We start from the raw sequence: 57,671 nt of genomic DNA, 5'->3' as shown, positions 1-57,671 counted from the left end.
GCCAGCTGGCGATGCTCGACGAAGACGAGGCGCAAGACGAGGAATAAGCGCTCCGGCATCAAAGCTCCCGCACCGGGGGCTTTTTTTTTGCCCCGCCACCAGCAAGCTTCACTGACCACAAATATAAAAATACCCCACCAGCAAGGCGGGGCAATGGGAGAGAAATAGGAGGTTTTTATATTTGTCCCGAAAGCATCAGTGATTTCCCCTACCAACGCAAGTTTTTTCTCCCGTAATTGTGCCTACCGCAACACCTAATCACAGGTTATGTCTTGGTTTCCTGTTGCTAACATCTCATTTTAAGCGCTTGGGGAAGATTTGCGGGAAAGGTTGTTTTTTATCAAAAATAAAGACATCTTAGGCTCAGCCTAAACATCCTAAAATGGAATAAAATTACAGTTTGATGACAGGGCGGGTAAAAAAAAGCCACCCCAAATCCAGGATGGCGATTTCATGTATTTGTTGGCTAGCCGGCTTCGCACCCACTACCGAAAACAAATATGAACAAGAAGCAAACAAGAGTATAGCGAGACGAATAAGAAAATTAAAGTAATTACTCTAAAATTTTCGTGTGGAAAAATTCAGCAAACAGATCAAACTCTGGCAACAAAACCTTCCAGTACAAACATTCGGTATATAAATAGATGAGTAGGCAGGCAATCAGCGCCAATATGAGCAAAATATGAACGGGGATATTCGGAAGAATGGATTTTCGGCACCACAATAAAAAACGCCCTGGTCAAATGACCAGGGCGGCTGAATCAGCCAAATCCAATAACGTGAAACAAAAGGTCTGAAAGATAGAACATCTTACCTCTGTACCCTACGGCTCTAACTGTATATCAATTGCTCAGCGTTGAAAAGTCTTTTTGTAGTTTTTTTTCAGAAGCTCGTAAGTAATTTCTAAATCTCGTAGGTGGCTGAGCAGATAATTTCAGCAAAAAAATAGCCAGCATAGCTGGCTATTTTTACCTGTTTAACGATTCACGGGCTGAATTAGTGCGCCTGATCCCAGTTATCCCCGATCCCGGCATCCGCAATCAGCGGAACAGCCAATTCGGCGGCAGATTCCATCAAGCGGCGGACTTCAGCAGAAACGTTGTCAACCTCCGACTCCTGTACCTCAAATACAAGTTCGTCATGAACTTGCATCAGTAGGCGGACCCGGCCTTCCGGCTGCAGGCCAACCCACTCATCGACCATCACCATCGCCCGCTTGATAATATCGGCAGCGGTACCCTGCATCGGGGCATTAATCGCAGCACGCTCTGCCGCTTTGCGTCGCATGCCGTTTCGCGACTTGATATCAGGCAGATGCAAACGACGACCAAACAGGGTTTCGACATACCCTTGCTCGCTGGCTTGGTTGCGGGTGCTTTCCATGTATTCCAGCACACCCGGGTAGCGCTCGAAGTACACATTCATGTAATCCTGCGCTTCGTTACGGCCCATATCCAGCTGCTTGGCCAGACCGAAGGCACTCATGCCGTAAATCAGACCGAAGTTAATCGCCTTGGCACGGCGGCGCTGCTCGCTGGTAACGGATTCAAGCGGGATCCCCAAAATCTCGGCAGCGGTCGCAGCATGGATATCCTTACCGTGGTTAAAGGCATCTAGCAGAGCCTGATCACCCGACAGGTGCGCCATGATACGCAGCTCAATCTGCGAGTAGTCGACCGCCAGTACCTTGTAGCCGGTCGGTGCAATAAAGGCTTGGCGAATACGACGCCCCTCATCGTTTCGAACCGGAATGTTCTGCAGGTTAGGATCACTTGATGACAAGCGCCCCGTCGCGGTCACGGCCTGATGATAAGAAGTATGGACGCGGCCTGTCGCCGGGTTCACCATCTTCGGAAGCTTGTCGGTATAGGTCGACTTCAGTTTCGCCAGACTACGATATTCCAAGATCAGTTTCGGCAACGGGTAATCCAGCGCCAACTCCTGCAGTACCTCTTCATTGGTCGACGGGGTACCCGATGGGGTTTTCTTCAGTACCGGCAGACCCATTTTCTCAAACAGGATAGCCTGAAGCTGCTTCGGCGAACTCAGGTTGAACTCCTCGCCTGCAACTTCAAAAGCTTGCTTTTCGAGTTCATCAAGGCGCGCGGCAATCTCGGTCGACTGCGCACCAAGCAGCATGCTGTCAATCAGCACCCCGGTACGTTCCATGCGCGACAAGACCGGCACCAGCGGCATTTCAATATCTTCGAATACCGACTTCAGCTTCTCATCAGCATTTACTTTTTCAACCAGTACGTTATGCAGGCGCAGGGTAATGTCGGCATCTTCTGCTGCATAAGGGCCAGCCTGTTCCAGATCGATCTGGTTGAAGGTCAGCTGCTTCTTGCCCTTGCCGGCAATATCTTCGAAGCTGATGGTCTTGTGTTCAAGGTAGCGCAGCGACAGGCTGTCCATGTCATGGCGGCCCACCACGCTGTTGAACACGTAAGACTCCAGCATGGTATCGAAGCGGATCCCCTGCATCTCAATACCGTAGCGGGCAAGAATACTGGCATCGAACTTGAGATTCTGGCCAACCTTGTCTTTGCTTGGATCTTCCAGCAATGGCTTGAGCTGGGCCAGCACCCAGTCACGGTTAAGCTGAGCCGGGGCATCCAGGTAGTCGTGGGCAACCGGCACATAAGCCGCTTTGCCTTCTTCGACCGCAAACGACACGCCAATCAGGTTGGCTGTCATATAATCCAAGCCGTCGGTCTCAGTATCAAACGCAACGACCTCTGCTGCACTCAGCTTTTCCAGCCACTGGCTGAATACCGCCTCATCCAACACCGTTTCGTAGCCACTGCGGTCAATTACAGGGGCGACCGGCTTGGCTGCTGCCGGCGCGGCTGATTTTTCATCGGCCACAATGCGGCCATCACTGCCATCAAGCATTTCAGCCAGCCAGCGACGGAACTGCAACTGGCCAAACAGCTTGGTCAGCTCGTCAGTGTCAGGGGTGGTCTTCACCAGCTGATCCGGGGTGACATCGAGCTCGACATCGAGTTTGATGGTGGCTAGCTCGTAAGACAGGTACGCCGCGTCTTTATGCTCAAGCAGCTTTTTCGGCATGGTTTTCGAGCCACGGAAACCCAGCGCCGGAATATCGTCAAGATTGGCATACAGGGCATCCAGGCCGCCGATCCCGGTCAGCAGGGCCTTGGCCGTCTTCTCGCCGACACCCGGCACGCCCGGGATGTTATCCACCTTATCCCCCATCAGGGCAAGGTAGTCGATAATCAGCTCAGGGCCGATACCAAATTTATCAACCACCCCGGCCGGATCCATCACCACGTCGGTCATGGTGTTGATCAAGGTAATGTTCTGATCAACCAGCTGGGCCATATCTTTATCACCGGTACTAATCAACACCGGCATGCCGGCTTTCGAAGCCTGGCAGGCCAAGGTACCAATCACGTCATCAGCTTCCACCCCGGAAATCGAAATCAGCGGCAGGCCCATGGCCTTGATAACGGCATGAAGCGGCTCGATCTGCGAGCGAAGATCATCCGGCATCGGCGGACGGTTAGCCTTATATTCCGGATACATCTCATCTCGGAATGTTTTTCCTTTCGCATCAAAGATGACGGCAATGTGCTCGGTGGAAAACTGACGCAACATACTGCGCAGCATGTTCACCACACCATAAACCGCACCGGTAGGCTCACCGTCTGAATTAGTGAAGTTAGGCGCAGCATGGTAGGCACGATAAAGATAAGATGATCCATCAATCAGAATAAGTGGATTTTCTGGGATAGTTGCCATAAAGATATTCTTATATCCGGGGGATGAAAGAGTTAGGTCACTAGGATGCCATGACTACCATCAACTGTTAACTGCTGTTTTCCATTTCGCGCCCCAAATCTGTGGATAAGTTTGTTGGTAGTTCATTTTAAAGCTTTGATCAATGTTTAAAACGGCAAAAAACACAGCAAAAAACACCATACACAACAAAGACTTAAATTAATATTGCTCAATTGATCCACGATCCTACAATGATCATTAATTGTGGAAAAAGTTAACAGCTCGTACTGAAATAAGATGAACTGAGAGTAAAAGTAGACAAATCTGATGATAAAGGGAGCCATTATGAAGAAAATCGCGGTTATTTTGAGCGGGTCGGGAGTGTTTGACGGTACAGAAATCCACGAAGCCGTCCTTTCCCTGCTGGCGATTGAGCAGGAAGGAGCCAGCTGGCATTGCTTTGCTCCGAATATGGATCAGCACCATGTGATTAACCACCTAACCGGCGAAGAAATGGCAGAGTCACGGAATGTTTTGATCGAAGCTGCCCGGATCGCCCGCGGCCAAATTGCCGATCTGGCGACTCTGGATCCGAGCCACTATGATGCCCTGCTGATCCCCGGCGGCTTCGGGGCGGCCAAAAACCTGTCGACCTTTGCCTTCAAGGGACCCGATTGTGCCGTCCACCCCGAAGTCAAACGGGTATGCCAGCAGTTTGCCGAAGAAGAAAAGCCCGCCGGTTACCTGTGCATCGCCCCAGCCATGATCCCGCTGATCTATGGCCCTGGAGCCAAAGGGACGATTGGGACCGATCCGGATACCGCCAAGGCCTTCAACCAAATGGGCGGTGAACACATCAAGTGCCCGGTCAGCGACTACGTACTGGATCAAAAACGCCGCTTGCTGACAACCCCTGCCTATATGCTGGCCGGCAGTATTTCCGAAGCCGCTGAGGGGATCAACAAACTGGTCAAAGAGTTAGTCAAGATTGCCTGAGCCGGTTTCCACCAGGCCATAGGCAAAGAAAAAGCGGCACTACTTTCCGCAATCAATACCCGGAAGTAGTTGCCGCTCAGCACAAGGGGAAAAGGATTCTAGCCCTACACTAAAAACCCACCCTAGCTAAAGTACACTGGAAGCAATGTGAGCAATGTCGTGCCTTCAGGCAAGAACCGTCGCCGTTCTGGGCTGTTCTTGCTGAGTGCAAGTTAATAATAACCATTCTCATTTGAGATGCAAGCATTTTATTGAGAGTTATTGTCATTTAGTTGTTTGACGAAATGCAGACGATAATCTTCTATTCCCTCTTTCTTCTCCAGATGCTCAACCTGGTAGCCATTTCTCAATAGCAAACGCAGCATGGCGGGGAAACGGTTACGGGATTTCACCCTCAGCTGCTGGTAGCCTTGTGCTACCACCCACTCTTCCTGCGCTTCGAGCAGGGCCTGAGCCACCCCACCACGGCGGCCTGCCGGCGCCACACCGCCCAGCCAGCTGTAAAAGCAGTCTTCCGACAGCTGATAGCCGATTTTTACCCCGACCATTTCGTCATTAATCTCGGCCACCAAAATCAGGACTCGGTGGCCACGGAGTCTTTCCTTGATGTCTTCCTCTGATGCAGGGCGGGCAAACTCAGTAATGGCGGCCAACACTGTGGCCGCTTCTTCAATACTGGCCTCACGGATATGCATACTTCCTCCTGTATACCAAGCTGGATAGCGGTCTGGCATATCAATTAGCTTGAAATTAATAAGGCCAGCAATGCTGGCCTTAGACTGAGCTTATTATGGTGCGAAACCCGATGAAGGGAAAGCTAGGCCCTCTGAGTATTGGGCGCTTGGCGTTCACTGTCCGGCTGCACGGCTGGCAGGGTCGTCAGTTTACGGATCAGGTAGTTAAGCAGCACACCATACATCGGGACAAACAGGCCAAGGCTGATCAGCAGTTTAAAGCCGTAGTCCACCAGCGCGATCTCAACCCAGTTCGCCGCCATAAACGGATCCGGGCTGTTGTAGAACGCAATCGAGAAGAAGGCCAGGGTATCGAGGGCATTCCCAAACAAGGTCGAGCAGCTCGGGGCCACCCACCACTGCTTGGTCTGGCGCAAGCGGTTAAACACCGACACATCCATGATCTGGCCCAGCAAGTAAGCCATGAAGCTGGCAATCGCGATCCGCGCGACGAACAGGTTGAACTCACCGAGGTGGCCGATCCCCTGATACTCGCCCTGATAGAACAGGACCGATAGCACATAGGAAATCAGCAGCGCCGGCAACATGACCCGCAAGATGATCTGCCTAGCCATGGCCGCCCCGAAAATGCGCACCGTCAAGTCAGTCGCCAAAAAGATAAACGGGAAGGTAAAGGCGCCCCATGTCGTATGGAAACCCATCACGGTAAAAGGAAGCTGAACCAGGTAGTTGCTCGATGCGATGATCAGCAGGTGGAAAACCACCAAGAAAGAAAGGGCCTTACGCTGCTGCGCAGGCGAAAATTGAGAAGTCGTCATTGTCAGACCTTTTTGTCATTGGGGGAGAGGGAACCCAAAACACCACCGCCAGCTCTCACACTGCCGGTAGCAACCGAAGCCGGCGATTATATACCCAAGCCATATATTGTGGCTAGGAAATACAGCACGCCAACGCTTTGCCTGGCGCCTCAGCCTTTTCCGAGTAGCCCGGCGAGAAAACGCATTGTTTCTTCCGCTTCACTGTCGAGCCCTTCCAGCCACATCTGGCCACTGTAGTGCTCGCCCTTTAGCAACATCCGGCAGCCTTCAAAATCCACCAGCCATACATGCAAGTCGGCGTTGGCCTCCTTTTCCACCACCGTCATTCCAAGCTGCTGCAACAACGTCTCAGCAACGACTGCGAAATTATCATAGTCGAAATCGGGCCCGTCGATCTCAAGCAGCCTAGCGGCATGATCCATATGGCGGCACCCATAGAGCGGGATTCCTGTCATGGCACTGTATTCCTTTCAGTAATGGGAGGCTGCAGAAATTTTCCTGTAACCAATTGTTTCTGTGAGTATCAACCAATAACCAGCCTCTAGCCAAGGGGCGAGGTTCGTGGTTTTATGAAGTGGTTGCCGGCGGGGGAGACCCTGTCGGCAGCCGGTGAATTTAACATTCTCACCAAATACGCAAGCTGTTTTGTAGCGAACAGTGCATGCCGGGGCCAAGCCCCTGTCTGTATCTAAAACGCATTTTGTACCGGACGCGGATTGTCCGGTATTTTTTTATCTCGCCGATTTGCCTACCCGATCCCAAATCCGACGTCTTCTCCCGCCGTCAGGTGATCTTCGATCAACCCCAGGAAAGCATTGCCGTATTTCTCCAGCTTACGATGCCCCACCCCGTTGACCGCCAGCAGTTCGCCCGCTGAGGTCGGCAGGCGCTCGGCCATCTCCATCAGACTGGCATCATTGAAGACCACATAAGGTGGTAAATCCTCTTCGTCAGCAATGGCCTTGCGCAGTTTGCGCAGCTTGGCAAACAGCTTCTTGTCGTACTGACGATTGGCCAGCTTATCGCTCTTGGCACTGCGGGCCGCAATATCCAGCCTTGGAACCGCCAGCTCGAGTGGCACCTCGCCACGCAGGACATCCCGCGCCTTGGCGGTCAGCTGCAGTATCGAGCTGCGGACGATATTCTGGGTCAAGAAGCCGCGGTGGATAAGCTGGCGCAAGATGCTGACCCAAAACTCGTGGCTGTGTTCGCGGCCGATCCCGTAGGTGCTCAGCTTATCGTGGCCATGCTCGCGGATACGCTGGTTCTGCATACCGCGCAGCACTTCCACCACATGAGTAATACCAAAGCTCTGGTTGACCCGGTACACGCAGGACAGCGCCTTCTGCGCCACCTCAAGGGCATCGAAGTGCTTGGGTGGGTCGAGGCAGACATCGCAGTTGCCGCAGGGCTCTTCCCGCGCTTCACCAAAATAGTTGAGCAGTACCTGGCGGCGGCAGGTCTGAGCCTCGGCAAATGCCCCCATGGCATTGAGCTTGTGGCTCTCCACCAGCTTCTGCGGACCCTCTTCCTTTTCATCCAGGCAGCGGCGCAACCAGGCCAAATCGGATGGGTCGTAGAACAGGATGGCCTCGGCGGGCAGACCGTCCCGTCCAGCCCGCCCGGTTTCCTGATAGTAGGACTCGATATTGCGCGGAATATCATAATGGACCACAAAGCGCACGTTGGGCTTGTTGATCCCCATACCAAAGGCCACGGTCGCCACCACGATCTGCACATCATCACGCTGGAACGCTTCCTGTACCCATGCCCGCTCGTCATGCTCCAGCCCGGCGTGGTAGGCCGCCGCACGGATCCCGCTCTCGTTGAGCTTTTCGCTGATTTGCTCCACCCGCTTGCGGCTGTTGCAGTAGACAATCCCACACTGACCGCGCATCCCGGACAGGTAGCGAGTCAGCTGGGCCATCGGCTTGTATTTTTCCTGCAGGGTGTAGCGGATATTCGGCCGGTCGAAGCTGCCGAGATAGGTATGCTGCTCCTGAAGTGCCAAACGGGCAACGATATCCTGCCGCGTGGTCTCATCCGCCGTGGCCGTCAGGGCAATCACCGGGACATCAGGGAAGGCCTGGCGCAAACTGCCGATGGCCGCATATTCCGGCCTGAAGTCATGGCCCCACTGCGAAATGCAGTGCGCTTCATCCACCGCAATCATGCTGAGCGGCAAACAAGCCAGACGTTCGGAAAAATCGCGACTGAGCAAACGCTCAGGAGAAACATAGACCAGCTTCAACTGATCTTGAGCCATCGCCTGAAAAGTCTCCTGCATCGCTTCCCACGACATGGTGGAGTTAATACAGGCCGCGGCCACCCCGTTGGCCTTAAGCTGGTCAACTTGATCTTTCATCAAGGAAATCAATGGGGACACCACTAAGCTCAGGCCGTCTCGCAGCAAAGCCGGGATCTGGTAGCACAGCGACTTACCGCCGCCTGTCGGCATGATCACCAGACAATCCTGGCCGGATACCGCCGCCTCGATAACAGGCTGCTGGCCCTCCCGGAATTCCTGATAGCCAAAGACCTCCTGCAGTACCTGGTCACAGGTCATTGGGCTATCGGTCTGGCTCGGCTGGCTTGCTGGCATAACGTTCTCATTGGCACTGGTGGCCCAAAGCGGGGCACCTGAATATGGACAAGGCTGGCTATTCTATACCATTCAAATCGCCGATGGGAGTCACTCCCCAGCCCGATACATTAGCCCGCCTTCGCACCATGGCTGTAGAGGAAAAAGGCAATAGTATTGAGATCGATCACGATTTATACTGCCCTTGCATAGACAACTGAATATTTATTTCTCCCCAGCCTGCTCGGCACCAACTTTTCAGGTAACCATGGAAGCGCAAAATACCCAGACCCAGCGTGGCGTCATACTCGCCCTATCGGCCTACACCATGTGGGGGATCGCCCCTATCTATTTCAAATCCCTCCAGCATGTCGGTGCGATGGAAATTCTCAGCCACCGGGTGATCTGGTCGTTTGGCTTTCTTGCCTTGTTGCTGATACTCAGCAAGGGCTGGGGGCAAGTCCGTGCCGTATTGGGTCGGCCGAAAGTCTTGATACTACTGCTGGCGACCTCGCTGCTGGTCGGAGGCAACTGGCTGATTTTCATCTGGGCGGTCAACAACAACTACATGCTGGATGCTAGCCTGGGCTATTACATCAACCCACTGCTCAATGTCCTGCTCGGAATGATGTTTCTCGGGGAGCGCCTGCGCCCGCTGCAATGGGTTGCGGTGGCACTGGCAGCCACCGGTGTTGCGGTCCAGCTGATCCAGTTCGGCTCATTGCCATGGATTGCCCTCGCGCTGGCCGCCAGCTTCGGCCTCTACGGCCTGCTGCGCAAGAAGGTCAACCTCGATGCCGCGACCGGACTGTTCATGGAAACCAGCCTGTTGCTACCTCTGGCGCTCGGTTATGTCTTTTTGTTTGCCAACAGTGCCACCTCAGACTGGTCGGCCAACCCGATGAATACCAACTTGCTGCTGATGGCAGCAGGCATTGTCACCACCCTGCCACTGCTGTGTTTTACCGGTGCCGCGACCAAACTCAAGCTCTCAACCCTGGGCTTTTTCCAGTACATCGGCCCGAGCCTGATGTTCCTGTTGGCGATCACTATTTACGGCGAAAGCTTTACGGCCGACAAGGGCTATACCTTTGCCTTTATCTGGGCGGCACTGATCATTTTCAGCTTCGAAGGCCTGCGCAACCACCGCAGCAATAAAAGGCAAGCCGCCGTCAGCTAGGTTGGCAGCGAAAAAAGTGGGGCTGCGGGTTGATGACCAACAGCCCCGTTGATTTTTTACAAGCGTCACCGCTCTGGCTATGGTGTACTCATAGCAGCCGTGACTGTCTCCAGTCATTTATCACCACTATCTAGCACTGAACCGCAAAGGGGGAGCGAGTCATGAATAAGATCAGCCATCGCAAGAGCCCCATTGACGACATCAACCTGATTGATGCCCATTACCAGAGCTTTGCGTTCAAGCGCCATTATCACCTTGATTACCATGTGGGGCTGATCACCCAAGGCCAGCAGCAGTATTTCTACAACGGCAGCAAGCACATCGCCGGTGCGGGGCAACTGGTGATCATGCCGCCGGACGAAATCCACGACGGGCAACCCAAAGAGCAAACGGGATACCAAGTCAAGGTCTTCAGCATCACCCCCGGCTGGCTCAGCCAGCAAGCCGAGGAAGTCTCAGGCCAGGGCCATTACCGCTTCCCACAAAACAAGATCGCCGATCACGCGCTGTTCCGGCAGCTGACCCAGTTGCACCAGCAACTGGACAACCCGATGGCTTCGCAGCTTGCCAAAGATAGCTTGCCGATCGAGTCCTTTTCCTACTTGCTGACCCGTTACGGCCAGGTCCGCGAAACCAGCGTCGCGGCACTGGGAGGCAAAGATCTCCACCAACTGCGCGACTATGTGATGGCCCATCTGGATCAAAAAATCAGCCTCGAGCAGCTGGCCGGCCTGTGCGATCTGAGCCCGTCACAACTACTGCGCCAATTCAAGAAAGCCACCGGTATGACCCCCTATGCCTGGCTGGCCCGGCTACGGCTGGAGCATGCGATGGCGCTGCTGAAAGCGGGTTATACCAGTACCGAGGTGGCATACCACGTCGGTTTTTACGACCAGGCCCACTTCACCCATGCCTTCAAGCAAACCTTCGGCGTCGCCCCCTCGCAAATCAAATAAGCAGTCTTGGGATTAATTGTCACTTTTTTACAAGCATCCGCTCAGCGGCTGAGGCATGCTACGCCTTGTTGGGCATTGTGCCCTGATGTTTGAAGGATGCTGTACACACTATGATCAACGAAGTAACCACCCTTGCCACCCTCGTCACCGTTCATATCGTCGCCTTAATGAGCCCAGGGCCCGACTTCGCCTTAGTGGTACAAAATGCCGGACGCTACGGCCGCCAAACCGGCATCATGATCGCCCTTGGCCTGTCGCTCGGGATCCTGCTCCACTCCATTCTCAGCCTGACCGGGGCCAGCTTGCTGATCCACCAGCACCCGATGCTGTTTGCCCTGCTGCAAGCTGCTGGCGGCAGTTACCTGCTGTGGCTGGGGATCGGCGCCCTCAAAGGGACATGGCAACACTGGCAGCAGCGCCACCAAGCAGAGCAAGGTATGCCAGCCAAGTCATCACAGCGAGTACTTGCTAACCGCAAGCAGGCATTGGCCAAAGGGTTTACCACCAACATCCTCAACCCCAAGGCGCTGGTGTTTTTTGTCAGCCTGCTATCGACCCTGGTGCCAGCCAGTATGTCCCTCGGCGGCAAGGCCACGGCCATCGGCCTACTGTGGGTCACCTCGTTCCTGTGGTTTGCCCTCTTGGCCTGGCTGCTGACCGGGGCCCGCCTGCAGCAAAAACTCAAGCATTGGACACCTTGGATAGATGCCACCTGCGGTGCCCTGTTCACCGTGATCGGCAGTCTGATTTGGGTCAGTATCCTCACCCCTTAATGGCAGGCACAGCCTGCTACACAGGTTGACCCGCAGCACAAAAAACAACCAACCGGTAGACACAGCCCCCCGTCCTTACTTAGGCTAACAACAGCCTAAGTAAGGAGTATATTGACCATGGAATGGAATCACCGACAACAGGTTGTCTTGTTGTCAGCCTGGCTGCTGACCCTGCCTGTTTCCACCCTCGCCAAAAGCAATCAGCAAAGTGCTGATCGGCTTGCCCCGGAAGCGGCAACCGGCCTCAACGAGCAGCAAGCGGTAACCGGCAAAGACTGGATGGTTGCCTCTGCCAACCCCTATGCCAGCGAGGCCGGCGCCAGCATCCTGCGCCAGGGCGGCAATGCCATTGATGCCATGGTCGCTACCCAGCTGGTGCTGGGCCTGACCGAGCCGCAATCCTCAGGCATTGGCGGCGGTGCATTCATGGTCTATTGGGATCAGAAAAAGAAAGCCCTGACCACCTTCGACGGTCGCGAAACCGCCCCGTTTGCGGTCACTCCCCTGCTGTTCCAAGATGAAAAAGGCCAGCCGCTGACGTTCTTCGATGCCGTGGTTGGTGGCCGCTCGGTCGGCACCCCGGGTACCGTCAGGCTGATGTGGTATACCCACCAGCGCCACGGCAAGCTGGACTGGAAAAAACTGTTCGAGCCTGCGATCAGGCTCGCCAAAGAGGGCTTTATCGTGAGCCCGAGGCTGGCCGCCCTGGTGGAAAAGGACCAGGCCCACCTGCAGCGTTTCGACAACACAAAAGCCTATTTCTTCAATGAAGATGGTACGGCTATTCAAGCCGGGCAAACCCTGAAAAACCCTGAGTATGCCGATACCCTGCGGCAAATTGCCGAGCGCGGTGCCAGCGCCTTCTACACCGGCGAGATTGCCAAAGACATCGTCAAGGCGGTGCGCACCGCCCCCGGCAACCCAGGCGTGCTCAGCACCATGGATCTGGCCACCTACCAGGTCAAAGAGCGGCCTGCCGTCTGCGCCCCTTACCGCCAATATGAGGTTTGCGGCATGGGGCCTCCGAGCTCAGGCGCCCTGACGCTGGGCCAGATCATGGGCATGCTCGGCCACTATCCGCTCGGCGAATTGGGACCGGATAATCTCACCAGCTGGCGCCTGCTCGGCGATGCCTCACGCCTCGCCTTTGCCGACCGCGGCCGCTACATGGCCGACAGCGATTATGTGCCGATGCCGACCAAAGGGTTGCTGGCCGGTGACTACCTGCAGCAACGGGCTGCCTTACTCGACAGCGACAAGGCCCTGGCCAAGGCCGAAGCGGGCCTCCCGCCGTGGGATCACGCCCTGCGCTATGCCATGGACGAATCACTAGAGCTGCCCTCAACCAGCCACTTCTCGATTGTCGACAAGGGCCGCAACGTGATTTCAATGACCACCACCATCGAGAACGGCTTCGGCTCACGGGTAATGGTACGCGGCTTCCTGCTCAACAACGAACTGACCGACTTTTCCTTCCGCAGCCATGACAACGGCAAGCCTATTGCCAACCGGGTCGAGCCGGGCAAGCGGCCACGCTCATCGATGGCACCGACCATAGTGATGCAAAAAGGCAAACCCTACCTGGCTATCGGCTCGCCAGGCGGTAGCCAGATCATCGGCTATGTCGCCAAAACCCTGGTGGCCCATCTCGACTGGGGCATGGATCTGCAGCAGGCCATCAACCTGCCGAACATGAACAACCGCTTCGGCCCGTTCGAGCTCGAAGCGGGCACCGGTGCCGAGCAATGGGCGCCAAAGTTGGAAAACCTCGGCTTCAAGATACAGGTCAAAGAACTCAACTCTGGTGTCCAAGCCATCCAGATCGGCAACAAGTCCCTGATCGGTGCTGCCGATCCACGCCGCGAAGGCAAGGTCATCGCACAATAATCAGCGGCATAAAAAAACCGTGGCAGCTGCCACGGTTTTTATTTCAGTATCGACAATGTACCAACCGGTGATTACATCGGTTCAAGCTTGGCATACTGGGTAACCAGCCATTTGATCCCCTCGCCGTTGAAGGCCACCTGGACCCGGCTCTGGGCACCGCTGCCCTCGAAGTTTATGATGGTCCCTTCACCGAATTTCGGATGCTGAACCCGCTGGCCGAGGCTATAACCGGTCTGGTTGAAGTTCTCGTTGACCTGGCTCTGGCTGAAGCGGCCGCTGCTGGCCGGGCGGGAAACCTTGGCCTTCATCCGCACTTCTTCGATAAACTCTTCCGGGATCTCGCGAATGAAGCGCGACGGCTTGTGGAAGTTATCCTTACCATAGAGGCGGCGCATTTCCGCATAGGAGATATAGAGCTTCTGCATCGCACGAGTCATGCCCACATAGCACAGACGACGCTCCTCCTCCAAACGGCCCACTTCCTCCGTGGTACGCGAGCTCGGGAACATGCCTTCTTCAACACCGACCATGAACACCACTGGGAACTCCAAGCCCTTGGCACTGTGCATAGTCATCAGCTGAACCGCATCCTCGAAGTCATCGGCCTGGCCTTCACCGGCTTCCAGCGCCGCATGGGACAGGAAGGCTGATAGCGGGCTCATCTCCTCGGCTTCTTCCGGGATCTCGAACTGGCGAGTGGCTGTTACCAGCTCCTCCAAGTTTTCAATACGGGCCTGGGCCTTCTCGCCTTTCTCCTGCTCGTACATGGCGCGCAGGCCGGAATTACGGATCACCTCATCGGTCTGCTGGTATAACGGCAGCTCGCGGGTATCGTCTTCCAGTGCATTGACCAGCTCGATAAAACGGCGCAGCGAGTTGGCCGCGCGGCCAGCCAGCACTTTCTCTTCCAGCAGGGCAACACTGGCCTGCCACATAGTCGCGCCGCGGTCGCGGGCTGCCATGCGAATGGTTTCCAGGGTGCGATCACCCAAGCCGCGAGTCGGGGTATTAACGACCCGCTCGAACGAAGCATCATCGTTGCGGTTAGCGATCAGGCGCAAGTAGGACAGGGCATCCTTGATTTCCTGACGCTCGAAGAAGCGCATGCCGCCATAGATGCGGTATGGCATCCCGGCCTGGATCAAGGCTTCTTCCAGCACTCGCGACTGGGCATTACTGCGGTATAGCAGAGCCGCTTCACTCAGCGCCCCGCCCTGATCACGCAGTTCTTTGATCTTGCCGACCACAAAGCGGGCTTCGTCCAGCTCGTTGAAGGCCGAGTAGATCGAGATCAGCTCTCCTTCGGCCCCCTCGGTCCACAGGTTTTTGCCCATCCGCTCATTATTGTTAGCGATCAGACCGTTGGCTGCTTTTAGGATATTGCCGGTTGACCGGTAATTCTGCTCAAGGAAAATCGAGCTCGCGCCCTTGAAGTCATTCAAGAAGCGCTGGATATTTTCCACCTTGGCACCACGCCAGCCGTAGATAGACTGGTCGTCATCACCCACGATCATGACGTTACAGTCCGGGCCAGCCATCAGGCGCAGCCAGGCAAACTGGATGTTGTTGGTATCCTGGAACTCGTCCACCAGGATGTGTTTGAAACGGGCCTGGTAGTGCTCGCGGATATGCTTGCTACGCTGCAGCAGTTCGAACGAGCGCAGCAGCAGCTCGGCAAAATCGACCAACCCGGCACGATCGCAGGCTTCCTGGTAGGCGCTATAGAGACGCAGCCAGGTCTGCTCAACCGGATCATTGAACGAATCGATATGCTGCGGGCGCAGCCCCTCGTCTTTCTTGGCATTGATATACCACGCCGCCTGGCGCGCGGGCCACTGCTTTTCGTCCAGATTCTGGGCTTTGATCAAGCGGCGCAGTAGGCGCATCTGATCTTCGGAGTCGAGGATATTGAAGTCTTCCGGCAGACCAGCATCAAGGTAGTGGGCACGCAACATACGGTGGCACAGGCCGTGGAAGGTACCATTCCACATCCCGGCTGACGAGCCGTGCATCAGCTCATTGATCCGGCCACGCATCTCAGCAGCAGCCTTATTGGTAAAGGTCACCGACATGATGGAGTACGGCGAGGCCTGCTCTATCGTCATCAACCAAGCTATGCGATGGACCAGAACCCGGGTCTTGCCACTCCCGGCGCCGGCCAAAACCAGGTGGTTACCCAACGGTGCTGCCACCGCCTCGCGTTGCTTGTCATTCAGGCCATCTAACAGAAGTGAAACGTCCATCGCTCTCTACTGGTTATTTATACAATGGTGATGATTATAACCACAAACTCCCCCGTGATGCGAGAAACCTCCCTGCTCGCCAATCACCCATCGCCCAGAGGTGACCGCCCTTCAATAACGGACGATAGAAATTCACTTAATCAACCTATTGCCGGATTTTTTTGTTCTATGCTTGGAATTACGCAAAGTTACCGAGAAGTTAAAAAACATAAGGGAACGTGAAAGTTATTCCCGACTCGCCCTTTCTTATCTACCGAGAGCACCAAGAGGTGCCAGTTAACCCAAAAAGAAAACGTTGCATTTTCCTGCAACAGTCAGCGTATTTAAGAGGAATGAACATGAAAAAGACCACCAACATTGCACTCGCCACCGCAGTAACAGGCCTGATTGCCCTCGCCGGTACCACCCTGACCACCACAACCGCAGTCGCTGCCGAGGAAAAGGAAAAGTGCTACGGCGTGGTGAAAGCAGGCAAGAATGATTGTGCGACCAAGACCAGCTCTTGCGCCGGTACCTCGAAAACCGATGGTCAGAAAGATGCTTTCGTGATGGTGCCCAAAGGCCTGTGTGATCGCCTGGTCGGTAGCTCAAAAGAGGCCAAGTAATTGAGCAGGTTGTCTGGTGACAAGATGGTAGGGGTGGGGCTTCGCTCCCCCCACATCCATCAAATTCTTTCTGAGCAGCCTGATATCGGCTGGCTGGAAATCCACAGCGAGAATTACTTCACAGTCAACTCACCCGCCCGCCAGCAGCTCCGGGCTGCCGCCAGCCACTACCCCATCAGCTGCCACGGGATCGGGATGTCCCTCGGATCCGCCGACGCGTTGGACAAACAGCACCTTAGCCAGCTCAAGCAACTGGTAGAGGAAATAAACCCGATAGCGGTCTCCGATCACCTGAGTTGGAGTTCAGTCGACGGCCAGTACTTCAATGATCTGCTCCCGCTCCCTTATACCGAAGAGGCTCTCGCCCATTTCTGCCACAAGGTCGAACTGGTACAGGATTTCCTCGGACGCCAGTTACTGGTGGAGAATCCTTCAAGCTACCTGAGCTTCAACCATTCAACCATCCCGGAATGGGAATTCCTGCGGGCAGTTCAGCAACGCACGGGCTGTGGTTTACTGTTTGATCTCAACAACATTTATGTCAGCAGCTTCAACCACGGTTTTGACTGCCAGACCTACCTCGATGCCATTGACCCGCGAACCGTCAAGGAAATTCACCTAGCCGGCTTTACCGTCAAGCAATTCGAGCAAGGGGAGATCTGGATAGATACCCACAGCAAACCCGTCAGCGAGCCGGTGTGGCAACTCTACCGCCAGTGGGTACGCCAACATTTCACTGCGCTGGGCGGGGTGCCAACGCTGATCGAGTGGGATCTCGATATCCCAGAGCTTGGTGTGCTACTTGGGGAAGCGGATAAAGCGCAACAAATTATTGCCCAGGAGGCCAGTGATGGGATCTCCGCAGCCTGACAGCCTCCACCAGCTGCAGCAGGAGTTCGCCGAAGCCCTGCATTACCGGCCGAGCTCGGCCAGCGAGAAAATCACAGAGAGTACATTCGGCCCGGAGCAACTGATCCAGGTCTACCGAAATAATTTTATTATCAGCCTATCAGAGGTGCTGGCTGCCACCTACCCGTGCTGCCAGGCCGTGGTGGGGGAGGAATGCTTTGCCCAGCTCGCTCGTCAACATGTCCTCAACCAACCGCTGGGCGAAGGCAATGTCACTGACTACGGCGACGGGTTCAGCAACACCATCAACAGCCAACCGACTTTGGTCGAAGCCGCCCCCTATCTGGCCGATCTGGCCCGCCTCGAATGGCTGGTCGACCGCGCCAGCCAACACGTTCCAGTCAGCACGGATTTTCCGTTCGAGCAACTGGCACGTATTACCGAGGACAATCTGTCCCAACTGGTGATGGAAGTGGCCGAGCCCGCCTACAGCTTCGATGCCCCATACCCGGTGGCGAGCCTGTGGCAGATGATCACCCAGGGCCAGATTGAGCAAATTGACCTCACCCAGCCGGAGTCGGCCATTATCCAGCACCGCCCGCAAGGGATGCAGGTGCTGGCAACGACCCCGTCAGCCACGGCACTGCTGCGCCTGTGCCAGCGGGGAAAACCTCTGGGGGAAGCCGATGAAGCCATGCTGGCCATACTCGGCGAACTGATCCAACAACAACTCTTTACCCGTATCCACGGCCTGCCTGAGGGAGAATGCGCATGCTGAATTTTCTCAAACAAATCGACACCACGGCCCAGCGGATCACCGAACCACTGATCCCACTCCTGCTGCTGTTCACCCGGCTTTGGGTGGCTTGGATCTTCTTCAAGTCAGGCATGGTGAAATACAACAGCTGGGACAGCACCCTCTACCTGTTCGAGTATGAGTATCAAGTGCCACTGCTGCCCTGGCAAATTGCCGCCTACACGGGTACCGCTGCCGAGTTGATCCTGCCGGTGTTCTTGGCATTGGGTCTGTTTACCCGCCCGATGGCGCTGGCTTTGTTTGTGTTCAATATTATTGCGGTGGTGTCCTACCCATTATTGTGGGAGAAAGGATTCTTCGACCACCAGCTGTGGGGCATGATGATGCTGGTCAACGTGTTCTGGGGCGCTGGAATGATCTCTATTGACCATTTGATAAGCAGTAAGCCGAAGCAGTCGCTGTTGCTATAAACCCTCACCAAGAAAAAAGGGGCTGCATAATTTGCAGCCCTTTTTTGTTAGATAATGACAGCTTTGGCAGTAGGATAAAATTTCAAAACCTACCTGCCAGGGAAGGCAGGTTGGAGCGACATGGACGTCTTTATGCGTTTTTGAAATTTTCATCCTGCTGACGTAAGCAACAAACGTTTAAAATCACTCAGACACCAACGCCAACAGCTGTGAAAGCTGGCTGATTTCGACATCCGGCAACCACTTGGCGCGCGGCTCGCGGCTCAACACCCGCTGCTGGTCATTGAACCAACAGGCCTTGAAGCCATTACGTTTAGCCCCGCCGACATCGGTCACCAGATGATCGCCGACATGAAGAATATCGCCCGGAGCCAAACCGAGCCCTGCTGCCGCATGGGCAAACAAATCCGGCTCGGGTTTCGACAGCCCATCCCGGCCTGCCATCAAGACACCATCGAAATACTGCGCCAGGCCGATTTTTTCTGCATCGACATTGCCATTGGTAATCGCCACTAATGGCAGCTGTTGCTTGAGCAAGGCCAGTACCCGATGGGTTTCTTCTGGGACATCAACCTGGTTTCTGACCTCAAGCACCACCGCCACCCCCTCAGTCGCCGCTTGCTCGGCTGCCGGCAAAGAATAGCCGAGCTGCATAAAACCTATCTTGAGCAACTCGAAGCGCCACTGGGTCACGTCATGACGCAGCATGGGATCATGCTTGGCAAGTCGCATCTTCAGCTGTAGCCAGCCGGCCGTCCCAACGCCTTGCGTGCGCGGGTGATGGGCCGCCAACCAATCATGCATCGCCTGCTCAGCACGGCGGATCACCGGGCGGTTATCATAGAGGGTGTCGTCAAGATCGAAGGTCAGCGCCTTGGGGACAGACAAGCGACGGTAAAATTGCATCAGCGGTTACTCTCGACAAGCCCCCTGCTCAGCGCTTATTACGCTTGGCACGGGGATGGGCTTCATCGTACACCTGTGCCAGGTGCTGGAAGTCCAAATGGGTATAGATCTGGGTGGTCGACAGATTGGCGTGGCCCAGCAGTTCCTGAACCGCCCGCAGATCTCCCGAAGACTCCAGCATATGGGTCGCAAAACTATGGCGCAGCTTGTGCGGGTTGATATGGCTCGACACCGCCTGCTTCTGCCCCCACTCTGCCATCCTTTTCTGGACATTACGGTTGGAAATACGCTGGCCCAGCTTGGAGACAAACAGCCCCGGCTCGCCGGCGGCAGCCAACTGGCCGCGCACCTTGAGCCAGTGGCCAACCCACTCGCGGGCCAGCCCGGCAAACGGCACCACCCGCTCTTTGTCCCCCTTACCGATCACCCGCAGGTCGCCCTTGCGTAGGCTGACATCCTTGACGTCCAGGCTGACCAACTCCGACAAACGCAAGCCGGCACCGTACATCAGCTCCATCATGGCCCGGTCACGGATCGCCAGCGGATCATCCTCATCGACACTGAGCAGCTGATCCATTTCATCGACATCGAGATTCTTCGGCAACGGCCTCGCCTTGCGTGGGGCCGACACGCCCTTGGCCGGATTGGCCTTTAGGACCCCTTGCTGCACCAAATAGTCAAAAAAGCTGCGCAGTGCCGACAGGCGCATCGACAGACTGCTGGCCTTGAGGCCATCGCGCATCCCCTTGGAGGCAAGCTGGCGCACCCAGCCGGCATCCACCGCCTGCCAGTTATCCACACCGAGCGCCACCAACTGCTCGGCCAACGTCGTCAGCTGACGCTTGTAATTTTGCTGGGTATGGAGGCTAAGCTCCCGCTCACTACGCAAGTACTCGTAGAAGCGCTGCAACGGCTTTTCCAGGCCAGCAGGCAGGCTCATTCAATCACCTCACGGGTATATTCCCAGTGATGGATCAACTTGGTCAGTATCATCGCCAGTTGCTCAACGAACAAAGTATCCATCTCTGGCTGGAAGTGGCCGCCATCAACGCTGGCAAAGCTCAATACCCCGAACGGCCTGTCATTGCCAAGCGGCAATACCAGAAACGATCCCAGCTGCGGCGGCTGGGCGAACAGGAGCTCGGCTTCATGCTTGCGCAGACGGCCCAGATATACCGGACGGGATGACAAGCGAGAGCGGCTGAAACTATCAAAGCTGCGGCGCTCGAGAAACAGGTTATCGTCCAGGCTATCAAACAGGCGCAGACTGACATCAAGGCCGAGCTCCTCGGCCAGTGTTTCCAGTACACACAGCGCCTGGTAGATATTGTGGGTCTGAAACAGCTGCTGCTGCGCCTTGGCAAAGGTATGGAACAACTGGCTGTTTTGGGTTGCCGCGCCAACCAAGCCGGTGATTTTCTCCTCCAGCTCGCCGACATTGCTGCGCAGGCGTTCCAGCTGAATATCGACCAGTGACACCACCCCGCGGTCGGCATGGTGAACTTGGATCCGGCTCAGCAGCTCCGGGTGGCGAACAAAGAAGTCCGGGTTGGCCAACAAAAAGTCCGCCACCGCCTGCTCGTTCAACGAGACGTGGCTCTCTTCGGGCGCAGACACGTCAAGCTGAGATAAATCGGTCATAATACAATCTGTCCATCAAACACGTGCGTCGCCGCACCTGTCATATACAAAGGCTTGCCTTCGCCAGGCCAGCGGATCTGCAAATCACCGCCCGGCAGTGACACCTTCACATTGTCTTCCAGCAGCCCCTGCGCCCGGCCGATCGCCACGGCGGCACAGGCCCCACTGCCACACGCCTGGGTCTCACCGGCACCGCGTTCATAGACCCGCAGCTTAACCTCGTTGCGGCTGATCACCTGCATAAAGCCAGCATTGACCCGCTCAGGAAAGCGCTCGTGGGATTCCAGCAGCGGCCCCAGGGTCTCGACATCCGCCGTCTCAACATCGTCCACCACGGTGACACAGTGCGGGTTGCCCATGCTGACGGCACCGCAGAACACGGTTTTGTCGCCGGCCCGCAGAATATAGGTTTTCTCGCTTTGCTTGGCACGGAAAGGAATTTTGGCCGGGTCGAATTCAGGCACGCCCATGTTCACCGTGACCTGATTGTCGTTTTCCAGCTTGAGCACCATCTTGCCCGCCTTGGTACTGACCGAGATGTGGTACTTGTTGGTCAGCCCCTTCATCCAGACAAAACGGGCAAAGCAGCGCGCACCGTTGCCGCACTGCTCGACCTCACTGCCATCGGCATTGAAGATCCGGTAGTGAAAATCCGTTTCAGGATCATAGGGCGGCTCCACCACCAGCAGCTGATCGAACCCCACCCCGCGGTGGCGATCAGCCAGACGCCGGATCGCATCCGGCGAGAAGAACACGTTCTGGGTCACACAGTCAACGACCATGAAATCGTTACCCAGCCCATGCATTTTCGAAAAGTTAACCTGCATGTTGTTCCTTCTCATTATTCCGGCAGCAGATGCTCAGACTGCCACAGCTGCGCCAACTCTTCACGCTCGCGCACCACATGGGCCTGGGTACCATCAACCATGATCTCCGCCGCACGCACACGGGTGTTATAGTTCGATGACATCACGAAACCATAGGCCCCCGCTGAGCGGACGGCCAGCAAGTCACCGGTCTCCAGACACAATGGGCGCTCTTTACCGATAAAGTCACCGGTTTCGCAAATCGGGCCGACCAAGTCATAGGTCACCTTATCACCGTCGCGAGGCACAACCGGCACGATATCCTGCCACGCCTGGTAGAGGGTCGGGCGGATCATATCGTTCATCGCCGCATCGACAATGGCAAAGTTCTTGTGTTCGGTATGCTTGAGGTATTCCACCCGCGTCAACATCACCCCGGCATTAGCGGCAATGGCACGGCCCGGCTCGAAGACCAGCTCCAAGTCACGGTGCGCCGTCAAGCGGTCCATCAACGCCTTGGCATATTCCGATGGCTGCGGCGGGCGCTCATCGCTATAGGTCACTCCCAGGCCGCCACCGACATCGAGGTGGTGGATGGCAATACCTTCCGCCTTGAGGGTGTCAATCAGCGCTAGCAGGCGGTCGGTGGCATCGATAAACGGCGCAATCGCCGTCAGCTGGGAGCCGATATGGCAGTCCATCCCCGTGACTTCCAGATGCGGCAAGCCGTGGGCCAAGCGGTATACTTCCGGCGCCCGGTCAAAAGCAATCCCGAATTTGTTGTCGCGCAGGCCGGTCGAAATGTACGGGTGGGTCTGGGCATCGACATCCGGGTTGATCCGTAGCGATACCGGTGCCACCTTACCCAGCTCGCCTGCGACCTGGTTAAGGCGCTCCAGCTCAGGTTCGGATTCTACATTGAAGCACTTGATGCCAAGCTCCAGGGCCCGCTTCATTTCTGCCGCTGTCTTGCCGACACCGGAGAACACCACCTTGGCCGGATCGCCACCGGCGGCCACCACCCGCTCCAGCTCACCGCCCGAGACAATATCGAAGCCCGAGCCCAAGCGTGCCAGCACATTGAGCACACCGATGTTGGAGTTGGCCTTGACGGCATAGCAGATCAGGTGGGGATGATCGGCCACCGCCTGATCAAAGGCATGCCAATGACGTTCCAGCGTCGCACGCGAATACACATAGAGCGGAGTGCCAAAACGGTCAGCCAATTCGGCCAGTGGAATTTCTTCGGCCCATAGCTGGCCATCTTTCTGATAATTAAAGTAATCCAATGTAGTCTCTTCCCTGTCTGAACCGTTTATTGATCGTTTTGCTGTTGCTGCTTGCTACTGTCAGGCATGTACAGAGACCCACTCTGACCACAGCCGGTGAGGGCCAGTATGCCCAACACCAAAATTGCTAATAAACCTTTACGCATTTTTGAAAGCCAGTGATTATCATTTCATTGCCCTCTATAATCGCACCCACACTAGGAAAAGCAATAGGACGATCGGGGATGAATGATACAGAATTTCATAAGTTGGCAGATGAAGTGCTGCTGAGCATCGAAGAAGGCATCGACGAATCCGGTGCCGATATCGAATACGAGACCACAGGCAACGTACTGACGCTAGAATTTGAAAACCGCAGCCAAATCGTGATCAACCGCCAAGAGCCACTACACGAGATCTGGCTGGCGTCGAAGTCCGGAGGCTACCACTTCAAGTACAATAACGGCGAGTGGCGCTGCACCCGCAGCGGTAACGAGCTAATCGCCCTGGTCAAGCAAGAATGCTCACTGCACGCCGGCGAAGCCGTCGACTGGTAATCAAGGCGCCAGCAGATAGCCCAAACAAAAAGCGGAAGCCTAGGCTTCCGCTTTGTTTTTAATTCTTGGTATACCGCGCTTTAGCGCGTCATATTCGCGTTCATCAACGGCTGTGGTGTCACTACCGGACGGCGCGACGGCTGCTGACCACTCTTGTACGGCAGCACCTGCGGCTCGCCTTCCTCACTGTGAACAATGTCGTAGAACTGCGGCAGGTTGAAGTTGATAAAGTTGGCACTATAGCTAAAACGATCGTGAGCCGAGGTATAAAAACGGTTAACCCCATGGACCATTTCGTCCTTATCGCCACTGCACTGACGGTAAACCTCAATCCGGTTCGACTCATCCAGGATATAGATATTGAAGCCCGAATCGCAGTCTTCGAAGAAGAACTGGATCAGACCTTCACTGGCGTAGGCATCGACAATTTCCGGCGGATGCGGCTCATCGGTCTTACCCATCACCAGGTTGGCCGAGCCCAGCAGCTTGTTGGTCGAAATGCAGCTATAAAAATCCACCGAGTTTTCCAGCTTCTGCACCGAGACGCCACGACGCTCGAAGAACAGGCCGTGGGTCTGGCGGGCAATGCGGATCGCCTTAAAGCGACGTCGCTTCTCTTGCTCAACCGGCTTAAGGCGCATCTCGATACACTCGGCCACCAGTTGGTATACCAAGTTACGGATCAAGCCACGCATGTGCTTGCTGTAACAGAATACGTCCACCGATTCCGGCGGCAACGCATCCTGGTGCATCTTACCCAGTACCGTCTTCAACGCATCGAGCATGGCACTGTCCCCGGTGAAATTCAGGGTACGCACTTCGTTCCACGAGTTGCGGTATACCAAATCAACACTGCCGACCAGGCACATCTGATCCGGGCCATAACTAAAAATGTCGGTATTCTTGAAGTCGAACTTCACCGAGCGGTTGCGGAGCCGGGTGGTCGGGTCGTTCTCGAGGTTGATAAACAAACCCAGCTGGCGAATTTCGCACGGGCTCGACAGCGCCTGCAAGCTTGGTTGCGGACGACGGATCGGGAACGTGTTGCGAATATCACTGACCAACTGGTAGAGCTTGTCGAGGTCCACCGCCGAATTGCGTACCACACTGTGCAGACAGGTTGATTCGGTCAGCAAGCCGTTGAAATAGGCCCAGGCCACCAGCTTGCTAAGATAGCGGTTATGCTCCAGTGCAGGACGGCCCATAATGGCGAACGGATCCAGTGATTGTTTGTAGAGGTACCAGCCCGCGGTATTGGTCCTGCCAGCTGGCACTTGGATCAGGCTCAAATCCTGCTCGTGCAAATCCGGCGACAGCTGCGGGTTGAGCAGGGTCACCTTACCTGGCAGCACCTCGAAAGCCGCATAAAGCTTGCGCGCCAGAATACTGATGTCCTCAGGGCTGATCGCCGAGGTAATATTATTGCGGCGGGCAAAACGGATCAGGTTACGGTAGCTCAGCATCAATGCATCGAGCAGCTCATTGTGCGCGCTCTTGACCTGCTCGACCTTCCAGTCACGGCGGCGATCAAGCTCAAGCAGCACTTCTTGCGGCCACTGCCATTGACTAGTAAGCTCCTGCAATACCTTGCGGCGCCACGGCACCGAGCCCGAAGCTGGCTCGCGGGTCAGCTTTTCATGCGTCTTGAGATAGAAGCAACGGCGAACCAAATCCAGACGGCGGTGATCATCGATACGCTCGAGGTAACGGGTTACCTTCTCCAGCATCAGATAATAGGCATCCATACAGAATTCGGTACGGTCTATGGCAAAAAAACGCCGCTTACCGTCTACGCTGAGCAGCTGGGTATGCGGGTATTCCCACGAATAAGCTTCCAACAGGATCGCTTTGAGTACTGACTTGTATGGCGAATCGATACTTTTATAGAGCTGCCACAAGCTGGAGCCAAAGTACTCTTCGGCTGGAATTCGCGACAGGCCGCCGAAATCAATCCACTCATCACGATGGATATATCCGCCATTTTCCAGATAGCAGATGTAGTCATCGTAACACTCCTCCATTTCTGGCGGCACCATAAACCACAGCAGGCGCTGGCCTGCCAAGTTGACCGCCGAGCGGTAGAACTCGTCAAGCAGCAACAAATGCTGGCTCGAACCACAGTTCTCACCGGTCATCTGCTCAGAGAAGTTATCGCGGAATCGGTTTTCGTCGATCAGGAAGAAGTTTGCCTCGACCCCCTGGGACAGCGCCCATTCGGAGATCACCGCACACTTGGCTTCCAGAGACTGGCGGCTTTCAGCCGGCAGATCAGTGCGGATACAGACCCAGATATCAAGATCGCTGGTCAAGCTCTGGCCCAACGAGGCAGTACTGCCCATTGCATAGAGGCCTTGGATCGGATAGATATCAACAGCAGGAGGAGAAATCGGGGCGGCACAAGCTAAGCCACAGTCGTCGATTAACTGTTGCTGTTGCTCGGAAGCCGTAAAGGACGCAATCCCCACCGGCACATCCTGATCGAGATAACCAGGCACCGCAGGGTGATTATAGTGAAGTAGAACCGGCAGCAGGTTAAAAACCTGCACTGACTGCGGAGTCATGGCGGCACGCGCACGCTCGAGTCTTAGCTCGTTGAGCTGATCCAATCTACCTTTAAGCGTTTCGATATAATTCTGCAAATTACTCTTCCAAGAGCTACCAGCTTGAGAGCGGCCCAAATCTTGTCATTAAAGCGGTTGAGATGGCTCGACCTAGGAGTAAAAACGTGATCAATCTAACAGTTTTTGTATTAACCGTAAAGATAATGCCGTTTTATGACAAGTTGTGAATGGACTGAAATGTTGCCAGCTGACCTTTCCGTAGTCACCTTCCCTCAAACTAGTACAAGTTCGCCGATCCACCAATTTACGGGCAAACATCTGCATTTCGCTGAGGGCTTATGTGACTAATATCACATTAATTGCAGTTTATATCAAGACAATACTGCCTCAACGCACTCGCCGCGACACATCAATTACCATCCCAGCCGAGTAATGGTAGGATTAGATACAATACTGATAGTGCCAACTGAATATGTGGATCCGACCCTATGACCGATACTCCAATCCGTATTGCCACGCGTAAAAGCCCATTGGCTATGTGGCAAGCCGAATTTGTCAAAGCAGCCCTAGAGCAAGCCCACCCGGGCCTGCAAGTCGAACTGGTACCTATGGTCACCAAAGGCGATGTGATCCTCGATACCCCGCTAGCCAAAGTGGGTGGCAAGGGGCTATTTGTCAAAGAGCTGGAAGTCGCCATGCTCGAAGGCCGTGCCGACATCGCGGTGCACTCGATGAAAGACGTCCCGGTGGAGTTCCCTGAGGGACTGGGGCTTGTCACCATCTGTGAACGTGAAGACCCACGCGATGCCTTCGTGTCCAACCATTATGACAACCTTGCGCAACTACCAGCCGGTGCCGTGGTCGGTACCTCAAGCCTACGCCGGCAGTGCCAGCTTCGTGCCCAGCGCCCAGACCTGGTCGTCAAAGATCTGCGCGGCAACGTCAATACCCGCCTGCGCAAACTCGATGATGGCGAGTATGATGCCATTATCTTGGCATGTGCCGGCCTCAAGCGCCTAAAAATGGAAGATCGCATCCGTGATGCCATCGCACCGGAGACCAGCCTGCCGGCTGTCGGCCAGGGTGCCGTAGGCATTGAGTGCCGCCTTGATGACGAACGTGTCCGCCAACTGCTGGATGCCCTCAACCACCGTGACACGGAAACCCGAGTACTGTGCGAACGCGCAATGAACAACCGCCTACAAGGAGGCTGTCAGGTGCCAATTGGCAGCTACTCGGTACTGGACGGCGACCAAATCTGGCTGCGCGCCCTGGTTGGCGAGCCCGACGGTAGCCAGATTGTTCGCGGCGAAATCCGTGGCCACCGCGATGATGCCGAGCAACTCGGTGTTCAGCTGGCAGACCAGCTGCTGGGCGAGGGTGCCAAGGCTATCCTCGACGAGCTATACGGCAACGCCTAATGACGATACTGATCACCCGCCCGGCACCGGAATGCCATCAGTTAACCCAGCAGCTCAATGCCGCGGGGATCAGTGCCATTGCCCAGCCCCTGCTGGAAATTCAGCCGGGGCAGCAACTGCCAGACTTACCCTGCGCCCTCTCACAGCTACAAAATGGCGATTTCCTGATTGTCGTCAGTGTTCACGCTGCCAACCTAGCGCACAATTACATGATGTCGGTAGGTGCCAGCTGGCCAAAAAACGTGCATTATATAGCGGTCGGCCAAAAAACCGCCGCCGCGCTGCAAGACTATACCGGGCAGGCGGTTATGGCCCCGTCCGAGCGCAGCGACAGTGAGGGGGTGCTAGCCTTGCCGGTCTTATCCGATGTGGCAGGGCGGCGAGCACTTATCCTGCGCGGTAACGGCGGGCGCGAGCTGATTTACCAGCGCCTGTGCCAAGGCGGGGCCGAGGTCTCCTATTGCGAGACCTACCAGCGCTGCTGGTTGCCGCTGGATGGCTCAGTCCTGAGCCGAAGTTGGCAACAGGCCAATGTTGACACCCTGGTGGTGACCAGTGGTGAGCAACTTGACCAGTTGGTCAAGCTCATACCAGACAACGCCAAGGCTTGGTTTCTTAACTGCCAGCTATTCGTACCAAGCCAGCGAATCGCCGATCAAGCTCTCGGGCTTGGTTTTCGTTTAATTTCCAATGTGGGAAGTGCGGCCAACGGCCCACTATTCACGACCCTAAGCAAAATAGGCACAATGGGAAAATCGGATGACTGATAAAAAAACCAATAATGAAACCCCTGCAGATAAGCAACAATCCGCAGATAACAATACTAATAAACAAGGACGAGCCAGTGCCAAAGCACAGGCGCCAAAACCCGCCCCTGCCAAACAGGCTAACGCAGAGCAGCCAGCGGCGGCTCCTGCCAGTCAGCCATCCGAAAAACAGGGTGGCAGCAAAACCGGCGCGATAGCTATCGCCTTGGTCATTGCCCTAGGTGCCGGCCTATACTACCACGGCCACCAGCAGACCTTGGCCCAAAGCAGCCAAATGGCAGCCCTGCAGCAGGAAATCTCCCAACTTCAATCTCAGCTCCAGTCATCTCTCAAGACGTCCCAGCAAGAAACACTAAGTCAAGTGAACAACAGCCTGCAACGTACCGAAACCTCGCTCGACCAACAGGAAAAATCGATCACCGGCTTGCAGATGGCGCTGGCTGAAATGAAAGGCCGCCGTCCGAACGACTGGCTCCTGGCGGAAGCGGATTACCTGGTCAAGATGGCTGGCCGCAAGCTGTGGCTCGAGCATGACACCGTCAGTGCCACGATTCTGCTCGAATCCGCCGATCACCGTATCGCCGAGCTTAACGACCCAAGCCTCACCCCGATCCGCCAGGCGATGCACACCGATATCACGGCCCTTAAATCCGTCGCCCGGGTTGATCGCGACGGCCTTGTCTTGCGCCTGACCAGCCTCCAGCAAGAAATTGGCAAGCTACCACTGGCCAATGCTGTCCTCCCAGAGGCCGAAGCGGTCGAGACCACCGAGGTATCGGCGTCTATCGACGACTGGAAACAGAACCTGATGACCTCACTGAAAAACTTCAGTGATCACTTTATCACCTACCGCCAGCGTGACGGCAGCGTGATCCCACTGCTGACACCGAAGCAGGACTTCTACCTGCAGGAAAATATCAAGTCCAAGCTGGAAACCGCGATCAAATCGGTTTACCGCGAGCAGGGCGAGCTGTACACCACGTCACTGGCGATGGCCAAAGACTGGGCGGAGCAGTTCTATGATATGGAAGATCCTGCCGTTCAGAGCTTCATCAGCACGCTAGAGACTCTCGGTCAGGAAAACATCGAAGCCGACTATCCGAGCAAGCTGCAGTCACAGACACTGATCACCGACACCATCAGTGAACGCCTACGCCAGCAGGTAAAACCGCTTAGCACAGAGGAGAACCCGGCATGATCAAACTGCTATTGCTGGTTGCCGCCCTGATCGCCGGTATCGTGGTCGGCCCAATGCTGGCCGGAAACCAAGGCTATGTGCTAATTTCAGCGGCTAACCAAACGGTGGAAATGAGCCTGACGACCCTTATCATCCTCGTGGTGGTCTTGTTCGGAGCTTTTTTCCTGCTGGAGAACATCCTCAAACGCCTGTTCTCGCTAGGTAGCTCGACCCGCGGCTGGTTCTCGGGCCGCAAGACCCGTAAGGCCCGCCTGCAGACTTCTGAAGGCCTCACCAAGGTCATCGAAGGCGACTGGAAACAGGCCGAGAAGTTGGTGGTCAAGTCAGCCAAGCACAGCGACGCCCCGCTGCTGAACTACTTGGCCGCCGCCGAAGCCGCACAAGGCCAAGGCGATGCCAGCCAGCGTGACGAATACCTAAAGCTAGCTTCTGAAATCGACGGCCAGAGCCTGGCTGTCGCCCTGACCCGAGCCAAGCTCCAATTCCGCCAGCAACAGTTCGAGCAGGCTGTCGCAACCCTGCAGGATATCAAGCGCGACCACGGCCGCAACCCGGTGCTGCTGACCCTGCTCAAAGACTGCTACATTCGGCTGGAAGACTGGAAACCTCTGCTGGCCCTGCTGCCTCAGCTAGAAAAAGCCGGGATCGTCGATATCGAGGAAGCTGCCAAACTCGAAGCCAAAGCAGAGTGCGGTATCATGCACCACATTGCCAAGCAGCAAGGCAGCGAAGGCCTGATGGGCCACTGGAACAGCCTGAGCCGCAAAACCAAGGCTCGCCCGGATCTCATTGCCTGTTTCGTCAAGCTGATGAGCCAGTACAACGCCGACAGCGAAGCGTACACCGTGCTGCGTGATGCCCTGAAGAAGAACAATGACGAGTCGCTGATCAACCTTGTCCCAGCCCTGAAACTGGCAGACAACCACCCGGCCATCGTTCGCCTGCAGGATTTGCTGCGCTACGACAGTAGCAACCCAAGCACCCACAGTGCCCTGGGCCAGCTGTTCATGCGTGAAGGCAAGCTGGAACAGGCCAAGGAGCATTTCGAGAAAGCGATTGCCCTACGCAGCGATGTAACTGACTATGGCTACCTAGTGGAAGTGATGGAGCAACTGGATGACAAGCAAGGCGCTGCCGAGCTGTCTCGCCAAGCTCTGACAGTAGCACTGCCCGCCAAAAATTAACACAAAGACAACATAACATCTAGCAATCAAAAAGCACCCACAAGGGTGCTTTTTTATACCCAAAAGCAATAGTTTATGTGTCCTGCCGCGAATATTTGTTTCTATTTGTTAACAGGCGTTTCAACCTATATCCATCCCATTGCTAGCATTTTGTAAACAGGTTTCAATAGGGCTCCCGTTGCTCAACAGATGGATACCTAACTATGGATATGCTTCCTTGGTTAATCGTTTCTGGCATCATTGTTTCTGTGATCACCTGCCTGATGACAGCGGTACTGATCAAAGAATCATAATTGCCCAGAACAAAAAACCTCCGTCAGGAGGTTTTTTTATGTCCGTTTATTTATCGGCTAGCTCGACGCTTGTGCCTTCTCCAGCACTTTTTGGTAGCGGCGTATCGCCTTCATCGCCTTCTTGATTTGTTTCTTTTGTTTTTTCGCCAGTTTCTTCAATTTTTTAAGCTGCTTGGCATTTTTCTTGGCCTCTTTACGGCTCGCAGCCACAGCGGGATGAGCGGCAACAACAAGCGCAGGCGTGTCCAGCTCGGTTGCCAAGGCTGCCGCCTGTACCGCTCCTCTCGGCAATGATGCGGCCTTGGGCAGCTTGGAGACTGTTGCCGTCTCCACCGACGTCAAGCTCGGCTTCACTACATGGGCCATGTCTGTCGGTCGCTTCAGGGCACTAGGCTTACAGAGATACCCTTTCTCAGATGCCACCCGAGCGCAACTACTGCACATGTAGTTAGCGGTGCTGACCATTCGACTGATGGTAGAAAACTGATCCGCGATCTCAACCCGGCGGTATTTACACAACGACTTTGCCATTCCCTCACCTCCGGCAATCCGGCCTCAACCGGCCGGAGTAACTATTCTCATTTACAATATACCGCCGCCCTCAGAGGAACGCTACTTCATCGCTGCTTTTACATAGACATCAAAGCGGTTTTTCTTGGTTTCAATCGCTGTTGAAGGCTTTTGCCCTGCCAAAAACTCCGCATAGTCGGGACGCTTGACGACCACCCTTTTGGTAGCCAGTGCCAGCGCCGGTGCCAGTAGGCCATCCGCATCGAGGTCGGCACCGACCAGGGTCTGAAACACTCGCATTTCCTTCTTCACCAAGGCCGACTTCTTTTTGTGCGGATACATAGGGTCAAGATAGACGACGTCAGGTGCCACGAAATCAGGATCGGCCGCCAGCAGCTCCAGGGCATTATGGCTCGAGGCATGGAGCAAGGTCATCCGCTCGCTGATCCAGCCGCCAATTTCGCTATCGGCCTTGGCACGGGATAAACCGTCATCCAGCAACGCTGCCACCACTGGGTGGCGCTCAACCATCTGAACCTTACACCCCAGCGAGGCCAAGACAAACGCATCACGTCCCAAGCCGGCGGTACCGTCAACCACCGTTGGCGTGACCCCACCTTTGAGGCCTACCGCTTTAGCTATCGCCTGGCCGCGGCCGCCACCAAACTTTCGCCGGTGCGCCACCGCACCGCCAGCCAGGTCAACATACACTGCCCCCAGTTTAGGCTCGTCAAGCTTGCGCAGCTCCAACCGCTCGGCCGTCAGTACCAACGCAAACACGCTGTCTGGATCATGGGATAGGCCCCAGCGTTCAGCCAGCAAATCAAGTTCATGTTGACGTTCAGGGGACTCACAAATTAAAGCTAGTTGCACACGCACACTCCGGAAAAAACAGCGCCTGTCGGCCAAACTCGACAGGCATTCAGCCGCGGATTATACCACCTCTTCACTCGGGCTCAATTCAGCCACCAGCTGGGGAAGTGGCTGGGGGCGGCCGAATAAGTAGCCCTGGGCGTAATCCACCCCCAGCTCGCCGAGCTTGGCGAGGATCGCCTCGTTTTCGACAAACTCCGCCACCGTCTGTTTGCCCATCTTCTTGGCCAGCTCGTTGATCGCTTTCACCATGGCGAAATCCACTTCATCGTCGGCAATATCACGGACAAACATGCCATCGATCTTGATGATATCAACCGGCATTCTCTTCAAGTATCCAAACGATGACAGTCCCGAGCCAAAGTCATCGAGCGAAATCCGACACCCCAGCTCCTTGAGCAGGGTGAACGAGCGGATCGCTTCGCTCATGTTGCCAATCGCCGCCGTTTCGGTAATTTCCAAACACAGCTTGTGCGCCGGGATGGAAGAATGGCGGATTTTATCCTGCAGAAAATGGACAAAATCGCGATCGCCGATTGACTGCCCTGACAAGTTGACGGCGCACATATCCAAGGCATCCACCGCCCCCGGGTTGGCCTCCAGCCAGTCAATCACCGCGCAGGCCACATAGCGGTCAATGCGGTGGGCCAGGTTGTAGCGCTCGGCTGCCGGCATAAATAAGCCCGGCGAGATCATTTCGCCATCATCGTTGCGGATCCGCACCAAAATTTCATAGTGGTGGCCCTGGCTGCTCGAACACAACGGGGCTATGGGCTGGGCGTAGAGTTCCAGCCGCTGCTCGGACAGCGCCCGCCGGAGCAAGCTGACACACTCCATTTCCAGCTCACGCCGACGCAACTCCTCGTCATCCGGATGATAGACATGCAGCCGATTGCGGCCTTCATCCTTGGCGGCATAGCACGCGGTATCGGCCTGGGCATGGACCTGCTGGGTCGACCCGGCCGTCTCATCAATCATCCGCAGGCCAATCGAAGCGCTGAAGCTAAAACGGGCAGTCTGCCAGTAAAATTCACTCGCTTCGAGCAGCTGTAAAATCTCACGGCCAAAGGCCACGGCTTCGGCCAACTGGCAATCGGTCAGGATCACGGCAAATTCATCGCCGCCGAGGCGGGCCAGAACTGCCCGCGCCGGGGTGATCTCCTGAAGCATCAATGCAACCTGCTTGAGCGCCTCATCCCCCGCTTCGTGGCCGGCGGTATCATTGATGATCTTGAACTGGTCCAAATCAATATACAGCATAGCATGCTGGGCCTGGCGTTCTCGAGCCTCAGCCAATGCCTTCTCAAGAGACTGCTCGAAGTGGTTGCGGTTGTACAGATCGGTCAGGTAATCATGGCAAGCCTGGTAGGCGAGCTGTTCTTCCAGCTCACGGGTCGAGGAAATGTCTTCCCCGACCACCAGCAACTGGCGATTTTGTGCCTGGCGAATCGTCTCACGGATCCATACCGTGCGACCATCGGCACAGCAGTAGCGCAGCTGGCGCCGCCATACCCGGTGGCCCGCACTGTCCAGTGCCGAGCTGATATAGCATTGCGGTACAGGCTCATCGCCGTCATAGAAGCTGGCAATCTTGTGGCCGAGCAAATCACGCTTGCTGTAGCCCAGCAGATCGGCGGCAAACTGATTGACCGATTGGATACGGGACTGGCGATCGACAGTCAGCAACATGACCGGCTGCTGCTCGTAAAGCAGGCGGTAGCTTGCCTCGCGCTCGCGCAGCTTTTCCTCCATTTGGTGACGTGCCGTTACATCGCGCGCCTCGAGCAGCAGCTGCACCTCGCCACTTTCATCTGCCGGCATTCGCTTGATCACAATATCCAACATCCGGCTGCCATCTTCGTGGCTCTGGATATCAATTTCCATCCGCACCGGCTGGCTGCGTGCTTGCGTGACTGCCCGGCTCAGTTTGAGGGCTGCCTCAGGGCTCCAGCAAAACCACCGCCAAAGTGGCCGATCATACTTCACCACCGCACGCCCCACCAATTCGTGCAACGCCAAGTTACCCGACACCAACATGCCAGACCGGTCAAAAATCCCAATAAACTGGAAGCTTTGATCAAACACTCCCTCAAACAATGCCCTGCTCTGCTGCAGGCGCTGCTCGCCTTTGCGCAGCCTTCGGATCATCATCACCAGCAAGGCTATCACCCCGCCCATCACAGTCAGGGCGACGGTCAGTACCCGAATTTCATTCTGGTAGCGGTGGAACCAGCTCTGGGGCTGGTTGATGATGAGCGTTTCATTGTTATCAATTTCCAGTCCCCAGCGGACCACCTCGGAAAAATCAAATATCTCTTTGCCGTTGCTGCGGATAAACGTCGGGAATCGAGTGATCTTGCCATCCAGCAACTTAACCAACATAGCCCCGATCTGGCGCCCTTTGTCATAGCCACCGATCATTACGCCACCGGTGACACCGTGCTCGAGCATGTATTTGTAGGAGGCGTACACCGGCGCCGAAGCACGGGCCGTCAACCGGTCAAGGAAGTCACCGCTGTCCATGTAATTACCGCGGCTGTCCTGGAAGTAGCTCAGAAACAAAATAGCCGAGCGAGCTGGCAGCGCCTCACTGGCGGCCAGTACCGAGTCAAAACTCCCCTCCTGGACCCTAACCACCTCAAGGTTAAGAAAATTATCCGCAAGAAAATCGCTGATCCCCTTCCACAGGACCCGCCCGGTAACCGTCTTGTCAGCCAAAACATACATGGTTTGCAGATCCGGCTGTACCGACAGCGCCAGATTGATGTTGGCGGCGGCATCGGTCTGGTCGAGAATGCCTATGACATTTTTCAATCGACTGTGCTTATCGGGATGATAGTCATTGATCCCCGCCAGAATGACCGGCGTCTTGCCGACTTCATTAGACAACTGGTTGATCAACCACAAAGCATTATCATCCGTCACTACAATCGCCCGGTACTCTTCCCGCAGCAGCTTGGTACGGTAAATATCCAGCAGCTCTTTGAGGTAAGCCGGGGACTGGTAGCGTTTGCTGTCCATATAATTGACATGCAATGACACCCCCTGCGCACTGGCCACCGACTCCAGGCCAGCCTGGATACCATCGGTCCAACGCATCCCCTTATGGTAGGAGTGGACCACCAAGGTGTCATAGGCCGATGCCTTGAGCGGTAGCCAGCTGAAAAGAAACAAAAGAGCAATCAAGCGCATAAAGATCGGGAGTCCTGTCTGTCAGGTTCGGGGCGTTAGCAAGCCAGCATGTATTTTTTGAATATAATTTAGCGACATAGCGAGGCGACAGTATAAGATATGAGCAAGCACGTATAAACCAAGGATTGCTTCTACCATGACCAGCCAGATTCGAATTGATGATCTCGACCGGGAAATCCTCAACACCCTGATGAATGATGCCCGCACTCCCTATGCCGAAATGGCCAAGCGATTCAATGTCAGCCCGGCCACGGTCCATGTCCGGGTCGAAAAAATGCGTGCCGCCGAAATCATCACCGGTACCGAGGTGATCATTAACCCCAAGCTGCTCGGCTATGATGTGTGCTGCTTTATCGGCATCAACCTCAATGCGGCACGGGACTACCACTCAGCACTGACCAAGCTCAACGAACTCGACGAAGTCGTCGAGGCCTACTACACCACCGGGGCATACAACATCTTCGTCAAGCTGATGTGCAAATCAATCGAAGAGTTGCAGTACGTGCTGATCGACAAACTGCAGGCCATCGACGAGGTCCAGTCGACCGAGACCCTGATCTCACTCCAGAACCCTATCAATCGCAACGTTAAGCCTTAGAGCAACCCGATGTAAAGCGAGAAAAAAGGGCCAGTGCTTTCGCACTGGCCCTGTATGCTCTAACAGTAAGTGAATACTTACATTATTGTTCGTTTAGTTTGTCCAGCTCGTCCTGGCGTGCTGCGGCCTCTTCTGCCAGCCACTCGGCCACAACCTTGGCAAAGTAAGTCAAAACGCCATCAGCACCGGCACGCTTGAAGCACAGCAACGATTCCATTACGGTCTCGCGCTCTTTCAGCCACCCATTTTGGATCGCAGCCATGTGCATTGCGTACTCACCGGATACCTGATAGGCAAAAGTCGGTACCTGCAGCTCGCTCTTCACCCGACGAACGACGTCCAGATATGGCATACCCGGCTTGACCATGACCATGTCAGCGCCTTCGTTAACGTCCATCGCCACTTCGTGCAATGCTTCGTCGCTGTTGGCCGGATCCATCTGGTAGGTCTTCTTGTCACCGCCCTTAAGGTTGCCCGCCGAACCGACCGCATCACGGAACGGGCCGTAGTAGTTCGACGCGTACTTGGCCGAGTAAGCCATGATCTGGGTATGGACATAACCCGCTTCTTCCAGCGCTTCGCGAATTGCCCCGATACGGCCATCCATCATATCCGACGGCGCCACCACATCGGCCCCGGCTTCGGCATGGGACAAGGCCTGTTTGATCAGCACTTCGGTGGTGACGTCATTAATGACGTAGCCGTCTTCATCGATGATGCCATCCTGACCGTGGATAGTGAACGGGTCGAGGGCAACATCGGTGATCACCCCCATCTGAGGCACATGCTCTTTGAGCAAGCGTACGGCTCGCTGAACCAAGCCTTCCGGATTGAACGCTTCCGAGGCACAAGTAGACTTGAAGTCTTGTGATACCACAGGGAACAGGGCAATCGCCGGCACGCCCAGTGTAGCCAGGTATTCCGCTTCCTGAAGCATCAGATCAATAGACAAACGTTCGATCCCCGGCATGGAATCAACAGTTTCACGACGGTTCTTACCCATCAGGATAAACATCGGGTAGATCAGGTCATTCACAGAAATCTGATTTTCTGCCATTAAACGGCGGCTGAAATCATGCTTGCGCATGCGACGCATACGGCGAGCCGGAAACGCGCCCTGGATAGATACAGACACTGCATACTCCTTTTATGGGTTAAATCGCTTTATTGGGATCATATCACCCTCACTGTGCAGAAGGTGATCCGATTTTGAAAAATACCTGGGTGGTAACATAAGCATTGGCCATCACCTGCTCGGGCTGCTGGCCGCGGCACTCGGCGATAACCGAGGCAATATGAGGGAGGAACTTGGGCTCGTTGCGGCTCGACTTCGGCTTGGGGCGGTAATCTCGCGGCAACAGATATGGGCAATCCGTTTCCACCATCAGGCGGTTATCCGGGATATCACCGACGATCTCACGCAGCTCGGTGCCACGGCGCTCATCACAGACCCACCCGGTGATACCGATGTGCAGATCCTGCGCCAGACAGTCGCTCAGCTCCTGACGTGTTCCGGTGAAACAGTGCAGTACCGCCGCAGGAAGCTTATCCCGCCATGGTCTGAGGATCGCCATAAAGCGCTCATGGGCATCGCGGCAATGCATGAACACCGGCATGTTCAGCTCAGCGGCCAATGCCAGCTGGGCCTCGAACACCGCTTCCTGCTGCGGGCGAGGGGAAAAGTCACGGTTAAAATCAAGCCCACATTCACCGATCGCCACCACTTCGGGCTGAGCGGCCAACTCTCGGATTTCTGGCAAGGCCAAATCCTGGACGCTCTTTGCATCATGAGGATGAACCCCTGCTGTACTATAGGTATAGCCCGGCCACTGACGAGCCATCGCCAGGGCCTGCTGGCTTTCTTCGATACTGGTACCGGTAAGAATCAGGCCGTGGACACCCGCCGTTTTGGCACGTGCCACGACCTCTTCACGGTCTTTGTCAAACCGGCTGTTGGTCAAGTTTACCCCGATATCAATCATCGTTGTCCCCACTCATTTTACAAGCAATGGGAACAACTTAATGAATCTCGATACGTTTGGCTATCACCCTTTGTAAATTTTCGGGTTGAATACATCCCGCAGCCAGTCCCCCAACAGGTTGATCACCAGTACCAAGGTGACCAGTACCAGTCCCGGGAAGGCGGTGATCCACCAGGAGCCAGAGAAGATATAGTTAAAGCCAATGCTGATCAACGAGCCCAGCGACGGCTGGTCAACCGGTAAACCCAGGCCAAGGAAAGACAAGGCCGCCTCGGACATGATGGCGTTGGCAACCTGCACGGTCGAGATCACCAAGATTGGCGACAGGCAGTTCGGCAAGATATGGCGGAACATGATCCGCGGCGATTTGAACCCCATCACCTTAGCTGCCTCGACGTATTCCTTCTTCTTCTCGGCCAGCACCGAAGCCCGTACGGTCCGCGCATACTGCGGCCACTCGGCGATACCGATGATCACCACCAGCATCACCACCGCATACTGGGCAAACAGCTCAGAGCCAAGCGCGGTACGGAAAATCGCCGAAACGATAATCGCCACCATCATGGTCGAGAATGACAGCTGAACATCGGCAAAACGCATCAGGAAGCTATCAACCCGGCCACCAAAGTAACCGGCACTCAAACCAATGACCACACCCAGCACCAGCTGCAAGCCCACCGCCAACAAACCAATGGTCAGCGACAGACGCGAGCCATACAGAATGGTAGAGAAAATATCCCGGCCCTGGTTATCCGTGCCCAGCAGGAAACGACTATCGCCGTCCTCCATCCACGAAGGCGGCAGCTCTGAGTCCATAATATCAATGGTCGACAGATCATACGGGTTGGTCGGGGCAATCACCGGGGCCAGCAGCGCCGACACCGCAAACACCATAAAGACGGCAAAGCTGACCATCGCCACCTTGTCTTTGCGGAAGTAATACAGGAAATCTGACTGCTTGAAACGCTCCCAACGGCTTGGGGCAGCGACTGTGGTACTACTCATAACTTACTCTCCCTTGCCAGTCAGGTTTACAGTTGGGTTTACCAGGCCGTATAGCAGGTCAACAATGGTGTTGGTGACCACGAAGATCAGGCCGACAAAAATGACATAGGCGGTGATCAGTGGAGTATCGACCCGATTGATCGCCTCGAGGAATAGGAAGCCCATTCCCGGCCACTGGAATACCGTCTCGGTCAAAATGGTATAGGCGACCATGGTACCGATCTGGACACCGCCGACCGTCAGTACCGGCAGCATGGTGTTTTTCAACGCATGCTGGTAATAAATCTTGTTCATCGCCAGGCCCTTGGCCTTGGCGAACTTGATATATTCCGAACTCAGTACCTCCAGCATTTCAGAGCGTACCAAGCGGATAAACAGCGGCAGCATGATCGATGCCAGCGCGATACACGGCAGCACCAAGTGGCGCAGCCCATCAAGGGTAAAGTAGCCCGACTCCCAACCCAGCAGGTTGGTCGTTTCGCCCCGCCCATAGGATGGCAGCCAGCCGAGCTCTATCGAAAACACATACATCAGCATAATCGCGGTCAGGAACACCGGAATGGAAATACCGATACTACTGAAGGCCATCACCACTTTGGTGAAAAAACTATGAGGGTGGATTGCCGAATAGACCCCAAGCGGGATCGACACCACGATGATGATCAGGGTCGCCCCGAACACCAGCTCCAGGGTAGGCACGAGTTTATCGAGGATCACCTCGGCCGCCGGGCGCTTGAAGAAATACGATGTACCCAAGTCGCCTTGCAGCGCATCACCGACGAATCGGCTGTACTTGACGATAAACGGATCGTTAAGACCCAGCTCGTCACGAAGTTGCTGACGTTCAGCTTCTGATACCGACTGTCCCACCAGCTCACGCAGCGGGTCGCCAAGGTTATCCTGAATGGCAAACGCCACCAGACTGATCACAAACATCACTATCAGTGCCTGAAACAGGCGCTTGACCAGAAACGTAAACATTCCCTGCCCCTTTATTCATCCTTAAAAACAGCACCGGCCACAGCCGGTGCTGACAAGCCGCCGGTTACCCGGCGGCGGTATTACCATTACTCTTCAACGACCAGATCACCGAAGTACGGGAAGTTCATACCGTTAACAATCGAGCCAATCTTCAGGTTTGTTTTCGCAGCCCAGGATGGATCCTGCCAGTGCAGCGGAACGAACGCGGCATCGTTGTACAGTAGCTCTTCCACCTTCTTGAGCATCGCACTGCGCTTCTCGAGATCGGTCTCTTTGTTAGCCTCGACAATCAGCTGATCCACTTCTTTGTTCGAGTAATGGCCACAGTTGTACTGGCCTTTACCTGTACCTTCATCACGGGTCATGGTCAGGAACTCAGTGAAGTTTGCCGAATCTTCTGTATCTGGGTGCCAGCCAATCATCATCATGTCTGCCGCACAGACATCGAACTCAGGCCAGTACTGAGCTTTTGGCAGGGTTTTCAGATCAACCTTGATACCAATTTTCGCCAGCATGGCTGCTGCCGCCTGTGAAATCTTGTCATCATTCACATAGCGGTTGTTTGGCGACATCATGGTCAGGGTAAAGCCATCCTCGTAACCCGCTTCTTTCATCAACTGCTTGGCTTTTTTAACGTCAAAGCGCGGTGCCAGGTTCTCGTCATAACCCGCGTAGCCCACAGGGCTCTGCTGGCCTGCAGCGGTTGCAGCCCCTTTCATAACACGCTTGGCAATACCTTCATTGTTGATGGCGTAGACAATCGCCTGGCGCACACGCACATCTTTCAGCGCTTCGTTGGAGTTCTGGTTCATCTGGAAAGTGATGATACGGGTACCCGGCATGGTGATCAGCTCAACATCCTTGGCACGCTCAATACGGTTGTAGTCATTTGGGCCAACTGGCGCGATCATATCTACGCCACCAGACAGCAGCGCGGCCACACGGGTCGCGTCTTCTTTGATTGGCACCAAGGTCAGCTTGTCAACGTTACCCTTCGAGCCTTTGTCCCAGTAGTCAGCAAAACGTTCAAACTCAACTTTTACGCCCTGCTCACGGGATGTGACGATAAATGGGCCGGTACCTGAAATGTTGCCAGAAGCAAAAGAATTACCGTGCTTCACCAGCTCCGCTTTGTCTTTGCCATCTGCCGTTTTACCTGTGTAGAACTTGCTATCCATTGGGAAGATGTAAGTCGCTACATTCTCTACGAGCGGGTAAGTACCGTCAGTTTTAATTTCAACCGTGTAGTCATCAACCTTGGTCAATGACAGTAGTGGCTCGAAGATACCCTTGAAGTCAGGGGATTCTTTCAGGCGGGCAAACGTCCATACCACATCATCAGCAGTCAGCTCATTGCCGGAATGGAACTTCACCCCTTTGCGAAGGTTAAAGCGCATAGTTTCGTTATCTACACGCTCCCAGCTTTCTGCCAAGCGTGGTTCGAAGTCCATATCCTGGGTAAAGCGGATAAGTGGATCAAAAACCATGTGAGAGAGCTGCATTGTACCGCCAGATAGTTGCTCATGCGGGTCAAGCGATACCGGGTCAGCATCATAGGCAACTTTGATTTGGGCAGCAGCAGCACTAAAGCTCAGGCCGGCAGCCATTAAGGCAACGGCCAATTTGGTCTTGATGGTTTTCATTGCATAGCTCCTTTATGCGGGGAGGTAACTCCCTTGCTATTGTGTTTGCTTTTGTTGTGTCCGATAGCCGCTGTCGCCAGCGGCATGAATGGATTAAGCTAACTTGAGTCCTTCCTGGCTGATGCCCTTGAACTCGGGCATCAACGAAATTAACTGGCGGCTGTATTCGTGCTGTGGCGTGGTGAAAAGCTGCTCGGTCGGGGCTACCTCAAGCAAGGTTCCCTTCTGCATCACCCCAATCCGGTCGCACATCTGGCGGATCACCGGGAGGTCATGACTGATAAACAGCATGGTCAGGTTCAGCTCATCCTGAAGATCTTTGAGCAAGTTAAGAATTTGCGCCTGTACCGACACATCCAGTGCCGAAGTCGGCTCATCACAGATCAAGAGGCGAGGTCGAGTGGCCAATGCCCGGGCAATCGAAATCCGTTGGCGCTGGCCACCGGAAAACTCATGTGGATATTTCACGCCAGCGGCACTACCCAAGCCAACGTGATCCAGCAGGTCAGCGACGATCTGGCGGGTCTGGCTCTCGTTTTCGGTCAGTTTGTGGAAACGAATTGGTTCAGCGATGATATCGGCGATCTTCATCCGCGGGTTCATCGAGGTGTACGGATTCTGGAATACCATCTGCATCTGGCGGCGCAGCGGGCGGCGCTCAGCTTCATTCTTGAGGGCTGTCAGATCGACACCTTCAAAGGTGATTTTGCCGGAGTTCGGCGGGTACAAGCCGGTGATCGCCCGCGCAATGGTCGACTTACCGGAGCCTGACTCACCCACCAAGCCAAAAGTTTCACCCTCGAAGATCTCAAAGCTGACGTCATTGTTGGCCTGCACGTATTCTCGGCGGCTCTCGAAAAACGAATCCTTGGTGACAAAGCGCAGGTTAACGTTTTCGACCTGCAACAGGGCCCCGGTATAGCTGCGCTGATCTTCGCTCTGTCCCAGCCAGTGGTTCTTCACATCCAGCTGGGTCATTTCCTGCGCTTGTTCAATATAACTCACCAGCGGGAAGCGCTTAAGTTTAATATCAGAGCGAGGCACGGCCGAGATCAGGCTCTGGGTGTACGGATGGTTAGGACGACACAATACCTGCTCGGTCTCCCCTATTTCGACCAAATCACCACGGTACATCACGGCAACCCGATCAGTGACATTAGAAACCACCCCCATATCATGAGTCACCAACATACAACCGACGTTCTTCTTCTGGCACAGCTCACGAATAAGATTAAGGATCTGATCCTGAATCGAGACATCCAACGCCGTTGTCGGTTCATCGGCAATGATTAAATCAGGCTCGCCGGCCAAGGCAATCGCAATGACGACCCGCTGGCGCATACCGCCTGAAAACTGATGCGGATACTGTTTGATGCGCAGCTCAGGTTGCGGGATCCCGACCTGCTCCATCAGGCTGATCGCACGTTTGGCGGCTTCTTCCTGACTCACCTTTAAGTTGGTGACAATGGTTTCGGTCAACTGCTGTTCAACCGTAAACAGTGGATTGAGTGAAGTCATCGGATCCTGAAAGATAAAACCGATTTTCGAGCCGCGTACCGAGCGCATCTGCTCCGCTGTCAGGCCTGAAATCAACTCACCATCCAGATAGACATCACCACTGGCTACCCGGCCCGGCGGACTGAGCAAGTCAATCACCGCATTACCAACGGTCGACTTGCCGGCACCGGACTCACCGACCACGCCTACAATCTCGCCTCGTTCAATCGAAAACGAGAGCGATTTCACTGCTGCATGAACCCCATGTCGTGATGGATATTCGATACGCAGGTTTTTCACTTCCAATAAAGCCATTACCAGACCCCAACTGCTTGGCAGCGTTCTGCCCTGTCTGAAAAATAGAATCCCTTCTTTCAGCATAATTTGCTGAATATATGTTCAGGACACAATCTGTCAAATATTTCACAAAAAATCAACAACACACGCGTAAAAACTATCAAATCGAATAAAAAAAGAATAAATAGTCACAAGGGTGGGTAAAACGATAGGAAGTTAGGAGCAAATCCAGGTATGACCACCACACGCAACACAGATAACTAGCAGTGAAACAAACTATAAATCTGCTTATTTGATATAGCTAACACTTTTCAATATTGCATAAATAGTCAAACAGAACATCAAGACACTTAACAATACAGAAACAATCACTACGAGAATCACAGCAGTTGGCGTGAAATAGGGAGTAATGCCTTTATAGCCGAATGGTAACCTGTAACAAAACATTATTGGCAGCAGATCACACTACAACCATATGCGCGAAGCCGGTGCCTTGCTGCTGAAGCGTTTTCACTTGCCGTGAGGGAAGTAAGAAAGAGGGAAGGGGAACGAAAAAAGCCCCGTCATTTCTGACGAGGCTTTCAATGGTGGTCGGTGAAGAGGGATTCGAACCCCCGACCCTCTGGTCCCAAACCAGATGCGCTACCAAACTGCGCTATTCACCGACAATGTTTTTAGGCTAATGCCAAGGTATCAAAATACCTGAAATAATGGGGTGGCTAACGGGATTCGAACCCGCGACAACCGGAATCACAATCCGGGACTCTACCAACTGAGCTATAGCCACCGCTGTAAGTGGTCGGTGAAGAGGGATTCGAACCCCCGACCCTCTGGTCCCAAACCAGATGCGCTACCAAACTGCGCTATTCACCGACTTAATTCTGTTGAGGTTTTCACCTCTAGATACTGATATTATAATCAATACCCTTAAAATATGGGGTGGCTAACGGGATTCGAACCCGCGACAACCGGAATCACAATCCGGGACTCTACCAACTGAGCTATAGCCACCATTGTTTCTTTGCCAATAATTTTCCAATGTCCGGAATGGCGCGCCCGAAAGGATTCGAACCTTCGACCTTTGGCTCCGGAGGCCAACGCTCTATCCAGCTGAGCTACGGGCGCGTGCCCTATCGGCGGAGGTGAATATTACGGATCACGACCCCTGTCGTAAAGTGTTTTTTTTAGTTTTTTTCTCGTTCGCTGGAAATATAGGCAAATAACTATTGATTCGTATCATACAAAAGCAGCCCCCTAGTTTATCACAGCGAAAATAGCGGATATAATCACGATGTTTTTACAAATTAAACATTCTGTAAATAATCACTGCCTTGTCTCAACAGTTCGACTAACAACAAGCACGAATAAGACTGTGGCAATCGCACATAATGATCTGGAAGTGTAAAGGTGAGCTCAATGGAATTTTCTCTTCGACAACTTATGGTAGCGGCCGTTGCTGCCCTGACATTGACCGGTACCGCGATGGCGGCCGATATGTCAGATGAAGCTATCGCAGAACGTATCAAACCGGTAGGCTCCGTTTACCTTGAGGGCGATGCCCCTGCCGGCCCTGCTGTCGCAGCGGGCCCACGTAGCGGCGATACCGTCTACGGTACCTTCTGTGCAGCCTGTCATGGAACAGGAGTCATGGGTGCACCGAAGATTGGTGATGCAACAGACTGGAGTGCGCGTATTGCCAAAGGGAATGATGTCTTGGCCGACCATGCCATCAACGGCTTCAACGCCATGCCAGCGAAAGGCTCCTGTATGGACTGCAGCGATGACGAAATCGTTGCTGCCATCAACCATATGATTGACGGGCTGTGATCCCCGCCCCTCCCCAGCGACAAAAAAAGCGAGTGCCATGCGGCCCTCGCTTTTTTATTTCCGATCCGTCGGTCGTGAATTACTTCTTGAACATCGCGCGGATATTAGCAATGTGGGCTTGGCCCTTTTGCATTCTTTCCTGCTGGGTCATCGGCTTCTTGTCCGCTTCCCACTCCAGATCATCCTGCGGCAGCTCGAACAGGAATCGGCTCGGCTCCGGTTTGATCAGCTCGCCAAACTGACGGCGCTCCTTGCATAGGGTGAAGGTCAACTCCTTCTGGGCCCGGGTGATCCCGACATAGGCCAAGCGGCGCTCTTCCTCGACGTTATCCTCATCGACACTGGTCTGGTGGGGCAGTATCCCCTCTTCGGTACCGACCAGATAGACGTAAGGAAACTCTAGGCCTTTGGAGGCATGCAAGGTCATCAGCTGGACCTGATCGGCATCGTCGTCGTCTTCACCCCGCTCCATCATATCGCGCAAGGTCAGGCGCTGGACCACTTCCTTGAGCGTCTTCTCTTCCTGATCGTAATTATCCCCTTCCAGATCAGCCGTGATCCAGCTATACAGATCCGAGACGTTCTTCATCCGCATCTCCGCCGCCTTCGGGCTGGCCGACGTTTCGTACAGCCAGTCCTCGTAATTGATATCGCGTACCAGCTGACGGACAGCCGCCACGGTATCACCACGCTCGGCGTTATCGGAGAGTTCAACAATCCACCGGGTGAACCGCTGCAAGGACTCCAACCCCCGGCCCGACAGATGCTGCTCCAGCCCCAGCTCAAAGCTGGCCGCAAACAGGCTCTTGCCACGCATATTGGCGTAAGTACCCAGTTTCTCCAGCGTCACCGGACCGATCTCGCGACGGGGGGTGTTGACGATACGCAGGAATGCATTGTCATCATCGAGGTTGGTCAACAGGCGCAAGTACGCCATGATATCCTTGATTTCAGCGCGCGAGAAGAAAGAGGTGCCGCCGGAAATCTTGTAGGGGATCCGGTTTTGCATCAGTGCCTTTTCGAACAACCGTGACTGGTGGTTACCCCGGTAGAGGATAGAATAGTCCTTATACTGGGTATTGTTGAGGAAACGGTGGGCAATCAATTCCCCGACCACCTTCTCCGCCTCATGCTCCTCGTTCTTGGCCGTGATCACCTTGAGCAGTTCGCCGTCCGGGATCTCCGAGAACAGGGTCTTCTCGAACACGTGCGGGTTATTGGCAATCAGAATATTGGCGGTACGCAGGATCCGGCTGGTCGAACGGTAGTTCTGCTCCAGCTTGATCACTTTCAGGCTAGGAAAATCTTTATTTAGCAGCGCCAGGTTTTCCGGCTGGGCACCGCGCCAGGAATAGATAGACTGATCATCATCGCCAACCACGGTAAAACGGGCACGCTCGCCCACCAGCAGCTTGACGAAAATATACTGGCTGGTGTTGGTGTCTTGGTATTCATCCACCAGCAAGTAGCGGATTTTGTTCTGCCAGCGCTGACGTACTTCCTGGTTATCACGCAGCAGCAGCACCGGCATCAAGATCAGGTCATCGAAATCGAGGGCGTTGTAGGCCTTCATCTGGCGCTGGTACATCTCGTAGCAGTAGGCGAACATCTGATCACGCTCGCTCTTGGCATGAGCCTTGGCCTCTGCCGGCGACAGCATGTCATTCTTCCAATTGGAGATGGTCGATAGCAACTGTTTGAGCAAATCCTTGTCGCCATCGATCTGCTTTTCCGTCAGCTCCTTGAGCAGCGCCATCTGGTCCTGGTCGTCGAACAGGGAGAAGCTCGCCTTGAGCCCCAGCGCCTTGTACTCCCGGCGGATAATGTTGAGCCCCAGGGTATGGAAGGTCGAGACCATCAGCCCCTTGGCTTCCTGCTTGCCCAGCGTCTGGCCGACCCGCTCCTTCATTTCCCGGGCCGCCTTGTTGGTAAAAGTCAGCGCCGCGATGTTACGGGCTTTGTAGTCACACTGCTGAACCAGGTAGGCAATTTTATTGGTGATCACCCGGGTCTTGCCCGAGCCTGCGCCGGCAAGGACCAAACACGGTCCAGCAACGTATTTTACCGCTTCGTTTTGCCTTGGGTTCAGTTTCATTGACTTATCCTGTGTTGATCTTCGGGTCAGCAGGCGCATTGTAACGGGTTCACCGCCATTGTCTATTCGGCTCCGTATCAAGCCTGCTTATCCTGACGACATAAAAAACTGCTTGCACAATTAATCAGGCACCATAAAATTATGAATGAACATTCATTCACTATCTTTTTTTACAACTGCCGTTTATGAGTGACAAGAAAAAACGCATCCTCCAGGCAACGGAAACGTTACTGGCGGAACATGGCTTTCACGGGATATCGATGCAAATGGTGGCCAAGGAGGCAGGGGTAGCCGCAGGGACCATTTATCGCTACTTCGAGGACAAAGACGATCTGTTGCATCAGCTTCATGATCACATTTTGGCCTACGTCGCGAACAAAATCAGCCAGAACGTGTCAGATGACATGCCATTGGAGGATAGGTTTCGCACCATGTGGCTTAACATCTGGAACATGGCCACCCAGGATGATGCCCCACTGATCAACCGCGGCCAGTTCGAAAACCTGCCACGGCGCGAAAGCCATGAACAACGATTATTAGAAAAGAAAATGTTCGCCAAGGTGAATACGTTATTCGAGGAAGGGAAGGCGTCAGGCCGATTCAAAAACCTCGACAACGAAATCTTGAGCGCACTGAGCCTTGAGCCAAGTGCTTGCTTAGCTCGCAAACATATCAACGGCGTTTACAAGGTCAGCGATGAAGCCCTAGAGGCGGCCATCCAGGCCTCTTGGGACGCCATTATTCAGCATTAACATACATTAGCTAACTTCGGAGCACACCCAACCATGAAAAAATGGATAGTGATGCTACTGGTCGCGAGTCTGCTCTTTGGCAGCGTGATTGGTTTCAATCTCTTCAAACAACAAAAAATCGCCGTGTACATGGCCAATATGCCAGAGCCAGAGTTTCCGGTTACGGTCACCACCGCCAATCCGAGCAACTGGGTGCCGGCCATCGAAGCGATCGGCTTTATCGAACCTAATCAGGGTGTCACCATTACCACCGAAGTCTCTGGTGTGATCCAAACCATCGACTTTGAATCCGGTGCCGCCGTAAAAGCCGACCAACAACTGCTGGCGCTGGACTCAGATGTGGAAATCGCCAACTTGAAGAGCACCCAGGCCCGCCTGCCAGCGGCCAAAGCTAAGTATGAGCGCTACCGTGGCCTATTCAAGAAAGGGTCGATTTCCAAAGAAGCCTTTGATGATGCCGAAGCGTCGTATTTCTCACTGGTTGCCGATATCGAAAGCCTGAAGGCGACTATCGAGCGCCGCACCATCAAAGCACCGTTTGACGGTGTGGTCGGCCTCCGTAATGTATACCTCGGCCAGTATATCCAGCCTGGTACCGATGTCGTGCGCCTTGAAGATACCTCGCTGATGAAACTGCGCTTTACCGTGCCGCAGACCGATATCTCTGAAATCCACCTCGGGCAGGATGTCGAAATCTTCGTTGATGCCTACCCGGAAACACCATTTAGCGGCGAGATCAGCGCAATTGAACCGGCGGTCAACTACCAAAGTGGCTTGGTCCAGGTTCAGGCTGACATCCCGAACAACGAAGGCCAGCTGCGCAGCGGTATGTTTGCCCGTGCCCATATTATCCTGCCGACGCTGGAAGATCAGATCATCCTGCCGCAGACAGCCATCACCTACACCCTGTATGGCGACAATGTCTACTTGGCCGGCGAAGACGAAAACGGCGTACTGCGCGTCAAGCAGTCCGTGGTCAAGGTCGGTGAGCGCAAAGGGAACAACGTCCATATCCTCGACGGAGTGAAAGCGGGTGATACCGTGGTCACTTCAGGCCAGGTGCGCCTGAGCAACCATGCCAAAGTCCGTGTGGTAGAAAGCAACTCGCTGGAAGCCCCAGCGGAAACCCCAATGCTGTGATCCGGAGGAGACATGCGCTTTACTGATGTTTTCATTAAACGTCCTGTGTTAGCGGTATCGATCAGCTTTTTGATCGCCCTTCTTGGCCTGCAGGCAATCTTCAAGATGCAGGTCAGGGAATACCCTGACATGACCAATACCGTAGTCACGGTAACGACCAGCTACTACGGTGCCAGTGCCGATCTGATCCAGGGCTTTATTACCCAGCCGCTGGAGCAAGCTATCGCACAGGCTGACAATATCGATTACATGACCTCGTCATCGGTACTGGGCTCGTCGACCATCACGGTCACCATGAAGCTGAACACCGACCCGAACGCGGCATTGGCCGACATTCTGGCCAAGACCAACTCGGTCCGTTCGCAACTGCCTAAGGAAGCCGAAGACCCGACCGTCACCATGTCGACCGGTTCGACCACCGCGGTCATGTACATCGGCTTTACCAGTGACGAGCTGGCCTCGAGCCAGATCACCGACTACCTCGAGCGAGTAATCAACCCGCAGCTATTTACCGTCAACGGTGTCTCCAAGGTTGACCTGTACGGCGGGATGAAATACGCCCTGCGCGTATGGCTGGATCCGGCCAAGATGGCGGCCTACAACCTGACCGCTGCAGACGTGATGAACGTGCTGAATGCCAACAACTACCAGTCGGCAACCGGCCAGGCGACCGGCGAGTTCGTGCTGTACAACGGTACCGCCGACACCCAGGTGAGCAATACCGACGAGCTGGAAAAACTGGTGGTCTCCACCCAGAAAGGCCAGGTGATCCGTCTTGGGAATATTGCCAAGGTCACCCTCGAGAAAAGCCACGATGTTTACCGTGCCTCGGCCAACGGCGAAGAGGCCGTTGTCGCAGCCATTAACGCGGCACCGAGCGCCAACCCGATCAACATTGCTGCCGATGTCTACGAACTGTTGCCTGAACTTCAGCGCAACATGCCAAGTAACATCTCGATGAACATCATGTATGACTCGACGATTGCGATTAACGAGTCGATCAATGAAGTTATCAAGACCATTGCCGAAGCGGCATTGATTGTATTGGTGGTGATCACCCTGTTCCTCGGCTCGCTGCGTGCGGTTATCATCCCGATTGTCACCATCCCGCTATCGCTGATCGGTGTAGCCATGGTGATGCAGTCGTTCGGCTTCTCGTGGAACCTGATGACCCTGCTAGCAATGGTACTGGCCATCGGCCTGGTGGTGGATGACGCCATCGTGGTGTTGGAAAACGTTGACCGTCATATCAAAGAAGGGGAATCCCCGTTCCGCGCAGCGATTATCGGTACTCGTGAAATCGCGGTTCCGGTTATCGCCATGACCCTGACCCTGGGTGCGGTATATGCGCCTATCGCCATGATGGGCGGGATCACCGGCTCGCTGTTCAAGGAGTTCGCCCTGACTCTGGCCGGTTCGGTATTTGTCTCGGGGATCATCGCCCTGACGCTATCGCCGATGATGTGTTCGAAGATGCTCAAGGCCAACGAAAAGCCAAGCAAGTTCGAAACCACGGTGCACCACTTCCTCGATCGCATGACCAACCGCTACGAGAAAATGCTGGGCGGGATCATGAAAATGCGTCCGGTAGTGATTGTGTTCGCCTTGATCGTATTCGGTACCCTGCCGCTGCTATTTAAGTTCATCCCAAGTGAACTGGCACCGTCGGAAGATAAGGGCGTACTGGTGATGATGGGTACCGCGCCGTCGAATGCCAACCTTGATTACATCGAGAACACCATGGCTGAGGTAAACCGTATTCTGGTCGAGCAGCCTGAGGTAGCCTTTGCCCAGGTATTCTCTGGTGTGCCTAACTCCAACCAGGCTTTCGGTATTGCTTCCATGGTGCCGTGGAGCGAACGTGAAGCGAGCCAGGCCGAAGTCGTTAAGCGCGTCACCGATCTGGTGAAAGACGTACCGGAGATGGCGGTAACGGCATTCCAGATGCCAGAGCTACCAGGGGCGGGGTCAGGCCTACCGATCCAATTCGTGATCACCACGCCGAACAGCTTCGAGAGCCTGTTCCAGATCAGTAGCGATATCCTGGGCAAGGTAAAAACCAACCCGATGTTTGTCTACTCGGATCTCGATCTGAACTACGACTCGGCAACGATGAAGATCAAGATCGACAAGGACAAGGCCGGCGCCTACGGCGTGACCATGCAAGATATCGGTATCACCCTGAGTACCATGATGGCGGACGGTTACGTCAACCGCATCGACCTCAACGGCCGCTCCTACGAGGTGATCCCGCAGGTAGAGCGTAAGTACCGCCTCAACCCGGAATCACTCAAGGGTTACTATGTCCGTGCCGCTGACGGCAAGGCTATCCCGCTGGGCAGCCTGGTAACAATTGAAGTTGTCTCCGAGCCACGCTCGCTACCACACTTCAACCAGCTGAACTCGGCAACGGTGGGTGCGGTTCCGGCACCGGGTGTCGCCATGGGTGATGCCATCAGCTGGTTCCAGAGCGAAGCGGCCAGTACACTTCCAGCCGGTTACCAGTATGACTTCATGGGTGAGGCCCGCCAGTTCGTGACCGAAGGTAACGCGCTGTACACCACCTTTGCCCTGGCACTGGCAATCATCTTCCTGGTTCTGGCTATCCAGTTCGAATCGCTGCGCGATCCGTTGGTAATCATGGTCTCGGTCCCGCTTGCCATTTGTGGTGCCCTGATCGCCCTGGCGTGGGGCGCAGCCTCGATGAATATCTACTCGCAGGTCGGCCTGATCACCCTGATAGGTCTTATTACCAAGCACGGTATCTTGATTTGTGAGGTAGCCAAAGAAGAGCAGCTACACCACAAGAAGGATCGCATGGCGGCAGTGATGGAAGCGGCGAAAATTCGTCTGCGTCCGATCCTGATGACCACGGCTGCGATGATTGCCGGTCTGATCCCGCTACTATACGCGACCGGGGCCGGTGCCGCCCAGCGTTTCAGCATCGGTATTGTTATCGTTGCCGGCCTGGCGATTGGTACGGTGTTCACCTTGTTTGTGCTGCCGGTGATTTACACCTATCTTGCTAGCATCCACAAGCCGCTACCCGTCTTCGTCGAGGACAAAGATCTGGAAAAGCTTAAGCGTGCCGATGAAGCACGCAACGCCCTGAAAGAAGCGCACGATTGCTAAGCAAAAAACCGAGAACCAAGAGGCCGTTTTAACGGCCTCTTTTATTTTGTACCAACAGCAACGACAATCCTGTTATATTTGAATAAAATAACGACAACAGATGAAATGCCGTTACGGAGTTAACTAAGCTATGTTTGATCCAAAGAAACTTGAGCAAGTGGCCAAGCAGATCCAGGACGCGATGCCTCAGCCAGTCAAAGAGCTAGGCAATGATGTTGAACAGAAAGTTCGCCAGGTGATCCAAGCACAGCTTGGTAAATTGGACGTGGTCAGCCGCGAAGAATTTGATGTACAGACCCAGGTGCTGTTGCGTACCCGCCAGAAGCTGTCAGCACTTGAGCAGAAGCTTGACGAGCTAGAAAGCCGAATGGCGCCAAAAGCGGATACCGAGCAAGAATAAATTCCCTTGCTAAAAACCCCAATAAAAAGCCCGGATTATCATCCGGGCTTTTTCATGTTTGCCGTGTTGGGGGGCTTAGCCACCCACAGCGATACGCTTCATGTCTGTCATGTAGCCACGCAGCTCTTCACCGATGTACTCAACCGGGTGGTTGCGGATAGTGTCATTCACGGCAATTAGGGTTGCGTTATCCACCTGGTTAGAGCTCTCGCCTAGGCCCTTGCCAATGACATCGGTACCAACTGATGGCATGAACTTCTCGCGCAGTAGCGGCGTTGCCACGTTAGCGAACAGGTAGTTACCGTATTCAGCCGTATCAGAGATCACCACGTTCATCTCGTAAAGACGCTTACGGGCGATAGTATTGGCAATTAGCGGTAGCTCGTGCAGCGACTCGTAGTAAGCCGACTCTTCGATAATACCAGAAGCTGTCATTGCTTCGAATGCCAGTTCAACACCAGCACGGACCATGGCCACCATCAAGATACCATTGTCGAAATACTCTTGCTCAGAAATTTCTACGTCGGTATCAGGGTAGTTTTCAAATGCTGTTTCAGCGGTTTCGCCACGCCAGCCCAGTAGGTTAGCATCGTCGTTTGCCCAGTCAGCCATCATGGTGCTAGAGAAGTGGCCTGTGATAATGTCATCCATGTGCTTGTTGTACAGCGGACGCATTAGCTCTTTCAGCTCTTCAGACAACTCAAACGCTTTCACTTTCGCTGGGTTAGACAGGCGATCCATCATGTGAGTGATACCACCGAACTTCAGTGCTTCGGTAATGGTTTCCCAGCCATACTGCAGCAGTTTGCCGGCATAGCCTGCGTCCACTCCGTCAGCAATCATCTTCTCGTAGCACACAATAGAGCCGGCCTGCAGCATACCGCAAAGGATAGTCTGCTCGCCCATAAGATCTGATTTCACTTCCGCAACGAAAGATGACTCCAACACACCTGCACGGTGACCGCCAGTCGCAGCAGCCCAAGCTTTGGCAATTTCAAGGCCATCACCCTGCGGGTCATTTTCTGGGTGAACCGCAATCAGGGTTGGCACACCAAAGCCACGCTTGTACTCTTCACGCACCTCGGTACCAGGACACTTCGGTGCTACCATCACAACCGTGATATCAGGGCGGATCTGCATACCTTCTTCAACGATGTTAAAGCCGTGAGAGTAACCCAGTGACGCACCTTGCTTCATCAGCGGCATCACCGTTTCAACCACATTGGTGTGCTGCTTGTCCGGAGTCAGGTTAACAACCAGATCTGCCTGCGGGATCAGTGTTTCGTAGCTACCTACTTCAAAACCATTTTCTTTTGCATTCTTGTAAGACTGGCGCTGCTCGTCGATAGCAGCCTGACGCAGGGCATAAGCCACATCCAGGCCAGAGTCACGCATGTTCAGACCTTGGTTAAGGCCTTGGGCGCCACAGCCAACAATAACGACTTTCTTACCTTTAAGGTAATCAGCCTCGTTGGCAAACTCGCTGCGATCCATGAATCGGCAACGTCCTAGTTGATCTAATTGCTGGCGAAGATTTAGGGTGTTGAAATAATTAGCCATAACAGCAAACTCCGTGAATTCTATTCCTTGGGCCGACAGTGCTTGTCGAATAATCCGATAGTAGATCACGCAGTAAGTTGCGCAAAGTGATATATTCACAATAAGTCATTGCAAAAAGTGCAACACGGAAGATGAACATAAGAACTTTGCAACTATTCCTCCACCTGTGCGAGTCAAAAAGCTTTAGCCAGACCGCCCAGGCCATGCATATCAGCCCCTCCGCACTCAGCCGTATTATCCAGCGCCTTGAGGAAGACCTAGGACAGCCCCTGTTTGTCCGTGACAACCGAAGTGTCGAGCTCACCTCTGCCGGGCAGACCCTGTTGCCGACCGCAGCGCTAATCACTTCAAGCTGGCTGGAAATCAAAGCAGATCTCTCTGACCATCACCATCAGCTACAGGGCAAACTCAAACTCTTTTGCTCTGTCACTGCAAGCTATAGCCACTTACCCGATATTCTTAATCGCTTTCGCCAGCTCTATCCACAAGTCGAAATACAGCTACTTACCGGTGATCCTGCTCAAGCTATTGATAAAGTTCAGCAAGACGAGGCCGATATAGCTATTGCAGCCAAACCCGACACTTTACCGGGCAAAATGACCTATATAGAACTCGACAATGTCTCGATGTCAGTTATCGCTCCGCTCTTCCCACCATCGAGTCTGCAAAAAGCATTGGCAGAGCCAATCAATTGGGCCAGCTTGCCGTTTATCTTGCCGGATTCAGGCACTGCTCGGGATAAGGCTGACAAATGGCTAAAAAGTAAAAAAATAAGGCCCAACATTTATGCCCAAGTCGGTGGCCATGAAGCGATTGTCAGCATGGTTGCCCTCGGCTGCGGGATAGGTATTGCACCAGATGTGGTGATAGAGAACAGCCCAGTAGGGAATAAAGTCAAGCGGCTGGAAAAAGAAAAAGTACAACCCATGAATTTAGGTCTGTGCTGTAAACAAAGCCGACAAAATGAACCGTTACTCTATGCGCTACTGAATCTTTTTGGCTGCAATTAATTTTTCAATGGAATAAAAATAATGCCCCAACCAATCTTAACTCATTCGTACTACTCCGATTTCTATGCCGCCAAGGGCTATGATTTTTTAAAGCAAATAGCACAGAGCTACAACACGCCGAACAATCTCATTATCTTTTCGGTCATGCATTGCTATGAGGGCTCATTGCCTTACATCAATGTCCTTGCTGAGCTGGCCCATCAACTCATTTTTATTCCCAAAGGGGCAACAGCCAATGGCAACAGCGAGATAAAAAGCACAATCGAAAAACTGCCCAGCTGCTCGATTGCCGACCCTGAAATCACCAAAGAGCATCTGCGGGATCCACTCGTTGCTGAAGCCTTCATTCGCCAATATGTTGAAGCTGACAGTAAATTCCTGTTACTCGATCATGGCGGCTATTTCTCTCATGCAATCGAACACCTGGGCAACGTCTTTCAAGAGCAGTTGGTCGGGATCACCGAGCTCACCGCTAACGGCCTGTACAAATACCTCAACCGCGACATGAGCCATCCACTTGTCACTGTATCCCATCTTAGCATCAAGGCCCCAGCCGACTATGAAGCTTCAGAGTGCATCGTCCATTACTCCGATCAGATCCTGCGTGAAGAATTTGGTTTAAAACTCAATAACGATGGCTTCCTCAAGGTCGGTGTCATCGGCGCGGGAAACCTCGGGTGCGGGGTGATCCAATACCTCAAGGGCAAAGCTATCGGCAATATTCTCGTGGCTGATATGGATCCACGAAAGCTGACCCAATTTCCTCGCAATGGCGTCCAAGTGTGCTCGATAGAACGCCTGGTCTGCGAATGTAACCTCATTTACTGCTGTACTGGCAATGGTGCTATCCCTGAGCACCTACTCGATGTCATTAGTGACAATAGCTTTATCGCCACCGTGACCTCAGCCGATGATGAGCTAAATCTCCCGACACTGATCGCCAATGGCGCCCTGACTGAAGTGGGCGGCAATAAACTGATCCGCGAATACCAAACCAGGCAGGGCCACCGGCTCTACCTCCTGGCTGGCGGTGAGTCGGCCAATACCCCATTCAAAACCGGTATGGGGGATCCCACCCTGTATTTATTCGAAGCGGCCCATATGCTGGCAGGGCTACAGCTACTCTGCCAACCCAAAGACTTCAAACCGGGCATCCAGCCGCTCAATGAAAGTGATGAAACCGCCATTGCCGAGCAGTGGCTAAGGCACTTTTATAATTATCAGTAAGGAAGGCCGCGATGGGGGATTTTCGGTCAATCCTTCAATTGTGATTTTCTTGATTCCTGTGCTTGTAGAGCTCTTCCAACAGCAATCAATTTAGCCTGTAGTACAACGCAAAAAGCCCAGGCATTACAGCTTGGGCTTAGTATAAGTGGCGACGACCGGGAATCGATGGTCCGGCATTGCGGCGGGGACGCCTAGTTCCGCGAAAAAGTGCACAGCACTTTCGGGAGCGTCAGATAGCAAAAAACCCCGTCTTTCGTCGGGGACGCCTAGTTGAGGCTTCTTAATAAGTGGCGGAGCGGCCGGGCTTGCGCACAAGCGGGACTCATTCGCCTGCAAGGCGAACATATCCGACAGACGTAAAAAAACCCCAGCCTTTCGACTGAGGTTTCTTAATAAGTGGCGGAGCGGACGGGACTCGAACCCGCGACCCCCGGCGTGACAGGCCGGTATTCTAACCAACTGAACTACCGCTCCACTCAAATCACCGCACGTTCACTGCGATAATCTAAATTGGAAGCCTGGCGATGTCCTACTCTCACATGGGGAGGCCCCACACTACCATCGGCGCTACTGCGTTTCACTACTGAGTTCGGCATGGGATCAGGTGGGTCCACAGCGCTATGGTCGCCAAGCAAAATTCTTACAATCTTGAAAGCTGATGTTCTCGACACTCATCCAAGTGTTCGTGGAGTCCGTTAAAACCCCTTGGGTGTTGTATGGTTAAGCCTCACGGGCAATTAGTACAGGTTAGCTCAACGCCTCACAACGCTTACACACCCTGCCTATCTACGTCG

At 54.4% G+C, this 57,671-nt stretch carries 48 protein-coding genes, 6 tRNA genes and 1 rRNA gene (1 of these 55 running past the window's edge); 23 read left to right on the top strand and 32 right to left on the bottom strand.

All coding sequences use genetic code 11. The features are described from left to right. Positions 1-47: the final stretch of a ribosome biogenesis GTP-binding protein YihA/YsxC gene (gene yihA, locus C9J03_RS17905; protein ID WP_039466950.1), read on the top strand. It extends 610 nt beyond the left edge of the window; only the last 47 of its 657 coding nucleotides appear in the window; its start codon lies off the left edge, out of view; the stop codon is at positions 45-47. Between the two features lie 714 nt (positions 48-761). Here the strand turns inward: yihA and spfP are convergent. Both spfP and polA read right to left on the bottom strand, forming a co-directional pair. Then, a complete protein-coding gene (gene spfP, locus C9J03_RS27345) occupies positions 762-809 on the bottom strand; it encodes a small protein SpfP (RefSeq protein ID WP_438616993.1) in 48 nt (15 codons plus the stop codon). Between the two features lie 187 nt (positions 810-996). Then, positions 997-3,765: a DNA polymerase I gene (gene polA / locus C9J03_RS17900; RefSeq protein ID WP_044622139.1), complete on the bottom strand. Its 2,769-nt coding sequence runs from the start codon at positions 3,763-3,765 to the stop codon at positions 997-999. 324 nt (positions 3,766-4,089) lie between these two features. Here polA and elbB point away from each other — a divergent pair, with 324 nt between their 5' ends. Then, a complete protein-coding gene (elbB, locus tag C9J03_RS17895) occupies positions 4,090-4,740 on the top strand; it encodes an isoprenoid biosynthesis glyoxalase ElbB (RefSeq protein WP_044622140.1) in 651 nt (216 codons plus the stop codon). A 248-nt stretch (positions 4,741-4,988) separates the two neighbouring features. On the opposite strand, the gene C9J03_RS17890 is transcribed toward elbB, so the two are convergent. The 4 genes from C9J03_RS17890 to recQ form a co-directional block, all read right to left on the bottom strand. Next, positions 4,989-5,435, bottom strand: coding sequence for a GNAT family N-acetyltransferase (locus tag C9J03_RS17890; RefSeq protein WP_044622141.1), 447 nt, complete (start codon positions 5,433-5,435; stop codon positions 4,989-4,991). Between the two features lie 122 nt (positions 5,436-5,557). After that, the gene (locus C9J03_RS17885; RefSeq protein ID WP_044622142.1) at positions 5,558-6,253 is read right to left on the bottom strand and encodes a 7-cyano-7-deazaguanine/7-aminomethyl-7-deazaguanine transporter; all 696 of its coding nucleotides are present in this window, start codon (positions 6,251-6,253) and stop codon (positions 5,558-5,560) included. A 149-nt stretch (positions 6,254-6,402) separates the two neighbouring features. Continuing rightward, positions 6,403-6,708 (bottom strand): DUF3630 family protein, encoded by a 306-nt coding sequence (locus tag C9J03_RS17880; protein WP_044622143.1) that lies wholly within the window; start codon positions 6,706-6,708, stop codon positions 6,403-6,405. Between the two features lie 293 nt (positions 6,709-7,001). After that, on the bottom strand, positions 7,002-8,855 hold the full coding sequence (recQ, locus tag C9J03_RS17875) for an ATP-dependent DNA helicase RecQ (RefSeq protein WP_044622144.1): 1,854 nt from the start codon (positions 8,853-8,855) through the stop codon (positions 7,002-7,004). Between the two features lie 247 nt (positions 8,856-9,102). On the opposite strand from recQ, the gene rarD reads away from it, so the two are divergent. From rarD to ggt, 4 genes are all read left to right on the top strand, one after another. Then, positions 9,103-10,014, top strand: coding sequence for an EamA family transporter RarD (gene rarD, locus C9J03_RS17870; RefSeq protein ID WP_044622145.1), 912 nt, complete (start codon positions 9,103-9,105; stop codon positions 10,012-10,014). 161 nt (positions 10,015-10,175) lie between these two features. After that, on the top strand, positions 10,176-10,970 hold the full coding sequence (locus C9J03_RS17865) for an AraC family transcriptional regulator (RefSeq protein WP_044622146.1): 795 nt from the start codon (positions 10,176-10,178) through the stop codon (positions 10,968-10,970). A 113-nt stretch (positions 10,971-11,083) separates the two neighbouring features. Beyond that, on the top strand, positions 11,084-11,743 hold the full coding sequence (locus tag C9J03_RS17860) for a LysE family translocator (RefSeq protein ID WP_039467069.1): 660 nt from the start codon (positions 11,084-11,086) through the stop codon (positions 11,741-11,743). Between the two features lie 117 nt (positions 11,744-11,860). After that, on the top strand, positions 11,861-13,630 hold the full coding sequence (gene ggt, locus C9J03_RS17855) for a gamma-glutamyltransferase (protein ID WP_039466978.1): 1,770 nt from the start codon (positions 11,861-11,863) through the stop codon (positions 13,628-13,630). A 71-nt stretch (positions 13,631-13,701) separates the two neighbouring features. Here ggt and uvrD read toward each other — a convergent pair whose 3' ends face one another. Beyond that, complete coding sequence (gene uvrD, locus C9J03_RS17850) at positions 13,702-15,873, bottom strand: DNA helicase II (RefSeq protein ID WP_044622147.1); 2,172 nt, start codon at positions 15,871-15,873, stop codon at positions 13,702-13,704. Positions 15,874-16,211: 338 nt separating this feature from the next. Here uvrD and C9J03_RS17845 point away from each other — a divergent pair, with 338 nt between their 5' ends. The 4 genes from C9J03_RS17845 to C9J03_RS17830 are packed head-to-tail and all read left to right on the top strand — an operon-like array spanning position 16,212 to position 18,554. Continuing rightward, a complete protein-coding gene (locus C9J03_RS17845; protein WP_039466985.1) occupies positions 16,212-16,478 on the top strand; it encodes a BufA1 family periplasmic bufferin-type metallophore in 267 nt (88 codons plus the stop codon). 24 nt (positions 16,479-16,502) lie between these two features. Next, the gene (gene bufB, locus C9J03_RS17840; protein WP_039467071.1) at positions 16,503-17,348 is read left to right on the top strand and encodes an MNIO family bufferin maturase; all 846 of its coding nucleotides are present in this window, start codon (positions 16,503-16,505) and stop codon (positions 17,346-17,348) included. Continuing rightward, a complete protein-coding gene (locus tag C9J03_RS17835; RefSeq protein WP_044622149.1) occupies positions 17,329-18,105 on the top strand; it encodes an HvfC/BufC N-terminal domain-containing protein in 777 nt (258 codons plus the stop codon). The genes bufB and C9J03_RS17835 overlap by 20 nt, the downstream gene beginning before the upstream one ends. After that, complete coding sequence (locus C9J03_RS17830; protein WP_044622150.1) at positions 18,099-18,554, top strand: DoxX family protein; 456 nt, start codon at positions 18,099-18,101, stop codon at positions 18,552-18,554. The genes C9J03_RS17835 and C9J03_RS17830 overlap by 7 nt, the downstream gene beginning before the upstream one ends. A gap of 183 nt (positions 18,555-18,737) precedes the next feature. On the opposite strand, the gene yigB is transcribed toward C9J03_RS17830, so the two are convergent. Genes yigB through lptM form a run of 6 tightly spaced genes read right to left on the bottom strand, consistent with a single transcriptional unit; the run spans position 18,738 to position 23,342 of the window. Further along, a complete protein-coding gene (yigB, locus tag C9J03_RS17825) occupies positions 18,738-19,460 on the bottom strand; it encodes a 5-amino-6-(5-phospho-D-ribitylamino)uracil phosphatase YigB (protein ID WP_044622151.1) in 723 nt (240 codons plus the stop codon). 28 nt (positions 19,461-19,488) lie between these two features. Next, positions 19,489-20,400 carry a tyrosine recombinase XerC gene (gene xerC / locus C9J03_RS17820; RefSeq protein ID WP_039466997.1) on the bottom strand — a complete coding sequence of 304 codons (912 nt, stop codon included), beginning with the start codon at positions 20,398-20,400 and terminating at the stop codon, positions 19,489-19,491. Beyond that, the gene (locus C9J03_RS17815; RefSeq protein ID WP_044622152.1) at positions 20,397-21,101 is read right to left on the bottom strand and encodes a DUF484 family protein; all 705 of its coding nucleotides are present in this window, start codon (positions 21,099-21,101) and stop codon (positions 20,397-20,399) included. Before C9J03_RS17815 ends, xerC begins: the two co-directional genes overlap by 4 nt. Then, positions 21,098-21,928, bottom strand: a complete 831-nt coding sequence (dapF, locus tag C9J03_RS17810; RefSeq protein ID WP_044622153.1) for a diaminopimelate epimerase — start codon at positions 21,926-21,928, stop codon at positions 21,098-21,100. The genes C9J03_RS17815 and dapF overlap by 4 nt, the downstream gene beginning before the upstream one ends. Positions 21,929-21,942: 14 nt before the next feature. Next, positions 21,943-23,196: a diaminopimelate decarboxylase gene (lysA, locus tag C9J03_RS17805; protein WP_044622154.1), complete on the bottom strand. Its 1,254-nt coding sequence runs from the start codon at positions 23,194-23,196 to the stop codon at positions 21,943-21,945. 26 nt (positions 23,197-23,222) lie between these two features. Further along, complete coding sequence (lptM, locus tag C9J03_RS17800) at positions 23,223-23,342, bottom strand: LPS translocon maturation chaperone LptM (RefSeq protein WP_082008649.1); 120 nt, start codon at positions 23,340-23,342, stop codon at positions 23,223-23,225. Positions 23,343-23,420: 78 nt separating this feature from the next. Between lptM and cyaY the strand changes: the two genes are divergently transcribed. Further along, positions 23,421-23,732, top strand: coding sequence for an iron donor protein CyaY (gene cyaY, locus C9J03_RS17795; protein WP_044622155.1), 312 nt, complete (start codon positions 23,421-23,423; stop codon positions 23,730-23,732). Between the two features lie 80 nt (positions 23,733-23,812). On the opposite strand, the gene C9J03_RS17790 is transcribed toward cyaY, so the two are convergent. Continuing rightward, a complete protein-coding gene (locus C9J03_RS17790) occupies positions 23,813-26,371 on the bottom strand; it encodes a class I adenylate cyclase (protein WP_044622156.1) in 2,559 nt (852 codons plus the stop codon). 410 nt (positions 26,372-26,781) lie between these two features. Here C9J03_RS17790 and hemC point away from each other — a divergent pair, with 410 nt between their 5' ends. From hemC to C9J03_RS17770, 4 genes are read left to right on the top strand one after another with little or no spacing between them, the layout of a single operon-like run. Further along, positions 26,782-27,714, top strand: a complete 933-nt coding sequence (gene hemC, locus C9J03_RS17785; protein WP_044622157.1) for a hydroxymethylbilane synthase — start codon at positions 26,782-26,784, stop codon at positions 27,712-27,714. Beyond that, positions 27,714-28,481, top strand: a complete 768-nt coding sequence (locus tag C9J03_RS17780) for a uroporphyrinogen-III synthase (RefSeq protein WP_044622158.1) — start codon at positions 27,714-27,716, stop codon at positions 28,479-28,481. Before hemC ends, C9J03_RS17780 begins: the two co-directional genes overlap by 1 nt. After that, positions 28,474-29,679: a uroporphyrinogen-III C-methyltransferase gene (gene hemX, locus C9J03_RS17775; RefSeq protein ID WP_044622159.1), complete on the top strand. Its 1,206-nt coding sequence runs from the start codon at positions 28,474-28,476 to the stop codon at positions 29,677-29,679. Before C9J03_RS17780 ends, hemX begins: the two co-directional genes overlap by 8 nt. Further along, complete coding sequence (locus C9J03_RS17770; protein ID WP_044622160.1) at positions 29,676-30,863, top strand: heme biosynthesis protein HemY; 1,188 nt, start codon at positions 29,676-29,678, stop codon at positions 30,861-30,863. The genes hemX and C9J03_RS17770 overlap by 4 nt, the downstream gene beginning before the upstream one ends. Before the next feature lie 350 nt (positions 30,864-31,213). On the opposite strand, the gene C9J03_RS17765 is transcribed toward C9J03_RS17770, so the two are convergent. From C9J03_RS17765 to C9J03_RS17755, 3 genes are all read right to left on the bottom strand, one after another. Beyond that, complete coding sequence (locus tag C9J03_RS17765; RefSeq protein WP_044622161.1) at positions 31,214-31,687, bottom strand: hypothetical protein; 474 nt, start codon at positions 31,685-31,687, stop codon at positions 31,214-31,216. An 81-nt stretch (positions 31,688-31,768) separates the two neighbouring features. Then, positions 31,769-32,539, bottom strand: coding sequence for a class I SAM-dependent methyltransferase (locus C9J03_RS17760; protein WP_039467032.1), 771 nt, complete (start codon positions 32,537-32,539; stop codon positions 31,769-31,771). A 60-nt stretch (positions 32,540-32,599) separates the two neighbouring features. Then, a complete protein-coding gene (locus C9J03_RS17755; RefSeq protein WP_044622162.1) occupies positions 32,600-35,731 on the bottom strand; it encodes an EAL domain-containing protein in 3,132 nt (1,043 codons plus the stop codon). A 136-nt stretch (positions 35,732-35,867) separates the two neighbouring features. Between C9J03_RS17755 and asnC the strand changes: the two genes are divergently transcribed. Next, entirely contained in the window at positions 35,868-36,329 is a 462-nt protein-coding gene (gene asnC / locus C9J03_RS17750) for a transcriptional regulator AsnC (protein ID WP_039467038.1), read from the top strand. 82 nt (positions 36,330-36,411) lie between these two features. On the opposite strand, the gene hemB is transcribed toward asnC, so the two are convergent. The 11 genes from hemB to C9J03_RS17695 all read right to left on the bottom strand — a co-directional run bounded on the left by hemB (position 36,412) and on the right by C9J03_RS17695 (position 44,859). Then, on the bottom strand, positions 36,412-37,464 hold the full coding sequence (hemB, locus tag C9J03_RS17745; RefSeq protein WP_044622163.1) for a porphobilinogen synthase: 1,053 nt from the start codon (positions 37,462-37,464) through the stop codon (positions 36,412-36,414). Between the two features lie 49 nt (positions 37,465-37,513). After that, positions 37,514-38,311 carry a 3'-5' ssDNA/RNA exonuclease TatD gene (gene tatD / locus C9J03_RS17740; RefSeq protein WP_044622164.1) on the bottom strand — a complete coding sequence of 266 codons (798 nt, stop codon included), beginning with the start codon at positions 38,309-38,311 and terminating at the stop codon, positions 37,514-37,516. A 63-nt stretch (positions 38,312-38,374) separates the two neighbouring features. Then, positions 38,375-39,316, bottom strand: a complete 942-nt coding sequence (locus C9J03_RS17735) for an ABC transporter permease (protein ID WP_044622165.1) — start codon at positions 39,314-39,316, stop codon at positions 38,375-38,377. A gap of 3 nt (positions 39,317-39,319) precedes the next feature. Next, positions 39,320-40,297, bottom strand: a complete 978-nt coding sequence (locus C9J03_RS17730) for an ABC transporter permease (protein ID WP_044622166.1) — start codon at positions 40,295-40,297, stop codon at positions 39,320-39,322. A gap of 86 nt (positions 40,298-40,383) precedes the next feature. Further along, positions 40,384-41,940, bottom strand: coding sequence for an ABC transporter substrate-binding protein (locus tag C9J03_RS17725; protein WP_044622167.1), 1,557 nt, complete (start codon positions 41,938-41,940; stop codon positions 40,384-40,386). Positions 41,941-42,033: 93 nt separating this feature from the next. Continuing rightward, a complete protein-coding gene (locus tag C9J03_RS17720; RefSeq protein WP_044624341.1) occupies positions 42,034-43,752 on the bottom strand; it encodes an ABC transporter ATP-binding protein in 1,719 nt (572 codons plus the stop codon). A 570-nt stretch (positions 43,753-44,322) separates the two neighbouring features. Continuing rightward, positions 44,323-44,399, bottom strand: a tRNA-Pro gene (locus C9J03_RS17715). A 46-nt stretch (positions 44,400-44,445) separates the two neighbouring features. After that, positions 44,446-44,521: transfer RNA gene (locus C9J03_RS17710), tRNA-His, on the bottom strand. A 9-nt stretch (positions 44,522-44,530) separates the two neighbouring features. Next, positions 44,531-44,607: transfer RNA gene (locus C9J03_RS17705), tRNA-Pro, on the bottom strand. Between the two features lie 62 nt (positions 44,608-44,669). Next, positions 44,670-44,745: transfer RNA gene (locus C9J03_RS17700), tRNA-His, on the bottom strand. Between the two features lie 37 nt (positions 44,746-44,782). Continuing rightward, a tRNA-Arg gene (locus C9J03_RS17695) sits at positions 44,783-44,859 on the bottom strand. 291 nt (positions 44,860-45,150) lie between these two features. Here C9J03_RS17695 and C9J03_RS17690 point away from each other — a divergent pair. After that, positions 45,151-45,561 carry a c-type cytochrome gene (locus tag C9J03_RS17690; RefSeq protein WP_044622168.1) on the top strand — a complete coding sequence of 137 codons (411 nt, stop codon included), beginning with the start codon at positions 45,151-45,153 and terminating at the stop codon, positions 45,559-45,561. Positions 45,562-45,640: 79 nt separating this feature from the next. On the opposite strand, the gene rep is transcribed toward C9J03_RS17690, so the two are convergent. After that, positions 45,641-47,656 (bottom strand): DNA helicase Rep, encoded by a 2,016-nt coding sequence (gene rep / locus C9J03_RS17685; protein WP_044622169.1) that lies wholly within the window; start codon positions 47,654-47,656, stop codon positions 45,641-45,643. A gap of 185 nt (positions 47,657-47,841) precedes the next feature. Here rep and C9J03_RS17680 point away from each other — a divergent pair, with 185 nt between their 5' ends. From C9J03_RS17680 to ubiK, 4 genes are all read left to right on the top strand, one after another. After that, the gene (locus C9J03_RS17680) at positions 47,842-48,408 is read left to right on the top strand and encodes a TetR/AcrR family transcriptional regulator (RefSeq protein WP_044622170.1); all 567 of its coding nucleotides are present in this window, start codon (positions 47,842-47,844) and stop codon (positions 48,406-48,408) included. A 33-nt stretch (positions 48,409-48,441) separates the two neighbouring features. Next, entirely contained in the window at positions 48,442-49,548 is a 1,107-nt protein-coding gene (locus tag C9J03_RS17675) for an efflux RND transporter periplasmic adaptor subunit (RefSeq protein ID WP_044622171.1), read from the top strand. Positions 49,549-49,560: 12 nt separating this feature from the next. After that, complete coding sequence (locus C9J03_RS17670; RefSeq protein ID WP_044622172.1) at positions 49,561-52,680, top strand: multidrug efflux RND transporter permease subunit; 3,120 nt, start codon at positions 49,561-49,563, stop codon at positions 52,678-52,680. A 130-nt stretch (positions 52,681-52,810) separates the two neighbouring features. After that, positions 52,811-53,080, top strand: coding sequence for a ubiquinone biosynthesis accessory factor UbiK (ubiK, locus tag C9J03_RS17665; RefSeq protein WP_039467063.1), 270 nt, complete (start codon positions 52,811-52,813; stop codon positions 53,078-53,080). Positions 53,081-53,155: 75 nt separating this feature from the next. On the opposite strand, the gene ilvC is transcribed toward ubiK, so the two are convergent. Further along, complete coding sequence (gene ilvC, locus C9J03_RS17660; protein ID WP_039460025.1) at positions 53,156-54,640, bottom strand: ketol-acid reductoisomerase; 1,485 nt, start codon at positions 54,638-54,640, stop codon at positions 53,156-53,158. A 131-nt stretch (positions 54,641-54,771) separates the two neighbouring features. Between ilvC and ilvY the strand changes: the two genes are divergently transcribed. Both ilvY and C9J03_RS17650 read left to right on the top strand, forming a co-directional pair. Further along, positions 54,772-55,650, top strand: coding sequence for an HTH-type transcriptional activator IlvY (ilvY, locus tag C9J03_RS17655; RefSeq protein WP_039460027.1), 879 nt, complete (start codon positions 54,772-54,774; stop codon positions 55,648-55,650). A 21-nt stretch (positions 55,651-55,671) separates the two neighbouring features. Then, positions 55,672-56,877 (top strand): Rossmann-fold NAD(P)-binding domain-containing protein, encoded by a 1,206-nt coding sequence (locus C9J03_RS17650; protein ID WP_044622173.1) that lies wholly within the window; start codon positions 55,672-55,674, stop codon positions 56,875-56,877. A gap of 397 nt (positions 56,878-57,274) precedes the next feature. Here C9J03_RS17650 and C9J03_RS17640 read toward each other — a convergent pair. After that, positions 57,275-57,351: transfer RNA gene (locus C9J03_RS17640), tRNA-Asp, on the bottom strand. 42 nt (positions 57,352-57,393) lie between these two features. Further along, positions 57,394-57,509: ribosomal RNA gene (rrf, locus tag C9J03_RS17635) — 5S ribosomal RNA — on the bottom strand. Positions 57,510-57,671: the final 162 nt, after the last annotated feature.

Origin of the sequence: Photobacterium gaetbulicola, assembly GCF_003025515.1 — a bacterium.
GTDB lineage: Bacteria > Pseudomonadota > Gammaproteobacteria > Enterobacterales > Vibrionaceae > Photobacterium > Photobacterium gaetbulicola.
This window is presented reverse-complemented; position numbering and strand designations above follow the sequence as displayed.

Bases quoted from the DNA above. Each gene is read 5' to 3' on its own strand.
- ubiK (WP_039467063.1), top strand. From the start codon at position 52,811: ATGTTTGATCCAAAGAAACTTGAGCAAGTGGCCAAGCAGATCCAGGAC.
- xerC (WP_039466997.1), bottom strand. From the start codon at position 20,400: ATGAGCCTGCCTGCTGGCCTGGAAAAGCCGTTGCAGCGCTTCTACGAG.
- ggt (WP_039466978.1), top strand. From the start codon at position 11,861: ATGGAATGGAATCACCGACAACAGGTTGTCTTGTTGTCAGCCTGGCTG.
- cyaY (WP_044622155.1), top strand. From the start codon at position 23,421: ATGAATGATACAGAATTTCATAAGTTGGCAGATGAAGTGCTGCTGAGC.
- C9J03_RS17865 (WP_044622146.1), top strand. From the start codon at position 10,176: ATGAATAAGATCAGCCATCGCAAGAGCCCCATTGACGACATCAACCTG.
- hemX (WP_044622159.1), top strand. From the start codon at position 28,474: ATGACTGATAAAAAAACCAATAATGAAACCCCTGCAGATAAGCAACAA.
- polA (WP_044622139.1), bottom strand. From the start codon at position 3,765: ATGGCAACTATCCCAGAAAATCCACTTATTCTGATTGATGGATCATCT.
- C9J03_RS17845 (WP_039466985.1), top strand. From the start codon at position 16,212: ATGAAAAAGACCACCAACATTGCACTCGCCACCGCAGTAACAGGCCTG.
- C9J03_RS17770 (WP_044622160.1), top strand. From the start codon at position 29,676: ATGATCAAACTGCTATTGCTGGTTGCCGCCCTGATCGCCGGTATCGTG.
- lptM (WP_082008649.1), bottom strand. From the start codon at position 23,342: ATGCGTAAAGGTTTATTAGCAATTTTGGTGTTGGGCATACTGGCCCTC.
- C9J03_RS17690 (WP_044622168.1), top strand. From the start codon at position 45,151: ATGGAATTTTCTCTTCGACAACTTATGGTAGCGGCCGTTGCTGCCCTG.
- C9J03_RS17755 (WP_044622162.1), bottom strand. From the start codon at position 35,731: ATGCGCTTGATTGCTCTTTTGTTTCTTTTCAGCTGGCTACCGCTCAAG.
- C9J03_RS17725 (WP_044622167.1), bottom strand. From the start codon at position 41,940: ATGAAAACCATCAAGACCAAATTGGCCGTTGCCTTAATGGCTGCCGGC.
- hemC (WP_044622157.1), top strand. From the start codon at position 26,782: ATGACCGATACTCCAATCCGTATTGCCACGCGTAAAAGCCCATTGGCT.
- C9J03_RS17670 (WP_044622172.1), top strand. From the start codon at position 49,561: ATGCGCTTTACTGATGTTTTCATTAAACGTCCTGTGTTAGCGGTATCG.
- C9J03_RS17735 (WP_044622165.1), bottom strand. From the start codon at position 39,316: ATGAGTAGTACCACAGTCGCTGCCCCAAGCCGTTGGGAGCGTTTCAAG.
- recQ (WP_044622144.1), bottom strand. From the start codon at position 8,855: ATGCCAGCAAGCCAGCCGAGCCAGACCGATAGCCCAATGACCTGTGAC.
- C9J03_RS17830 (WP_044622150.1), top strand. From the start codon at position 18,099: ATGCTGAATTTTCTCAAACAAATCGACACCACGGCCCAGCGGATCACC.
- elbB (WP_044622140.1), top strand. From the start codon at position 4,090: ATGAAGAAAATCGCGGTTATTTTGAGCGGGTCGGGAGTGTTTGACGGT.
- uvrD (WP_044622147.1), bottom strand. From the start codon at position 15,873: ATGGACGTTTCACTTCTGTTAGATGGCCTGAATGACAAGCAACGCGAG.
- C9J03_RS17780 (WP_044622158.1), top strand. From the start codon at position 27,714: ATGACGATACTGATCACCCGCCCGGCACCGGAATGCCATCAGTTAACC.
- C9J03_RS17730 (WP_044622166.1), bottom strand. From the start codon at position 40,297: ATGTTTACGTTTCTGGTCAAGCGCCTGTTTCAGGCACTGATAGTGATG.
- rarD (WP_044622145.1), top strand. From the start codon at position 9,103: ATGGAAGCGCAAAATACCCAGACCCAGCGTGGCGTCATACTCGCCCTA.
- C9J03_RS17835 (WP_044622149.1), top strand. From the start codon at position 17,329: ATGGGATCTCCGCAGCCTGACAGCCTCCACCAGCTGCAGCAGGAGTTC.
- dapF (WP_044622153.1), bottom strand. From the start codon at position 21,928: ATGCAGGTTAACTTTTCGAAAATGCATGGGCTGGGTAACGATTTCATG.
- yigB (WP_044622151.1), bottom strand. From the start codon at position 19,460: ATGCAATTTTACCGTCGCTTGTCTGTCCCCAAGGCGCTGACCTTCGAT.
- bufB (WP_039467071.1), top strand. From the start codon at position 16,503: ATGGTAGGGGTGGGGCTTCGCTCCCCCCACATCCATCAAATTCTTTCT.
- ilvC (WP_039460025.1), bottom strand. From the start codon at position 54,640: ATGGCTAATTATTTCAACACCCTAAATCTTCGCCAGCAATTAGATCAA.
- ilvY (WP_039460027.1), top strand. From the start codon at position 54,772: ATGAACATAAGAACTTTGCAACTATTCCTCCACCTGTGCGAGTCAAAA.
- rep (WP_044622169.1), bottom strand. From the start codon at position 47,656: ATGAAACTGAACCCAAGGCAAAACGAAGCGGTAAAATACGTTGCTGGA.
- tatD (WP_044622164.1), bottom strand. From the start codon at position 38,311: ATGATTGATATCGGGGTAAACTTGACCAACAGCCGGTTTGACAAAGAC.
- C9J03_RS17815 (WP_044622152.1), bottom strand. From the start codon at position 21,101: ATGACCGATTTATCTCAGCTTGACGTGTCTGCGCCCGAAGAGAGCCAC.
- C9J03_RS17885 (WP_044622142.1), bottom strand. From the start codon at position 6,253: ATGACGACTTCTCAATTTTCGCCTGCGCAGCAGCGTAAGGCCCTTTCT.
- C9J03_RS17880 (WP_044622143.1), bottom strand. From the start codon at position 6,708: ATGACAGGAATCCCGCTCTATGGGTGCCGCCATATGGATCATGCCGCT.
- C9J03_RS17890 (WP_044622141.1), bottom strand. From the start codon at position 5,435: ATGCATATCCGTGAGGCCAGTATTGAAGAAGCGGCCACAGTGTTGGCC.
- C9J03_RS17675 (WP_044622171.1), top strand. From the start codon at position 48,442: ATGAAAAAATGGATAGTGATGCTACTGGTCGCGAGTCTGCTCTTTGGC.
- C9J03_RS17650 (WP_044622173.1), top strand. From the start codon at position 55,672: ATGCCCCAACCAATCTTAACTCATTCGTACTACTCCGATTTCTATGCC.
- C9J03_RS17765 (WP_044622161.1), bottom strand. From the start codon at position 31,687: ATGGCAAAGTCGTTGTGTAAATACCGCCGGGTTGAGATCGCGGATCAG.
- C9J03_RS17720 (WP_044624341.1), bottom strand. From the start codon at position 43,752: ATGGCTTTATTGGAAGTGAAAAACCTGCGTATCGAATATCCATCACGA.
- C9J03_RS17680 (WP_044622170.1), top strand. From the start codon at position 47,842: ATGAGTGACAAGAAAAAACGCATCCTCCAGGCAACGGAAACGTTACTG.
- asnC (WP_039467038.1), top strand. From the start codon at position 35,868: ATGACCAGCCAGATTCGAATTGATGATCTCGACCGGGAAATCCTCAAC.